51 protein-coding genes (1 of these 51 running past the window's edge) are annotated in these 57,671 nt (G+C 59.9%); 24 read left to right on the plus strand and 27 right to left on the minus strand.

The window, feature by feature from the left end; all coding sequences use genetic code 11:
- Positions 1-656: TPM domain-containing protein (locus F8N62_RS22920; RefSeq protein WP_224791404.1), on the minus strand; the 656-nt coding region annotated here is incomplete at its 3' end.
- Positions 657-799: 143 nt separating this feature from the next.
- Positions 800-1,408, minus strand: coding sequence for a LemA family protein (locus F8N62_RS22925; protein ID WP_150712817.1), 609 nt, complete (start codon positions 1,406-1,408; stop codon positions 800-802).
- A gap of 238 nt (positions 1,409-1,646) precedes the next feature.
- Between F8N62_RS22925 and bglX the strand changes: the two genes are divergently transcribed.
- Entirely contained in the window at positions 1,647-3,938 is a 2,292-nt protein-coding gene (gene bglX, locus F8N62_RS22930) for a beta-glucosidase BglX (protein ID WP_150712818.1), read from the plus strand.
- A gap of 98 nt (positions 3,939-4,036) precedes the next feature.
- Here bglX and F8N62_RS22935 read toward each other — a convergent pair whose 3' ends face one another.
- The 5 genes from F8N62_RS22935 to F8N62_RS22955 form a co-directional block, all read right to left on the minus strand.
- Positions 4,037-5,194 carry a phospholipase D-like domain-containing protein gene (locus tag F8N62_RS22935; RefSeq protein WP_150712819.1) on the minus strand — a complete coding sequence of 386 codons (1,158 nt, stop codon included), beginning with the start codon at positions 5,192-5,194 and terminating at the stop codon, positions 4,037-4,039.
- 1 nt (position 5,195) lies between these two features.
- The gene (locus F8N62_RS22940) at positions 5,196-5,786 is read right to left on the minus strand and encodes a YceI family protein (RefSeq protein ID WP_150712820.1); all 591 of its coding nucleotides are present in this window, start codon (positions 5,784-5,786) and stop codon (positions 5,196-5,198) included.
- A 206-nt stretch (positions 5,787-5,992) separates the two neighbouring features.
- Positions 5,993-6,307 (minus strand): amidase, encoded by a 315-nt coding sequence (locus tag F8N62_RS22945; protein WP_150712821.1) that lies wholly within the window; start codon positions 6,305-6,307, stop codon positions 5,993-5,995.
- On the minus strand, positions 6,304-7,395 hold the full coding sequence (locus F8N62_RS22950; protein ID WP_150712822.1) for a serine hydrolase domain-containing protein: 1,092 nt from the start codon (positions 7,393-7,395) through the stop codon (positions 6,304-6,306). Before F8N62_RS22950 ends, F8N62_RS22945 begins: the two co-directional genes overlap by 4 nt.
- A gap of 164 nt (positions 7,396-7,559) precedes the next feature.
- Positions 7,560-8,438, minus strand: coding sequence for an acyl-CoA dehydrogenase family protein (locus F8N62_RS22955; protein WP_150712823.1), 879 nt, complete (start codon positions 8,436-8,438; stop codon positions 7,560-7,562).
- A gap of 153 nt (positions 8,439-8,591) precedes the next feature.
- Here F8N62_RS22955 and olsB point away from each other — a divergent pair, with 153 nt between their 5' ends.
- Together olsB and F8N62_RS22965 are read left to right on the plus strand one after the other, a co-directional pair.
- Positions 8,592-9,347 (plus strand): L-ornithine N(alpha)-acyltransferase, encoded by a 756-nt coding sequence (gene olsB / locus F8N62_RS22960; RefSeq protein WP_084321729.1) that lies wholly within the window; start codon positions 8,592-8,594, stop codon positions 9,345-9,347.
- Positions 9,347-10,141, plus strand: a complete 795-nt coding sequence (locus tag F8N62_RS22965; protein WP_150712824.1) for a lysophospholipid acyltransferase family protein — start codon at positions 9,347-9,349, stop codon at positions 10,139-10,141. The genes olsB and F8N62_RS22965 overlap by 1 nt, the downstream gene beginning before the upstream one ends.
- Before the next feature lie 91 nt (positions 10,142-10,232).
- Here the strand turns inward: F8N62_RS22965 and F8N62_RS22970 are convergent, their stop codons facing one another.
- Positions 10,233-10,805, minus strand: a complete 573-nt coding sequence (locus F8N62_RS22970; RefSeq protein ID WP_150712825.1) for an ACP phosphodiesterase — start codon at positions 10,803-10,805, stop codon at positions 10,233-10,235.
- A gap of 156 nt (positions 10,806-10,961) precedes the next feature.
- On the opposite strand from F8N62_RS22970, the gene F8N62_RS22975 reads away from it, so the two are divergent.
- The 4 genes from F8N62_RS22975 to F8N62_RS22990 all read left to right on the plus strand — a co-directional run bounded on the left by F8N62_RS22975 (position 10,962) and on the right by F8N62_RS22990 (position 14,350).
- Positions 10,962-11,264 (plus strand): ArsR/SmtB family transcription factor, encoded by a 303-nt coding sequence (locus tag F8N62_RS22975; protein ID WP_150712826.1) that lies wholly within the window; start codon positions 10,962-10,964, stop codon positions 11,262-11,264.
- Between the two features lie 34 nt (positions 11,265-11,298).
- Positions 11,299-12,468, plus strand: coding sequence for an MFS transporter (locus F8N62_RS22980; RefSeq protein ID WP_150712827.1), 1,170 nt, complete (start codon positions 11,299-11,301; stop codon positions 12,466-12,468).
- A gap of 20 nt (positions 12,469-12,488) precedes the next feature.
- Positions 12,489-13,538 carry an alkene reductase gene (locus tag F8N62_RS22985; RefSeq protein ID WP_150712828.1) on the plus strand — a complete coding sequence of 350 codons (1,050 nt, stop codon included), beginning with the start codon at positions 12,489-12,491 and terminating at the stop codon, positions 13,536-13,538.
- A 173-nt stretch (positions 13,539-13,711) separates the two neighbouring features.
- A complete protein-coding gene (locus tag F8N62_RS22990) occupies positions 13,712-14,350 on the plus strand; it encodes a hypothetical protein (RefSeq protein WP_150712829.1) in 639 nt (212 codons plus the stop codon).
- A 358-nt stretch (positions 14,351-14,708) separates the two neighbouring features.
- Here the strand turns inward: F8N62_RS22990 and emhR are convergent, their stop codons facing one another.
- Entirely contained in the window at positions 14,709-15,341 is a 633-nt protein-coding gene (emhR, locus tag F8N62_RS22995; RefSeq protein WP_150712830.1) for an efflux system transcriptional repressor EmhR, read from the minus strand.
- Positions 15,342-15,608: 267 nt separating this feature from the next.
- On the opposite strand from emhR, the gene emhA reads away from it, so the two are divergent.
- The 4 genes from emhA (at position 15,609) to F8N62_RS23015 (ending at position 22,985) form a co-directional block, all read left to right on the plus strand.
- Positions 15,609-16,766: an efflux RND transporter periplasmic adaptor subunit EmhA gene (gene emhA / locus F8N62_RS23000; protein ID WP_150712831.1), complete on the plus strand. Its 1,158-nt coding sequence runs from the start codon at positions 15,609-15,611 to the stop codon at positions 16,764-16,766.
- A 3-nt stretch (positions 16,767-16,769) separates the two neighbouring features.
- Positions 16,770-19,919: an efflux RND transporter permease subunit EmhB gene (gene emhB, locus F8N62_RS23005; protein WP_150712832.1), complete on the plus strand. Its 3,150-nt coding sequence runs from the start codon at positions 16,770-16,772 to the stop codon at positions 19,917-19,919.
- Positions 19,916-21,376 (plus strand): efflux RND transporter outer membrane subunit EmhC, encoded by a 1,461-nt coding sequence (emhC, locus tag F8N62_RS23010; RefSeq protein WP_150712833.1) that lies wholly within the window; start codon positions 19,916-19,918, stop codon positions 21,374-21,376. Before emhB ends, emhC begins: the two co-directional genes overlap by 4 nt.
- A gap of 355 nt (positions 21,377-21,731) precedes the next feature.
- The gene (locus tag F8N62_RS23015; RefSeq protein ID WP_150712834.1) at positions 21,732-22,985 is read left to right on the plus strand and encodes an OprD family porin; all 1,254 of its coding nucleotides are present in this window, start codon (positions 21,732-21,734) and stop codon (positions 22,983-22,985) included.
- 200 nt (positions 22,986-23,185) lie between these two features.
- On the opposite strand, the gene pcaC is transcribed toward F8N62_RS23015, so the two are convergent.
- The 11 genes from pcaC to pcaR form a co-directional block, all read right to left on the minus strand.
- Positions 23,186-23,578, minus strand: a complete 393-nt coding sequence (pcaC, locus tag F8N62_RS23025; RefSeq protein ID WP_010462533.1) for a 4-carboxymuconolactone decarboxylase — start codon at positions 23,576-23,578, stop codon at positions 23,186-23,188.
- Positions 23,579-23,589: 11 nt separating this feature from the next.
- Positions 23,590-24,396 (minus strand): 3-oxoadipate enol-lactonase, encoded by an 807-nt coding sequence (gene pcaD / locus F8N62_RS23030; protein WP_150712835.1) that lies wholly within the window; start codon positions 24,394-24,396, stop codon positions 23,590-23,592.
- A gap of 11 nt (positions 24,397-24,407) precedes the next feature.
- Entirely contained in the window at positions 24,408-25,772 is a 1,365-nt protein-coding gene (locus F8N62_RS23035; protein ID WP_150712836.1) for a 3-carboxy-cis,cis-muconate cycloisomerase, read from the minus strand.
- A gap of 45 nt (positions 25,773-25,817) precedes the next feature.
- Entirely contained in the window at positions 25,818-27,122 is a 1,305-nt protein-coding gene (locus F8N62_RS23040; RefSeq protein WP_150712837.1) for an MFS family transporter, read from the minus strand.
- A 167-nt stretch (positions 27,123-27,289) separates the two neighbouring features.
- Positions 27,290-27,856, minus strand: coding sequence for a protocatechuate 3,4-dioxygenase subunit alpha (gene pcaG, locus F8N62_RS23045; RefSeq protein ID WP_150712838.1), 567 nt, complete (start codon positions 27,854-27,856; stop codon positions 27,290-27,292).
- Position 27,857: 1 nt separating this feature from the next.
- On the minus strand, positions 27,858-28,562 hold the full coding sequence (gene pcaH, locus F8N62_RS23050; RefSeq protein ID WP_150712839.1) for a protocatechuate 3,4-dioxygenase subunit beta: 705 nt from the start codon (positions 28,560-28,562) through the stop codon (positions 27,858-27,860).
- 35 nt (positions 28,563-28,597) lie between these two features.
- Positions 28,598-29,803: a 3-oxoadipyl-CoA thiolase gene (gene pcaF / locus F8N62_RS23055; RefSeq protein ID WP_191632426.1), complete on the minus strand. Its 1,206-nt coding sequence runs from the start codon at positions 29,801-29,803 to the stop codon at positions 28,598-28,600.
- Positions 29,800-30,579 carry a CoA-transferase subunit beta gene (locus tag F8N62_RS23060; RefSeq protein WP_150712841.1) on the minus strand — a complete coding sequence of 260 codons (780 nt, stop codon included), beginning with the start codon at positions 30,577-30,579 and terminating at the stop codon, positions 29,800-29,802. The genes pcaF and F8N62_RS23060 overlap by 4 nt, the downstream gene beginning before the upstream one ends.
- Positions 30,579-31,436 carry a CoA transferase subunit A gene (locus F8N62_RS23065; RefSeq protein ID WP_123507421.1) on the minus strand — a complete coding sequence of 286 codons (858 nt, stop codon included), beginning with the start codon at positions 31,434-31,436 and terminating at the stop codon, positions 30,579-30,581. The genes F8N62_RS23060 and F8N62_RS23065 overlap by 1 nt, the downstream gene beginning before the upstream one ends.
- Positions 31,437-31,703: 267 nt before the next feature.
- The gene (locus F8N62_RS23070; RefSeq protein ID WP_150712842.1) at positions 31,704-33,050 is read right to left on the minus strand and encodes an MFS transporter; all 1,347 of its coding nucleotides are present in this window, start codon (positions 33,048-33,050) and stop codon (positions 31,704-31,706) included.
- Between the two features lie 127 nt (positions 33,051-33,177).
- Positions 33,178-34,020, minus strand: a complete 843-nt coding sequence (pcaR, locus tag F8N62_RS23075; protein ID WP_150712843.1) for a pca regulon transcriptional regulator PcaR — start codon at positions 34,018-34,020, stop codon at positions 33,178-33,180.
- Positions 34,021-34,691: 671 nt separating this feature from the next.
- Between pcaR and F8N62_RS23080 the strand changes: the two genes are divergently transcribed.
- Complete coding sequence (locus F8N62_RS23080; protein ID WP_150712844.1) at positions 34,692-34,892, plus strand: hypothetical protein; 201 nt, start codon at positions 34,692-34,694, stop codon at positions 34,890-34,892.
- Between the two features lie 377 nt (positions 34,893-35,269).
- Complete coding sequence (locus F8N62_RS23085) at positions 35,270-36,745, plus strand: inorganic phosphate transporter (protein WP_150712845.1); 1,476 nt, start codon at positions 35,270-35,272, stop codon at positions 36,743-36,745.
- A 270-nt stretch (positions 36,746-37,015) separates the two neighbouring features.
- Here F8N62_RS23085 and ccoM read toward each other — a convergent pair whose 3' ends face one another.
- The 3 genes from ccoM to F8N62_RS23100 all read right to left on the minus strand — a co-directional run bounded on the left by ccoM (position 37,016) and on the right by F8N62_RS23100 (position 37,845).
- Complete coding sequence (gene ccoM / locus F8N62_RS32185; RefSeq protein ID WP_318181638.1) at positions 37,016-37,126, minus strand: cytochrome c oxidase subunit CcoM; 111 nt, start codon at positions 37,124-37,126, stop codon at positions 37,016-37,018.
- A gap of 143 nt (positions 37,127-37,269) precedes the next feature.
- Positions 37,270-37,467 carry a hypothetical protein gene (locus F8N62_RS23095; protein ID WP_150712846.1) on the minus strand — a complete coding sequence of 66 codons (198 nt, stop codon included), beginning with the start codon at positions 37,465-37,467 and terminating at the stop codon, positions 37,270-37,272.
- 36 nt (positions 37,468-37,503) lie between these two features.
- Positions 37,504-37,845: an aspartate-semialdehyde dehydrogenase gene (locus F8N62_RS23100; protein WP_150712847.1), complete on the minus strand. Its 342-nt coding sequence runs from the start codon at positions 37,843-37,845 to the stop codon at positions 37,504-37,506.
- A 255-nt stretch (positions 37,846-38,100) separates the two neighbouring features.
- On the opposite strand from F8N62_RS23100, the gene rapA reads away from it, so the two are divergent.
- The gene (gene rapA, locus F8N62_RS23105; RefSeq protein WP_150712848.1) at positions 38,101-40,947 is read left to right on the plus strand and encodes an RNA polymerase-associated protein RapA; all 2,847 of its coding nucleotides are present in this window, start codon (positions 38,101-38,103) and stop codon (positions 40,945-40,947) included.
- 184 nt (positions 40,948-41,131) lie between these two features.
- Here the strand turns inward: rapA and F8N62_RS23110 are convergent, their stop codons facing one another.
- Positions 41,132-42,481: a spinster family MFS transporter gene (locus F8N62_RS23110; protein WP_150712849.1), complete on the minus strand. Its 1,350-nt coding sequence runs from the start codon at positions 42,479-42,481 to the stop codon at positions 41,132-41,134.
- 290 nt (positions 42,482-42,771) lie between these two features.
- On the opposite strand from F8N62_RS23110, the gene F8N62_RS23115 reads away from it, so the two are divergent.
- The gene (locus tag F8N62_RS23115) at positions 42,772-45,051 is read left to right on the plus strand and encodes a putative bifunctional diguanylate cyclase/phosphodiesterase (protein ID WP_150712850.1); all 2,280 of its coding nucleotides are present in this window, start codon (positions 42,772-42,774) and stop codon (positions 45,049-45,051) included.
- On the opposite strand, the gene F8N62_RS23120 is transcribed toward F8N62_RS23115, so the two are convergent.
- Positions 44,942-45,838, minus strand: a complete 897-nt coding sequence (locus F8N62_RS23120; RefSeq protein WP_150712851.1) for an NAD(P)-dependent oxidoreductase — start codon at positions 45,836-45,838, stop codon at positions 44,942-44,944. The genes F8N62_RS23115 and F8N62_RS23120 overlap by 110 nt on opposite strands.
- 196 nt (positions 45,839-46,034) lie before the next feature.
- Between F8N62_RS23120 and F8N62_RS23125 the strand changes: the two genes are divergently transcribed.
- Positions 46,035-48,230, plus strand: coding sequence for a hypothetical protein (locus F8N62_RS23125; protein ID WP_150712852.1), 2,196 nt, complete (start codon positions 46,035-46,037; stop codon positions 48,228-48,230).
- A gap of 276 nt (positions 48,231-48,506) precedes the next feature.
- Here the strand turns inward: F8N62_RS23125 and F8N62_RS23130 are convergent, their stop codons facing one another.
- The gene (locus F8N62_RS23130) at positions 48,507-48,812 is read right to left on the minus strand and encodes a DUF2288 domain-containing protein (protein WP_150712853.1); all 306 of its coding nucleotides are present in this window, start codon (positions 48,810-48,812) and stop codon (positions 48,507-48,509) included.
- Positions 48,813-49,151: 339 nt separating this feature from the next.
- Between F8N62_RS23130 and F8N62_RS23135 the strand changes: the two genes are divergently transcribed.
- The 5 genes from F8N62_RS23135 to F8N62_RS23155 all read left to right on the plus strand — a co-directional run bounded on the left by F8N62_RS23135 (position 49,152) and on the right by F8N62_RS23155 (position 54,155).
- Complete coding sequence (locus F8N62_RS23135; protein WP_150712854.1) at positions 49,152-50,279, plus strand: branched-chain amino acid ABC transporter substrate-binding protein; 1,128 nt, start codon at positions 49,152-49,154, stop codon at positions 50,277-50,279.
- A 233-nt stretch (positions 50,280-50,512) separates the two neighbouring features.
- Positions 50,513-51,436 (plus strand): high-affinity branched-chain amino acid ABC transporter permease LivH, encoded by a 924-nt coding sequence (gene livH, locus F8N62_RS23140; RefSeq protein ID WP_150712855.1) that lies wholly within the window; start codon positions 50,513-50,515, stop codon positions 51,434-51,436.
- Positions 51,433-52,689, plus strand: a complete 1,257-nt coding sequence (locus F8N62_RS23145) for a high-affinity branched-chain amino acid ABC transporter permease LivM (RefSeq protein WP_150712856.1) — start codon at positions 51,433-51,435, stop codon at positions 52,687-52,689. The genes livH and F8N62_RS23145 overlap by 4 nt, the downstream gene beginning before the upstream one ends.
- A complete protein-coding gene (gene livG / locus F8N62_RS23150) occupies positions 52,686-53,453 on the plus strand; it encodes a high-affinity branched-chain amino acid ABC transporter ATP-binding protein LivG (protein ID WP_150712857.1) in 768 nt (255 codons plus the stop codon). The genes F8N62_RS23145 and livG overlap by 4 nt, the downstream gene beginning before the upstream one ends.
- Positions 53,454-54,155, plus strand: coding sequence for an ABC transporter ATP-binding protein (locus F8N62_RS23155; protein ID WP_150712858.1), 702 nt, complete (start codon positions 53,454-53,456; stop codon positions 54,153-54,155).
- A gap of 194 nt (positions 54,156-54,349) precedes the next feature.
- On the opposite strand, the gene F8N62_RS23160 is transcribed toward F8N62_RS23155, so the two are convergent.
- Entirely contained in the window at positions 54,350-55,258 is a 909-nt protein-coding gene (locus tag F8N62_RS23160) for a LysR family transcriptional regulator (RefSeq protein WP_150712859.1), read from the minus strand.
- A 105-nt stretch (positions 55,259-55,363) separates the two neighbouring features.
- On the opposite strand from F8N62_RS23160, the gene F8N62_RS23165 reads away from it, so the two are divergent.
- The 3 genes from F8N62_RS23165 to F8N62_RS23175 form a co-directional block, all read left to right on the plus strand.
- Entirely contained in the window at positions 55,364-55,963 is a 600-nt protein-coding gene (locus F8N62_RS23165) for a short chain dehydrogenase (protein WP_150712860.1), read from the plus strand.
- Positions 55,964-56,141: 178 nt separating this feature from the next.
- The gene (locus tag F8N62_RS23170) at positions 56,142-56,795 is read left to right on the plus strand and encodes a COG3650 family protein (RefSeq protein WP_150712861.1); all 654 of its coding nucleotides are present in this window, start codon (positions 56,142-56,144) and stop codon (positions 56,793-56,795) included.
- A 94-nt stretch (positions 56,796-56,889) separates the two neighbouring features.
- On the plus strand, positions 56,890-57,671 hold the 5' end (the start) of the coding sequence (locus tag F8N62_RS23175) for an NAD(P)/FAD-dependent oxidoreductase (RefSeq protein ID WP_150712862.1). It continues 832 nt past the right edge of the window; the window shows 782 of its 1,614 coding nt (coding positions 1-782); the start codon lies at positions 56,890-56,892; its stop codon lies beyond the right edge, outside the window.

Here is a 57,671-nt window from a genome sequence, read left to right on the forward strand (position 1 = left end):
CCACTGGAACCGCCCGAGCCCCCTCGGCCCGCTGGCAGAATCCCGAACATCTGCAAGACGAAGATCGTCAGGATGAACAGCAACACCAGGAACACAAACACCCCGGGATGTTGCGAAACGAAGTCGCTCTCCTGGTTGCCACCGGAGTCGTAAATCGTCGACGGCTCATCCAGCGGATTGCCGCCCAACACCACCAGCATGGCCGCGACCCCGTCGCTGATGCCCTTGCTGAAGTTACCGGTCTTGAACGCCGGGGTGATCACCTGATTGATGATCAGCGAACTCTGCGCGTCGGTCAGGCGATCTTCCAGGCCATAACCCACTTCGATACGCAATTTGCGCTCGTCTCGCGCCACGATCAGCAACGCTCCGTTGTTCTTGTCCTTCTGCCCGATGCCCCATTGGCGCCCGAGCTGGTAACCGAAATCGGCGATGTCGGTGCCCTGCAAATCCGCCAGTGTCACCACCACCAACTGCTCGCCGGTGGCTTTTTCATGGGCGTCGAGCTGTTGCGTCAGTTGCTCGCGCACGGACGGCTCGATCATTTGGGCGTTGTCGACCACCCGCCCGGTCAGTGGAGGAAACTTCAGCTCGGCCTGGGCCGTGAGGGTAAACACCCAGAACGCCAGCACCAGGCCCATTTTCAACACGCGCATTGGCAACCCCATCCCTGCACCCGCATCAACACGTTGGCCTCTGTAGGAGCTGCCGCAGGCTGCGATCTTTTGATCTTGTTCTCCTGGACCGGCAAAAATACAAGATCAAAAGATCGCAGCCTTCGGCAGCTCCTACGGGGTGATCAGAACTTCACTTCAGGCGTTTTTTCGGCGCCGGGGCTGGTGGCCTCGAAGGTTTCACGCATCGGCAGGTCGCTGTACATCACGGTGTGCCACAGGCGACCGGGAAAGGTGCGGATTTCGGTGTTGTATTTCTGCACCGCCAGAATGAAATCACGACGCGCGACGGCGATGCGATTCTCGGTGCCTTCCAGTTGCGATTGCAGCGCGAGGAAGTTCTGGTTGGCCTTGAGGTCCGGATAGCGCTCGGACACCACCATCAAACGGCTAAGGGCACCGGTCAACTGATCCTGCGCCTGCTGGAACTGTTTGAGTTTCTCGGGGTTGTCGAGGGTGCTGGCGTCCACCTGAATCGACGTCGCCTTGGCCCGGGCTTCGATCACCGCCGTCAGGGTGGCTTCTTCGTGTTTCGCGTAGCCCTTGACCGTTTCCACCAGGTTGGGAATCAGGTCGGCGCGGCGCTGGTACTGGTTCTGCACCTGGCCCCAGGCGGCCTTGGCCTGTTCGTCGAGGGTCGGGATGGTGTTGATGCCGCAGCCGGCCAGCAGTGTGGTGAACAACATCAGGGCGGCGATTTGCAGGCTCGACCGAGTGTGGTGTCTTACATTCATCAGGTTGACGCTCCCTTGTACATTCCGTTGAAAAGCAACCAGCGACCTTCTGAGCAAACTCTTGGGGCATAATCTGCCGCCGCCACTGGATTGCATCGAGCCAATGGGCTAAAAGATGCCCCAGCGCCAAAACACTGCGCAAGTGTGCATGCATTTACTTGAACAACAATAGTCGCTCCCTAAATTTTGGCTGACCGGCGTGTATTCACTGCCGTTTAGGCTTTAGAGAAAACCATTCATGAAGAAGCTGTGTTTGCTGGGCCTGTTCGTCAGCCTGGCCAGTCATAACGTATTGGCCGCCACGACCCCCGCACCTCTGGAGAACAAGGACGCTTTCGTCAGCAACCTGATGAAGCAGATGACCCTCGATGAAAAAATCGGCCAGTTGCGCCTGATCAGCATCGGCCCGGAAATGCCTCGAGAGATGATTCGCAAGGAAATCGCTGCGGGCAACATCGGTGGCACGTTCAACTCGATCACTCGCCCGGAAAACCGTCCGATGCAGGACGCGGCGATGCGCAGCCGTTTGAAGATCCCGATGTTCTTCGCCTACGACGTGATCCACGGCCATCGCACGATTTTCCCGATTCCGCTGGCCCTGGCCTCGAGCTGGGACATGGACGCCATTGGCCTGTCCGGGCGCATTGCCGCCAAGGAAGCCGCCTCGGACGGCGTCGACCTGACCTTCGCGCCGATGGTCGACATTTCCCGCGACCCACGCTGGGGCCGCACCTCCGAAGGTTTTGGCGAGGACACCTATCTGGTGTCGCGCATTGCCGGGGTAATGGTCAAGGCGTTCCAGGGCACTGGCGCTAACGCCGCCGACAGCATCATGGCCAGCGTCAAGCACTTTGCCTTGTACGGCGCGGTCGAGGGCGGTCGCGACTACAACGTCGTCGACATGAGCCCGGTCAAGATGTACCAGGATTACCTGCCGCCGTACCGCGCTGCGATTGACGCCGGTGCAGGCAGCGTCATGGTTGCGCTGAACTCGATCAACGGCGTGCCAGCCACCGCCAATACCTGGCTGATGAACGACCTGCTGCGCAAGGACTGGGGCTTCAAAGGCCTGGCCGTCAGCGACCATGGGGCGATCTTCGAACTGATCAAGCACGGCGTTGCCACGGACGGGCGCGAAGCCGCGAAGCTGGCGATCAAGGCCGGCATTCACATGAGCATGAATGACACGCTGTACGGCAAGGAACTGCCGGGGCTGCTGAAAGCCGGCGAGATCCAGCAGAGCGACATCGACAACGCCGTGCGTGCGGTGCTTGACGCCAAGTACGACATGGGCCTGTTCAAAGACCCGTACCTGCGCATCGGCAAGGCTGAAGATGATCCGGCCGACACCAACGCCGACAGCCGCCTGCACCGCGCCGAGGCTCGTGACGTTGCGCGCCGCAGCCTGGTGTTGCTGAAGAATCAGGGCGAAACCCTGCCGCTGAAGAAAACCGCGAAGATCATGCTGGTCGGCCCGCTGGCCAAGGCACCGATCGACATGATGGGCAGCTGGGCTGCCAACGGTCGCCCTGCGCAATCGGTCACACTGTTCGATGGCATGACCGCTGCACTGGGCACGCAATCGACGCTGATCTACGCCCGTGGTGCCAACATCACCAGTGACAAGAAAGCCGTCGATTACCTGAACTTCCTCAACTTCGATGCACCGGAAGTGGTGGACGATCCGCGTTCGGCGCAGGTAATGATCGACGAAGCCGTGAAAGCCGCCAAGGACGCCGATGTGGTCGTCGCCGCAGTGGGCGAGTCCCGTGGCATGTCCCACGAATCGTCGAGCCGCACCGACCTGAACATCCCGCCCAACCAGCGCGATCTGATCAAGGCGCTGAAAGCCACCGGCAAACCGCTGGTGCTGGTGTTGATGAACGGCCGCCCGCTGTCGATTCTCGAAGAGAAGGAACAGGCCGACGCGATTCTCGAAACCTGGTTCAGCGGCACCGAAGGCGGCAACGCCATCGCCGACGTGCTGTTCGGCGACTACAACCCGTCGGGCAAACTGCCGATCACCATCCCGCGCTCGGTGGGTCAGATTCCGACCTATTACAACCACTTGAGCATTGGCCGGCCGTTCACGCCGGGCAAACCGGGCAACTACACCTCGCAGTATTTCGATGACACCACCGGGCCGCTGTTCCCGTTCGGGTTCGGCCTGAGCTACACCGATTTCAGCCTGAGCGACATGGCGTTGTCCTCGACCACGCTGAACAAGACCGGCAAGCTCGACGCCAGCGTCATGCTGAAAAACACCGGCAAGCGTGACGGTGAAACCGTGGTGCAGCTGTACATCCAGGACGTGACCGGCTCGATGATCCGCCCCGTCAAGGAACTGAAGAACTTCCAGAAAATCATGCTCAAGGCCGGCGAACAGAAAGTCGTGCACTTCACCATCACCGAGGATGACCTGAAGTTCTTCAATGCCCAATTGAAGTACGCGGCGGAGCCGGGCAAGTTCAACGTGCAGATCGGCCTGGACTCAGAGGACGTGACGCAGCAGAGTTTTGAATTGCTGTAGCCCTTAAAAGCGAAAGATCGCAGCCTTCGGCAGCTCCTACAGGGGTAATGACTACCTCCTGTAGGAGCTGCCGCAGGCTGCGATCTTTTGATCTTGCTCTATCCCCGTCGATCCAGCAGATTCACCACCAACCGATCCACCCACCCCCAAATCCTCTGCTTCACCCGCCGCCACAATGGCCGGCGTTGCCAGGCCTCGAGGCTGACTTCCTGGCTCTGGGCAAAGTCCCGCTCGAAACTCGCCACCACATCCCGCGTCAGCTCAGGGTCCAGTGCTTCGAGGTTGGCTTCCAGGTTGAACCGCAAGTTCCAGTGATCGAAGTTGCACGAACCGATGCTCACCCAGTCATCGACCAAGACCATTTTCAGGTGCAGGAAACACGGCTGGTATTCAAAGATCTGCACCCCGGCCTTGAGCAGGCGCGGGTAGTAACGGTGCCCGGCGTAACGCACCGACGGGTGATCAGTGCGCGGCCCGGTCAGCAACAGCCGCACATCGACGCCGCGACCCGCCGCCCGCCGCAGTGAACGGCGGACTTTCCAGGTCGGCAGGAAATACGGTGTCGCCAGCCAGATCCGCTGGCGCCCGCTGTTCAGCGCGCGAACCAGTGATTGCAGAATATCCCGGTGCTGGCGGGCATCGGCATAGGCCACCCGGCCCATGCCCTCCCCCGTGGCCGGTACGCGTGGCAGTCGCGGCAAGCCGAAGTGCGAGGCGGGTTTCCATGCGCGCCGATGGCGGTTGGCGATCCATTGGCGGTCGAACAGCAACTGCCAGTCGATGACCAGCGGGCCGGTGATCTCGACCATCACTTCGTGCCACTCGCTGGTGTCTTCGTTCGGCATCCAGAATTCATCGGTGACCCCGGTGCCGCCCACCACGGCCAGGCTTTGATCGACCAATAAGAGCTTGCGGTGATCGCGATAGAAATTGCCGACCCAGCGCCGCCAGCTCAGGCGATTGTAGAAACGCAACTCCACACCGGCCGCCATCAACCGCTGACGCAACGTCTGGGTGAACGCGAGGCTGCCGTAATCATCGAACAGGCAGCGCACTCGCACACCTCGCTCGGCCGCCTGAATCAGCGCCTGAACCATGGCGTCGGCGCACGCCCCCGCCTCCACCAGATACAGTTCCAGTTCGACCTGTTCTTCGGCGCGGGCAATCGCCACCAGCATTCGTGGAAAGAATTGCGGGCCGTCAATCAGCAGCTTGAAGCTGTTGCCTTCGCGCCAGGGGAAGATCGAGCCGGCCATGTCAGCGCGCCGTGAAAATCAGCACCGCACCCACCGGCACCGACAGGCTGATCGCCGACAAACCGGCGACCTTGCGCAGACTGTCCAGGCCCGGCGCCAGATCGAAATCGGCCGCGTTGATCACCAACGGCTCAAGGGTCACCACTTGAAAACGCCGGTCATCGAGCCGGGTCGCCAGCAGCTCGGCGTTGTAGTCATGGGTTTTGCCGTGGAGGCTGACGGTCACCGGCAAACGCAATTCAAGTTGCGCACCGGGCGCGAGGTCGTTGATGGGGCGCAGATCGATTTGCGCCGTGATCAGGGCTTCGGGGAAGGTCTGGATCTCGAACAATTCTTTGCGCATGCGTTCGTCACGCAACGGGATGCCGCTGTTCACCGATTCCAGTTCGACTTCCACTTCGGCCAGGCCCTTGGGGCTGACTTTGCCGTGCAACACCAGAAAGCGCTGCACTTCGGCAATATTGGCGTTTTTGGTGCTGACGAACGACAACCGCGAGGACTCGCCGTCGAGGTACCAGTTGGCCTGGGCCGACAGCGAGGCGCCGGCCATCAGCACGACAGCGAGGGTTTTGGAGAGGGACCGCGTGAACATAGAGACTCGTGGGGCAGATAAACCTGAGCGAACCTTAACTGTCCGTGGGCGCATTGCAAACCTTGCAGATCAAAAGATCGCAGCCTGCGGCAGCTCCTACAGGATCGGGGTACAACCATGATTGCCGCGATGGGGCAGGATCGGGGTACCCAAATTGCCGCGATGGACACGCAATACCTGTAGGAGCTGCCGCAGGCTGCGATCTTTCAATGCATCAACCGGCACCCCTGCCGTTCGCCGACCCACGCGGCGCTGTTGCGGCGGCCCATGCCGCTGACGGTGATGCTTTTACTATTGGTGTCTTCGGTGAAGCTGCTGGTCGGCAACCACTGCTTTACGTAGCGGTGGCAATACTCGGCAGGATTGTTCATCACGTACCGGCAAGAACAATATTCCTTGGCGGTGTAGGCGCTGATGATGTCGGGAAAGGCCCATAGCGCAGCGCGTTCATTCCAGATCCAGCCGAGCAAGGCGATCAGCACAATCACCCCCAGCGTGGTGAACGGTCGACGGCGGTTCATGGCTGCACCGCCCCGGCGACTGCCTTGCGCGCGAGTCTGAGCAATTCGTTGTGCCGATAGCTGCCGTCACGATCGTCGCCGTAGCGCACGATCACCAGTTTTTCGCTGGGGATCACGTACATCGCCTGGCCCCAATGGCCGAGCGCGGCGAAGGTGTCTGCGGGGGCATCGGGCCAGGGTCGGGCGGCGCCATCCGCATCGCGATTGAGCCACCAATGACCGCCCGGCACCGCCTCGTCCTGATGGGCCAGATAGTGCGCGAACGGTTCACGGTTGAAGGCGACCCAGTCCCGGGGCAGCAATTGTCGGTCGCCCCAACGTCCGTCGCGAGCCATCAGCAGGCCGATGCGCGCCAGGTCCCTCGCCGTGAGATAGGCGTAAGACGAGGCGACAAAAGTGCCAGTGGCGTCGGTTTCCCACACGGCATGGCGAATCCCCAGCGGTTCGAACAGCGCAGTCCATGGATAGTCTGCATAACGCCCCGGGCCAACGATATTTTTCAGCGCCGCGGACAGCAGATTGCTGTCGCCACTGGAGTAGCGAAAGGACTCGCCGGGTTTGGCGTACTCATCGTGATCAGCGGTGAACGCCGCCATGTCGTGATGACCGCGGGTGTAAAGCATCGCCACCACCGAGGACTTCAGCGGCGCGTATTCGTAGTCTTCCTGCCAGTCCAGGCCGGAGGCCCAGTGCAGCAAATCGGCCAGGGTCATTGCCGGGTGTTTGTTCAGCGGCGGATAGTACTTCAGCGCCGGGTCCTGAAGGTTGAACAGGCCTTCGCCGTAGGCCACACCGAGTACTGCGGCCATCAGGCTTTTGCTGATCGACCAGGTCAGGTGTGGCGTGTCGCCCGTGGTCGGGCCGGCGTAGCGTTCATAGATCAACTGGCCGTCGCGGATGATCACCAAGGCGTCGGTGCGCAGGCCTTTGCGGGTGGCTTCGTCGCGGGGCGGGAAGGCGTAGCTTTCCAGGGCTTGAAGCGCCGGGCCACTGATTTTCGGGCCTGTTGACCATTGCTCGGCGGGCCAGTTTTCGGCGTGAGCCGTGAGACTAAGCAGCATGAATATCAGTGACAAGCCTTTGAACATGGCGACGGCTCGAAGAAATCAACCTGCTGAGCCTAGCCCAATAAAATGACACTCTCTCGGTTTCCGTAGGAGCTGCCGAAGGCTGCGATCCTTTGATCTTTGTCGGCCTCTCTTGTGGCACAAATCAAAAGATCGCAGCCTTCGGCAGCTCCTACAGTAGTTCGTCAATATATTGCCAGTGCCTTGGCAAGGCGCTTGCCCCTGGCTCCCGCTGCCAAATCCATCACCGCCTGATCGCGCTGCCACATCGCCGCCCACGCCGGCGGGCCATCCGCCAGTGCCTGATTCACCTCAACCTTCAACCCGTCAAACTGTGCAAACAACCCGCCCAGCAATACATGCCCGGCCGGAGTGTTCGGCGCTTGCCGACTGACTTCCGCGCACCCGGCCAATAGCGCCAGCAGACGCAGCTGCAAGGTTTGCGGCCAGTCGCTGTCCTGACCGATGCCGTACAACCACGCCGTCATCGCGCTCAATACGTAAATGTCTTCAAGCGTGCGGAACGGTTTGACGTACGCCTCCCAACCGTCCCCCGCCAACAACTCGCACAAGGCATTGTCGAGGAACAGCCGGCCATGACTGATGTCCGGCATCAGCGGGATCGCCGGCAGTTTTTCCAGGCGCACGCCCGGCTCGCCGGGATACACCACCGCCAGGCTCAGGCGCGGACTTTCACCGGCTGCTTCGCTGCGGGCGGCGATCAGCAGCCAGTCGGCGGCGTCGCCTGCAGTGACGAAATCCTTGCGCCCGCTCAGGCGCAGGTCGGTCAGGCGCGTTTGCATGTCCGCCACCCGCAGGCTGCGCTGTTCGGTGGCACACAACGCGCCGAGGCTCGGCGGCGCGCTCGGCCAGAGCATGCGCAATGCGGCCTGATAGCCCACCAGAAACGCCAGCCCCGGCGTCGCCATCAAGCGCCCGCCCGACACCGCCAGCTCGAACGGCGTGACCGTGCCCAACTGCTGCAACAACGTGGCGAAACCTTCCGCCAGGTCTGGATTGACGGGCAAGCGATCACGGCGTTGCAACAGGGTTTGCCAGGGCATTAGAGGCTCCTCGTGGGCTGTCATATAAGCATCACCAAAGCTTCATGGCGATGACACCGGGGCTACATAGCCTGACTTTGCACAACACGGCTGCATAAAGAAAGTCGATCGGCTCTAACCCAAGACGGGTGCCAGCCCGCACGGAGATTCGCAATGACTCAGATCGCCCGCATCAGCGACACCGGCAATGAACGCCGCCTGCAAGCCGAACGCCTGGTGGGCGCCGAGGCTTTGCAGGAAGCCCAGGCCTTGCGCTTCAACGTGTTCAGCGGCGAATTCAACGCCAAACTGAAAGGCGCCGAGCTGGGTCTGGACATGGATGACTACGATGTCCATTGCGCCCACATCGGCGTGCGCGATTTGAACACCGGCCGTCTGGTCGCGACCACCCGTTTGCTCGATCACACCGCTGCCAGCAGCCTGGGCAGGTTTTACAGCGAAGAAGAATTCAGCCTGCACGGCCTGGTCCACTTGAAGGGCCCGATCCTCGAAATCGGCCGCACTTGCGTCGACCCGGCCTACCGCAACGGCGGCACCATCGCCGTGCTTTGGGGCGAACTCGCCGAAGTGCTGAACCAGGGCGGCTATAGTTATTTGATGGGGTGCGCGAGCATCCCGATGCAGGACGGCGGCATTCAGGCCCACGCGATCATGCAGCGTCTGCGTGAACGTTACCTGTGCACCGAACACCTGCGCGCCGAGCCGAAAAAACCGCTGCCGGTGCTGGACATTCCGTCCAACGTCATCGCCGAAATGCCGCCGCTGCTCAAGGCCTACATGCGCCTCGGTGCGAAGATCTGCGGCGAGCCGTGCTGGGACGAAGATTTCCAGGTGGCCGACGTGTTCATCCTGCTCAAGCGCGACGAACTCTGCCCGCGTTATGCCAAACACTTCAAGGCGGCTGTGTGATGAGCCGCCTGCGGGTGTACGCGCGGATTGCGCGAGTGTTGGTGGTGGTTACGCTGGGCTTGAGCATGGCCAGTGTCTTCGGCGTGTTTGAACGCATGGGCATCGCCCATTCGATGGTCCGCCGCCAGCGCTGGTCGCGTTTTTTCATGGCGCGGCTGGCGAATGCCCTACCCTTTCGCGTGACAGTGCATGGTGAACTGCCGAAAGAGCCGATGCTGTGGGTCAGCAATCACGTGTCGTGGACTGACATTCCGCTGCTGGGGATGCTCACGCCGATGTCGTTCCTGTCCAAGGCCGAAGTGCGCACCTGGCCGGTGGCGGGCTGGTTGGCGGCCAAGGCAGGCAGCCTGTTTATCCGCCGGGGTTCGGGCGACAGCCAGTTGATCCGCAAACAGATGACCCGTCATTTGCAGCACGCGCATCCGCTGCTGATGTTCCCGGAAGGCACCACCACCGATGGCCGTTCATTGCGTACGTTCCACGGGCGTTTGCTGTCAGCGGCGATTGATTCCGAAGTGAAGCTGCAACCGGTGGCGATTCGTTACGTGCGCGAGGGCGGACCGGATTCGCTGGCGCCGTTTGTGGGCGACGATGATTTGCTCTCGCATTTGATGCGCTTGTTCGCCAACGACCGGGGCGATGTCGAGGTGCATTTGCTCAAGCCGATTGCGTGTGAAGGCCGCGAACGTGCAGCGCTGGCGTTTGAAGCGCAGCAGGCGGTGCAGAAGGTGTTGTTTGGCGAAGTGGCGAAACCGGTAGAACCACGGCGTTCCGGCGAACTCATCGCAGCCTGAAAGCAAAAGATCGCAGCCTTCGGCAGCTCCTACATTTGGAACGTCGTACACCCTGTAGGAGCTGCCGAAGGCTGCGATCTTTTGATCCTGGCTAAACCGGTCTCAGTGCAAAATCCTGCAACTGCGGGTAGAACAACCGGAAGTCATCACTCAACGGCTCATACAACACCCGCAACTCCTGCATCGCCGCCGCCAGTTCCTCAGGCTTGGTCAACCTTCTCGAAATCCCCCGCAGCACCTGCTCCAGCACCTCGAACTCCCGGTACGAACCCAACCAGTCGTTGGCCATCATGTGCGGTGCGATTCTCGCCAGACGCTCGGGCAGCTGCGGCTCATTGGACAGCACCCGGTACACGCCCGACGTGAACTGTTGCAGTGGCAGATCCGCATACAGTGCCCAGTCCCGCGCCAGGCAGTGGTCAAAAAACACGTCGAGGACGATACCGGCATAGCGTCGGCGGGTCAGGGAAAACCGCGACAACGCCACGTCCACCAACGGATGACGGTCGGTGAATACGTCAATGCGACGATGCAGCTGGATGCCGGCCTCGATCTCCGGGTCGAACTGCCCTTGCAGCCGCCCCTTGACGAAATCGCCATACAGACTGCCGAGCAATTGACCGGGACGCTGGCCACCGAGGTGAAGATGTGCGAGATAGTTCATGCCGCGCAGCTTAGCACTGCCGCATTCATATCGTTATAACCCGATATACCGATTTACGCAGTTATCAGATCGAAATCATATTGGTATATCGCGAAACAACGATTTAAAGTTCGCCTCATCGCGATATAGCGTTTTACTCATCACGAGCCCCAAGCCATGAACCTCGACCTCGACGAAATAATAAAAGCCCTGGCGCACCCGGTACGGCGAGACATCCTGCACTGGCTCAAAGACCCGACCGTCGAATTTCCCGACCAGTCCCACAGCAACGAGCACGGCGTTTGCGCCGGGCAGATCGATCAACGTTGCGGTCTGTCGCAGTCCACGGTGTCCGCCCACCTGGCGACCCTGCAGCGCGCCGGCCTGATCAGCAGCCGCAAAGTCGGCCAATGGCACTTTTTCAAACGCAACGAGGAAACCATCCAGGAATTCCTCCGCACCTTCAGTAAAGAGCTCTGACCCTTAACGTCAGTCAGCCAACAAGGAATCAACAATGCCCCTCTCGCTTCTCATTCTGGCCTTGAGCGCCTTCGCCATCGGCACCACCGAGTTCGTCATCATGGGCCTGCTGCCCGATGTGGCGGCTGATCTCGGTGTGTCGATCCCCGGCGCCGGCTGGTTGGTGACCGGTTACGCCCTCGGCGTGGCCATCGGTGCGCCGTTCATGGCGCTGGCCACCGCCAGGCTTCCGCGCAAGGCTGCACTGGTCGCGTTGATGGGCATTTTCATCATCGGCAATCTGCTGTGTGCAATGGCCACCGACTATAACGTGTTGATGTTTGCCCGCGTGGTCACGGCCCTTTGTCACGGTGCCTTCTTCGGTATCGGTTCGGTGGTGGCGGCAGGCCTGGTACCGGCCAACAAACGCGCTTCGGCCGTGGCCCTGATGTTTACCGGCCTGACATTGGCCAACGTACTCGGCGTGCCGCTGGGCACTGCGCTCGGTCAGCAATACGGCTGGCGCTCAACATTCTGGGCGGTGACTGTGATCGGTGTGATCGCCCTGATCGGTCTGATCCGCTTCCTGCCGGCCAAGCGCGATGAAGAAAAACTCGACATGCGCGCCGAGCTGCGTGCCCTCAAAGGCGCCGGTATCTGGCTGTCGTTAAGCATGACCGCGTTGTTCGCCGCTTCGGTATTCACCCTGTTTACCTACGTCGCGCCGCTGTTGGGCGAAGTCACTGGTGTGTCGCCACGCGGCGTGACCTGGACCCTGATGCTCATCGGCCTGGGCCTGACTGTCGGCAACATCATCGGCGGCAAGCTGGCCGACAAAGGCCTGGCGGCGACCCTGATCGGCGTGTTCATCAGCATGGCAGTGGTCTCCACCGTGCTGACCTGGACCAGCGTCGCGCTGATCCCGACTGAAATCACCCTGTTCCTCTGGGCCACCGCGTGCTTCGCCGCCGTGCCGGCCCTGCAAGTCAACGTCGTGACCTACGGCCAGGCCGCGCCAAACCTGGTGTCGACCCTGAACATCGGCGCTTTCAACGTCGGCAATGCCCTCGGTGCCTGGGTCGGTGGCAGCGTCATCGCCCACGGTTTCGGCCTGACCCGCGTGCCCCTCGCGGCCGCCGCCCTGGCGGTGCTCGCCCTGGTGGTGACCCTGATTACTTTCCGTCAGCGCGGCAATTCCGAGCTGGCCCCCGCTACTTCCAACTAATCGCAAAAGTGAGCTATTAAATGACGACTATTTTCGATCCGATCAAACTGGGTGACATCGAGCTGGCCAACCGTATCATCATGGCCCCGCTGACCCGCTGCCGCGCCGACGAAGGCCGTGTGCCAAACGCGCTGATGGCTGAATACTACGTACAACGCGCCTCGGCCGGCCTGATCCTCAGCGAAGCCACTTCGGTCACGCCAATGGGCGTCGGCTACCCGGACACCCCAGGCATCTGGTCCAACGACCAGGTACGTGGTTGGGCCAATGTGACCAAAGCAATCCACGGTGCGGGCGGCAAGATTTTCCTGCAGCTGTGGCACGTCGGCCGGGTGTCCCACGAGTCGTACCTGAACGGCGAAGCACCGGTCGCACCGAGCGCCATCCAGCCAAAAGGTCACGTCAGCCTGGTTCGCCCACTTGCCGACTACCCGACTCCGCGCGCACTGGAAACCGCTGAAATCGCCGACATCGTCGACGCCTACCGCACCGGTGCCGAAAATGCCAAGGCCGCCGGTTTTGACGGCGTGGAAATCCACGGCGCCAACGGTTACCTGCTCGACCAGTTCCTGCAAAGCAGCACCAACCAGCGCACCGACCACTACGGCGGCTCCCTGGAAAACCGTGCACGCCTGTTGCTGGAAGTGACTGACGCGGCGATCGAAGTCTGGGGCGCCGGCCGTGTGGGTGTGCACCTGGCACCGCGCGCCGACTCCCATGACATGGGCGACGACAACCTGGCAGAGACCTTCACCTACGTCGCTCGCGAACTGGGCAAGCGTGGCATCGCGTTCATTTGCTCGCGCGAGAAAGAAGGCGCCGACAGCCTCGGCCCACAAATCAAGGAAGCCTTCGGCGGCCCGTACATCGTCAACGAACGCTTCACCAAAGACAGCGCCAATGCCTGGCTGGCGTCCGGTAAAGCCGATGCCGTCGCCTTCGGCGTGCCATTCATTGCCAACCCGGACCTGCCGGCACGTTTGAAGACTGATGCGCCGTTGAACGAGGCGCGCCCGGAATTGTTTTATGCCAAGGGGCCGGTGGGTTATATCGACTATCCGGTGATGTAATTTTTAGTTAGTTAGTTCAAACAAAAAGCCCCGACTCGAAAGAGCCGGGGCTTTTTCAATTCCCCCGTAGATTAATGAGACATAATCCATTACATACCCCACAAGCAAACTAATGGGAGCACTGTTACCCTCATCAACACTTACACCGCAGCCCTTCAACAAGAGATACAATCATGGATGAAATTGAACAGTTTTTGTCAGACTATGCATACGAACTCAGATATCACAATATCGAGCAAGCAAGAGACGATTTAACCCGCCTGAGCAAGGAGAAATTTGACGAAATGAAAGTGCGATTCGCACATCAAAAAAAATTCAACACAAACTACAACAACTCCCGTCCTGTGCAAGCGAAAGAATGGAATAGCATTAATAAAACAAAATCGGAAACCGCTGTTCTCATCTACATATACAACCTGACTCTAGAGACATTTTCGCTCACCCACTCCAGCTGGGACACCCATGATGTTCAGGTGAAGGATCTTGATATTGAGCCGGGCGGTTGCATTCCGTTTATACTGCGGGGTGAGTTACTGAAACGCACCAGCAGCGGGTCGAGCGCATTTCGAAGTTCTAAAATAAAACATGAATTCACTTACCGGAGCGGCGATTCTGCTTTTCGCTTCTCAACACTATCACAACTATTCTCAAAGTATGAACCTTTTGCTTTTTCCAACACGATGAGACTTTCGCGCCAATACAGCACTCATTCGATCGGTCAGAGCGAACTATGGTGCGAAACCACATTAGACCAAAATCAGGCTGCCTCCCCTTACAGCTTCGCCCTTAGCATCATTATTAGAACTCCATAATAAAGACAAAATAATTTGTACCGGCAAACGTCTTTACCATAGCGTTTGCCGGACGGTATTAAAATAATTCTCCCCGCCTTAACAAGCTCTGCACACCTTTTCCAACTCCCGATAGTCACCTGGTTAGAAACCCCATAAAAGCAGGACTGGTGCGTCAAACAGCCAGGTTACGCATACGAGATAGAGGTGGTGAGATGCCCCGGCCCACGGAATACAAAATCCCTACAAAATACGTAAGTCGCTACCTATCAACTCTCGCCGCAGACGTATATAAAAGCACTCTCTCGCAGCAAGGCGGCCGAACGGAGTTTCATCCGTAGCGCTCATTGACACACGTTAATCCAGTACGCATTTTGTTTCAGTTGCGCAGGCTAGGGCTCAGGCGCAGCATGTCCAACCCTGTATCGGCACAACGTTCGGCTTCGGTGTGCAGATCAAAACTGTCGGGGGCCAATAACCACTGATAGAGGATGCCGTCGATATAGGCATGCAGGCTGATGGCAGCACGGACAGTGTCGAGATTTTCCGGCAACTGCCCCCGACCCACCGCATTACGCAAGGCCAGACCGATGCGCACATTGCAGTCCAGGCTGGCCTCCCGGCGTTGCTGGCGCAAATCGCACATTTCATCGGTGAATTCGCATTTATGAAACAGAATCTCGTTGAGGCGTCGGGTTTTCGGGTCCAGGGCAACTTGATGAAACAAATGCACCAGCAGCTTGCGCATGCAACCCAGAGGGTCAAGTTCATCTTCGCTTTCACTGGCCTGGGCCATTTCATCCAGCGGCTCATGCAAGGAATCAAGCATGGCCTGCACCAGATCCGCCTTATTACTGAAATGCCAGTAGATGGCCCCGCGCGTCACGCCGGCCAAGGTAGCGATGTCCGCCAGCGTCGTGCGCGCCACGCCCCTTTCGTAAAAGGCTTTTTCCGCCGCTTCCAGAATCTGGCTGCGGGTTTCCTGAGCTTCCTCTTTGGTACGACGGACCATGGCAGTACAACCTCAATCAGGGTGCTTCAGCGATGCCTGAACAGCCGCTGAATAAAAGTAGGGCGAGCGCTCTTGGGCGTCGTCCCCGGCTTACAATTCAAACCTTCGAAATGGTTTTTGTAACGGTGTGGGCACGCCGCCGGGGTATTTACAAACAACCATGAACGTAAGTATAGTCCTTAGCAAGCTACTTATCTACTCAGCGCACATTTTTTACCCTTACACATTTTCTAGTGCGCAATTTGCGCGCCTGACCCGAGGATTTTCATGCAATTCAAGCCAGCTGTAACCGCTCTGGTCACCGCCGTCGCCCTTGCATCGCTGCTCAGCGGATGTAAAAAAGAAGAGGCGCCACCCGCCGCTCCACCGCCTCAGGTCGGCGTCGTTACCCTGCAACCGCAAGCGTTTACGCTGACGTCCGAACTGCCGGGTCGCACCAGCGCCTTTCGCATCGCCGAAGTTCGTCCTCAGGTCAACGGCATCATTCTCAAGCGTCTGTTCAAGGAAGGCGCTGACGTCAAGGCCGGCCAACAGCTGTATCAGATTGATCCGGCGGTGTATGAAGCCACGCTGAAAAGCGCCGAAGCCAACTTGCAACAGACCAAATCGATCTCCGATCGCTACAAGCAATTGGTCAACGAACAAGCCGTCAGCCGTCAGGAATACGACACCGCCCTGGCCAACCGCCTGCAATCGGAAGCCACGCTGCAAACTGCACAGATCAACGTGCGCTACACCAAAGTCTACGCGCCAATTTCCGGGCGTATCGGCCGTTCCAACGTCACCGAAGGCGCACTGGTCACCAGCGGCCAGGCTGATGCAATGGCAGTGATTCAGCAACTCGACCCGATCTATGTCGACGTCACCCAGTCGTCCGTGGAGCTGCTAGAACTGCGCCGCGAACTGGAAAGCGGTCGCCTGCAAAAGGCTGGCGACAACTCGGCTGCGGTCAAGCTGACCCTCGAAGACGGCAGCCAGTACAAGCTCGACGGCAAGCTCGAGTTCTCCGAAGTCTCGGTTGACCAGACCACCGGTTCCGTGACTTTGCGTGCCGTGTTCCCGAACCCGCAACACACCCTGCTGCCAGGCATGTTCGTTCACGCCCAGCTTCAGGCCGGCGTCAACGCCGCCGCGATCCTCGCGCCGCAACAAGGCGTGACCCGCGACCTCAAAGGCACTCCGACCGCGCTGGTCGTCGGTGCGGACAACAAGGTCGAGCTGCGTCAGCTCAAGGCCAGCCGCACTGTCGGCAGCCAATGGCTGATCGAGGATGGCTTGAAAGCGGGTGATCGTCTGATTACCGAAGGGCTGCAATTCGTCAAACCTGGCATTGAAGTCAACGCCAGTGAAGCGACTAACGTTGGCGCAAAGAACCCGGTCCCCGCACAGGCAGCTGAAAAGGCTTCCAGCGGCAAAGGGGAGTAAACCATGTCGAAATTCTTTATCGACCGTCCGATCTTCGCCTGGGTAATTGCCCTGGTGATCATGCTGGTCGGGGCTCTATCGATCCTCAAACTGCCGATCAACCAATACCCGAGCATTGCGCCTCCGGCCATTGCGATCCAGGTAACCTACCCAGGCGCGTCCGCACAAACCGTGCAGGACACCGTGGTGCAAGTCATCGAGCAACAACTCAACGGTATCGACAACCTGCGTTATGTCTCCTCGGAAAGTAACTCCGACGGCAGCATGACCATCACCGCGACCTTCGAGCAGGGCACCAACTCCGACACCGCGCAGGTTCAGGTCCAGAACAAACTGAACCTGGCCACCCCGCTGCTGCCGCAAGAAGTGCAGCAACAGGGCATCCGCGTGACCAAGGCAGTGAAGAACTTCCTGCTGGTCATCGGCGTGGTCTCGCGTGACGGCAGCATGACCAAGGACGACTTGTCCAACTACATCGTGTCGAACATGCAGGACCCGATCTCGCGCACCGCCGGTGTCGGCGACTTCCAGGTCTTCGGTTCCCAGTACGCGATGCGCGTCTGGCTCGACCCGGCCAAGCTCAACAACTTCAGCCTGACGCCAGTCGACGTCAAGGCCGCCATCGCGGCGCAAAACATCCAGGTGTCCTCCGGGCAACTGGGCGGCCTGCCTGCCGCACCCGGCCAGCAGTTGAACGCCACCATCATCGGCAAGACCCGTTTGCAGACCGCCGAGCAGTTCAACAAGATCCTGCTGAAGGTCAACAAGGACGGTTCGCAAGTGCGCCTGTCCGATGTCGCCGATGTAGGTCTGGGCGGGGAAAACTACAGCATCAACGCTCAGTTCAACGGCGCACCGGCTTCCGGTCTGGCGGTGAAACTGGCCAACGGTGCCAACGCCCTCGACACCGCGAAAGCGCTGCGCAACACCATCAACACGCTCAAGCCGTTCTTCCCGCAAGGCATGGAAGTGGTCTTCCCGTACGACACCACCCCGGTGGTCACCGAGTCGATCAAGGGTGTGGTTGAAACCCTGGTCGAAGCGATCGTGCTGGTGTTTTTGGTGATGTTCCTGTTCCTGCAAAACTTCCGCGCCACGGTCATCACTACGATGACAGTGCCGGTGGTGTTGCTGGGTACTTTCGGGATCCTTGCGGCCTTCGGTTTCAGCATCAACACCCTGACCATGTTCGGCATGGTGCTGGCCATCGGATTGCTGGTGGACGACGCCATCGTCGTGGTGGAAAACGTCGAACGGGTGATGAGCGAGGAAGGCCTGTCGCCCAAGGAGGCCACCAAGAAATCCATGGGGCAGATCCAGGGCGCGCTGGTCGGTATTGCCCTGGTGCTGTCGGCGGTACTGTTGCCGATGGCGTTTTTCAGCGGTTCTACCGGGGTGATCTACAAGCAGTTCTCGATCACCATCGTCTCGGCCATGGCCCTGTCGGTACTGGTCGCGCTGATCTTTACCCCGGCGCTCTGCGCCACCATGCTCAAGCCGATTCCGAAAGGCGAGCACGGCACGCCGAAACGCGGTTTCTTTGGCTGGTTCAACCGCAGCTTCGACCGCGGCGTCAAAAGCTACGAGCGTGGCGTGGGCAACATGCTGACGCACAAGGCGCCGTACCTGCTGGCCTACGTGATCATTATCGTCGGCATGATCTGGCTGTTCACCCGCATTCCAACGGCGTTCCTGCCGGAAGAAGACCAGGGCGTCCTGTTTGCCCAGGTGCAAACCCCGGCCGGCTCCAGCGCCGAGCGCACGCAAGTGGTGATCGACGAGATGCGCGCCCACCTGCTGGACAAGGAATCGGCCGCCGTGGCCTCGGTCTTTACCGTCAACGGCTTCAACTTCGCCGGTCGCGGCCAAAGCTCGGGCCTGGCATTCATCATGCTCAAGCCGTGGGATCAGCGAGACGCGGAAAACAGCGTGTTCAAACTCGCCGCCCGAGCCCAGGAACATTTCTTCACCTTCCGCGATGCCATGGTGTTCGCCTTCGCGCCGCCAGCGGTACTGGAGCTGGGTAACGCCACCGGTTTCGACGTGTTCCTGCAGGACCGTGCCGGTATCGGCCACGAGAAGCTGATGGAGGCTCGCAACCAGTTCCTCGGCATGGCGGCGCAGAGCAAGGTGCTCTATCAGGTGCGCCCGAACGGCTTGAATGATGAACCGCAATATCAGCTGGAAATCGATGACGAGAAGGCCAGTGCGCTGGGCATTACGCTCACCGACATCAACAGCACCCTGTCGATTGCCTTGGGCAGTAGCTACGTCAACGACTTCATCGACCGTGGTCGTGTGAAGAAGGTTTACGTGCAAGGCCAACCCGGCGCGCGCATGAGTCCGGAAGACATCAAGAAATGGTATGTGCGCAACAGCGCCGGCACCATGGTCCCGTTCTCGGCCTTCGCCAAGGGCGAGTGGATTTACGGTGCGCCGAAGCTCTCGCGTTACAACGGCGTAGAAGCGATGGAAATCCTCGGTGCCCCGGCGCCGGGCTATTCCACCGGTGAAGCCATGGCCGAAGTCGAAGCCCTGGCGAAGAAACTGCCGGCGGGCGTCGGGATTTCCTGGACCGGTCTGTCGTACGAAGAACGTCTGTCCGGCTCGCAAGCGCCAGCGCTGTATGCGTTGTCGTTGCTGATGGTGTTCCTGTGCCTGGCGGCGCTGTACGAAAGCTGGTCGATCCCGATCGCGGTCATGCTGGTGGTGCCACTGGGGATCATCGGTGCGCTGTTGGCGACCAGTTTGCGCGGTCTGTCCAACGACGTTTACTTCCAGGTGGGCTTGTTGACGACCATCGGTCTGGCGGCGAAAAACGCCATTCTGATCGTCGAGTTCGCCAAGGAATTGCACGAGCAAGGTCGCAGTTTGCGCGACGCGGCGATTGAAGCCTGCCGCATGCGTTTGCGACCGATCATCATGACCTCGCTGGCTTTCGTGCTCGGTGTGGTACCACTGGCTATTTCCTCGGGCGCGGGTTCGGGTAGCCAACACGCAATCGGTACCGGCGTTATTGGCGGTATGATCACGGCCACTGTCCTGGCGATCTTCTGGGTCCCACTGTTCTTCGTCACCGTATCGTCCATCGGTCAGCGTAAAAAAACCGATCAGGATGACGCTATCGAACCTTCTAAAGAGGCTGGCCAATGAGCAAGTCGCTACTCTCCATCGCAGTCGCCGCCTTCGTGCTGAGCGGCTGCTCGCTGATACCTGATTATCAGCAACCGGCCGCCCCGGTGGCTGCCGAGTACCCGCAGGGCCCGGCGTATTCGCCGGCCCAGGCGCCGAACCAGGCTGCCGCTGAACAAGGCTGGAAGCAGTTTTTCCATGACCCGGCGCTGCAACAGCTGATTCAGGTCGCCCTGGAAAACAACCGTGACCTGCGTGTCGCGGCACTGAACATCGATGCGTTTGCCGCGCAGTACCGCATCCAGCGTGCCGATCTGTATCCGGCCGTGTCGGCCAATGGCACCGGCAGTCGCCAGCGGGTTCCGGCCCGGGCCTCGCAGACCGGTGAAGCGGGCATCACCAGTTCCTACTCCGCGACCGTCGGCATCAGCGCTTACGAACTTGACCTGTTCGGTCGGGTTCGCAGCCTGAGCGAAGAAGCGCTGCAGCAATACTTCGCCACCGAAGAAGGCCGGCGCAGCACGCAGATCAGCCTGGTGGCGAACGTCGCCAATGCCTACCTGACCTGGCAGGCTGACAAAGAGCTGCGCAAGCTGACCCAGGACACCCTCGGTGCGTTCGAGGAGAGCTACAAGCTCACCTCGCGCAGCAACGAAGTGGGCGTAGCCTCGGCACTTGACCTGGCGCAGTCGCGCACGTCGGTGGAAAACGCCCGCGCGCAACTGGCCCGCTACACGCGCCAGGTTGCCCAGGACGAAAACGGCCTGGTGCTGCTGCTCGGCACCGGCATCCCGGCCAATCTGCAAGAAGCCAAACCGCTGTCTGACGACCTGCTGAGCGACGTACCGCCTGGCTTGCCGTCGGACCTGCTGCAACGTCGTCCGGACATCCTTCAGGCCGAATACAACCTGAAAGCGGCCAACGCCAACATCGGCGCGGCGCGGGCGGCGTTCTTCCCGAGCATTAGCCTGACGGCCAACGCCGGCTCCTTGAGCCCGGACTTGTCCGGCCTGTTCAAGGGAGGTTCGGGCACCTGGTTGTTCCAGCCGCAGATCAACCTGCCGATCTTCAACGCCGGCAGCCTGCGCGCCAGCCTGGATTACTCGAAAATCCAGAAAGACATCGGCGTGGCGAACTACGAAAAGTCCATTCAAACAGCCTTCCAGGAAGTCGCCGACGGCCTGGCCGCCCGCCAGACCTACACCGAGCAGTTGCAGGCCCAGCGTGATTTCGTCACTGCCAACCAGGACTACTACCGTCTGGCCGAGCGTCGTTATCGCATCGGCGTCGACAGCAACCTGACCTTCCTCGACGCCCAGCGTCAGCTGTTCAGTGCCCAACAGGCGCTGATCACCGACCGCCTGGCGCAGTTGAACAGTGCCGTGAATCTGTACAAGGCACTGGGCGGTGGCTGGAATGAGCAGACGGCGAAAGTTGAACCGCTGAAAGAAGAAGCGCCGAAGATGAGGTTGTTCTGATAGCGCTGATGTAAATACGAAGCCCACCTTTTGGTGGGCTTTTTGTTGGCCAGGATCAAAAGATCGCAGCCTTCGGCAGCTCCTACGTGAAATCGCGTAGGAGCTGCCGAAGGCTGCGATCTTGTTTTTTTGCTGTTCGATAACCGCCCAAAACCCGCTTTCACCAATTGAACCATCTAGTTCATTCCCCGCACCATTCGCTCCACAAAACCAATAACAACAGGTTCGACACCATGCCCCGCCCTGCCCTGTCCGGCTGATCCCACCCGTTTCATTCGAATTCGATCTTTGTCTGCGACTTCCACCGTCGCGGCATCACCCCGCTTCATCCCCAAGAATCAGAGAGACCGAGCCCATGACGCCTTCCCCTTATTTCGTCCCCAGCCTGATCGCCATCGCCCTGACCGGTGCGTCCTTGCCCGCCACTGCCGAAGAGACGGGTTTCGTCGAAGGTGCCAAGGTCAACCTGAACCTGCGCAATTTCTACATCAACCGCAACTTCACCAACCCGACCAAAGCCCAGGGCAAGGCTGAAGAGTGGACGCAAAGCTTTATCCTCGATGCCAAGTCCGGTTTTACCCAGGGCACGGTCGGGTTCGGCATGGATGTACTGGGGTTATATTCGGTGAAACTCGATGGCGGCAAAGGCACCGGCGGCACACAGTTGCTACCACTGGATAGCGACGGGCGCCCGGCGGACCAATTCGGTCGCACCAACGTGGCGTTCAAGGCGAAGCTGTCGCAGACCGAAGTGAAGGTTGGCGAATGGATGCCAGTGCTGCCGATCCTGCGTTCCGACGACGGTCGATCCCTGCCGCAAACCTTCCGTGGCGGCCAGGTCACCTCGAAGGAAATCAACGGCCTGACGCTCTACGGCGGGCAGTTCCGCCAGAACAGCCCGCGTGACGATAGCAGCATGAGCGACATGTCCATGACCGGCAGAGCGACGATCACTTCAGACCGTTTCAACTTCCAGGGCGGCGAATACCTGTTCAACGAAAAACGCACGCAGATCGCGCTGTGGAACGCCGAACTCAAGGACATCTACAGCCAGCAATTCGTCAACCTGATCCACAGCCAGCCCCTCGGCGACTGGACCCTCGGCGCCAACCTCGGCTACTTCTATGGCAAGGAAGACGGCAGCGCCCGCGCCGGCGATCTGGACAACAAGACCTGGTCGGGGTTGTTCTCGGCAAAATACGGTGGCAACACCTTCTACGTCGGCCTGCAAAAGCTCACCGGCGACAGCGCCTGGATGCGGGTCAACGGCACCAGCGGCGGCACCCTGGCCAACGACAGCTACAACTCCAGCTACGACAATGCGCAGGAAAAATCCTGGCAGGTTCGTCACGACTACAACTTCGTCGCACTCGGCATACCCGGCCTGACTCTGATGAACCGCTACATCAGCGGCGACAACGTACACACCGGGACCATCACCGATGGCAAGGAATGGGGACGTGAAAGTGAACTGGGCTACACCGTGCAAAGTGGTGTGCTGAAAGACTTGAACCTCAAATGGCGCAATTCAACCATGCGCCGCGACTACAGCAACAACGAGTTCGACGAGAACCGGGTGATCGTCAGCTACCCGATCAGTTTGTTGTAAACACAATCAAATGTGGGAGCGAGCTTGCTCGCGAAAGCGGCGTACCAGTCAACGAAGCTCTTGAATGTACAGCCGCCATCGCGGGCAAGCCCGCTCCCACAGGGATCTGGAGTGAACATAAAATTTGTGTTCACCCCAACCCACTGTGGGAGCGGGCTTGCCCGCGATGGCGTCAGTTCTAACCATACAAACCCCGAAGATTACTCCCGGGATTCAACCCCCAACTCATCCCACACCGACTCAGCCAAATGAAACGTCGCATTCGCCGCCGGAATGCCGCAGTAGATCGCGCTCTGCATGATCACTTCCTTGATCTCGCCGCGCGTCACGCCGTTGTTGGCGGCGGCGCGCAGGTGCAGTTTGAGTTCTTCGTTGCGGTTCATGCCGATCAGCATGGCAATGGTGATCAGGCTGCGGGTATGGCGCGGCAGGCCCGGGCGCGTCCAGATGTCGCCCCAGGCATGACGCGTGATCATTTCCTGAAACTCCGAGTTGAACTCAGTCAGCGCGTTGAGGCTGCGATCGACGTGGGCGTCGCCGAGCACTGCGCGGCGAACCTCCAGGCCCTCGTCGTAACGTTGTTTCTCATCCACAGCAATTCCCCTCAATGGCCCAACAAGAATGCGACAACGCGATCACTGAACGCAGCCCCGGCCTGCACGTTGGACAGGTGCGCGGCGTAGAACTCGGCGTACTCCGCGCCCGGCACATGTTCCTGAATGAAGTGTCCACCAGACGGCGGCGTCACCGCATCTTCAGTGCCGGCGATCACCAGCAGCGGCACCTTGATCGAGGACAACTGCTCGCGGAAATCGGCATCGCGCACGGCGGCGCAGTTGGCTGCGTAACCTTCAGGAGAAGTGGCCGCGAGCATGTCGGTAATCCGCTTCGCCGCCGCCGGATTGGCTTCGGCAAAATCAGCGGTGAACCAGCGTGCAATCGAGGCATCACGCAGCGCGACCATGGCCGCCGACCCGTCACGCAGCACTGTTTCAATGCGTGGGTTCCAGATCGACGGATCGCCGATTTTCGCCGCGGTGTTGCACACCACCAGTTTGTTCAATCGCTCACCGGCGTTGATCCCCAGCCATTGGCCGATCAAGCCGCCCATCGACAAACCGCAGAAATGAGCTTTTTCGATGTGCAACGCATCGAGCAAGGCGAGCACGTCATGACCCAATTGCTCGATGCTGTAGGGCCCCGGCGTTACCAGCGACTGGCCGTGACCACGGGTGTCGAAACGCAGCACGCGAAAATGCTCGGTGAACGCGGCCATCTGCGCGTCCCACATGTGCAGGTCGGTGCCCAGCGAGTTGGACAGCACCAGCACCGGCGCATCGTCCGGCCCATCGAGTTGCGGCCCTTGAATCTGGTAGTGCAGTTCGCCCTCGGCGAGTTGTACGAAAGCCACAGCAATCTCCTTCAGGCAGTCAATGCAGAATGTTCAGCCACCGCTCGCTCGACCCAGGTATGGGCCTGACCGAGATAATGTGCCGGGTCCAGCAGACGATCGAGTTCAGCCGCCGAGAGTTCGGCGGTCACTTGCGGCTCATCGCCCAGCACCGCACGCAAATGCCGCTGCTCGGCGACAGCGCGTTTGCAGCACTGTTCCAGTAAATGATGCGCGGTGTCGCGACCGACCCGTTGCGCGAGGACGATGCTCACCGCTTCGGCCAGCACCAGGCCTTGGGTCAGGTCGAGGTTGCGGGTCATGCGCTCGGCGTCCACTTCCAGCCCGTCCGCCACCAGCAGCGCTTGTTTGAGGCTGCCGGACACCAGGCAGCAGATTTCCGGCAGCGTTTCCCACTCGGCATGCCACAGACCCAGACTGCGCTCGTGTTCTTGCGGCATCGCACTGAACAGGGTCGAGAGCAGTCCGGGTACCCGCGTGGCGGCACTGATCAACACCGCCGCGCCAACCGGGTTGCGTTTGTGCGGCATGGTCGACGAACCACCCTTGCCCGGCGCCGACGGTTCGAACACTTCGCCGGCTTCGGTCTGCATCAGCAAACTTATGTCGCGACCGAGTTTGCCGAGGCTGCCGGCGATCAATCCCAGCACCGAGCCGAACTCCACCAGGCGATCACGCTGGGTGTGCCAGGGCTGGTCCGGCAAGCTCAGGTGCAATTCAGCGGCCAGCGCTTCGGCAATCGGCATCGCCTGTTCGCCCAGGGCCGCGAGGGTTCCGGAGGCGCCGCCGAATTGCAGCACCAGCAGGCGCGGTTTCAGTTCTTGCAGTCGTTGGCGACTGCGGGTGACGGCGCCCAGCCATCCGGCGATCTTCATGCCCAGGGTCACCGGCGTGGCGTGTTGCAGCCAGGTGCGACCGGCCAGCGGTGTGGCGACATAACGTTCCGCCTGGGTTGCCAGGATTTGACCCAGTTGCGCCAGATCACCTTCTATCAACTCGAGCGCGCGACGCAGTTGCAGCACCAGACCGGTGTCCATCACGTCCTGACTGGTCGCGCCCAAATGCACATAGCGCTCGGCTTCGGCATCGGTGGTGGCGATCTGTTTGCCCAACGCTTTCACCAACGGAATCGCCGAATTGCCAGCCGTCGCGATCGCCTCGCCGAGTGCGCAAAAGTCATAGTGCTCTGAGCGGCAAGCCGCTTCGATGGCGGCCACAGCTGTCTGCGGAATCAACCCGACATACGCCTCGGCCCGGGCCAGCGCCGCTTCGACATCGAGCATGGCCTGAACCCGGCCCTGATCGCAGAACACCTCTCGCATATCTCGAGCGGTGAAATAGGCATCGAACAATTGATTGCCCGGTCGCTGGTTCATAAACAGTCCCTGAAGGCGCGGGCCAGCGCGGCCCACGCGGTTGGATCAAAGGTCGTGATGCAGGTATTTAGCCTGTTTCGGCAGGCGCAGGCTGAACAGGAACGCCACCGCCATCATCACCGTGACATACCAATAGAAGGAGTTTTCCATGCCCCCGGCTTTGAGGCTCAGCGCGACGTATTCCGCGGAACCGCCGAAGATCGCATTCGCCACCGCGTACGCCAGGCCAACGCCGAGGGCGCGCACTTCCGGCGGGAACATTTCGGCTTTCACCAGACCGCTGATCGAGGTGTAGAAACTGACGATCGCCAGCGCCACCGTGATCAGCACAAACGCCAGGAACGGGCTGCTGACGCTTTTCAGGCTCAACAGAATCGGAACGGTGAACAGCGTACCCAAAGCACCGAACCACAGCATCGAGCTACGTCGGCCGATCTTGTCCGCGAGCATGCCGAACAGCGGCTGCATGCACATGTAAAGAAAGAGCGCGCCGGTCATGATGTAGCTGGCGGTCTTGGCGTGCATGCCGGCGGTGTTCACCAGGTATTTCTGCATGTACGTGGTGAAGGTGTAGAAAATCAGCGAGCCACCGGCGGTGTAGCCCAACACGGTAATGAACGCGGCTTTATGGTCGCGGAACAAGGCGCGGATGCTGCCGGCGTCTTTGTTTTCGCGCATTTCCTTGCTGGTGGTTTCTTTCAACGAACGGCGCAGGAACAGCGAGATCAACGCGGCCACTGCACCGACCACAAACGGGATCCGCCAGCCGTAGGCACGCAGGTCATCTTCGGTGAGGAATTGTTGCAGGACCACCACCAGCGACACCGCCAGCAACTGCCCGCCAATCAGCGTTACGTACTGGAACGAGGCGAAGAAACCGCGCTGGCCCTTGAGCGCGACTTCGCTCATGTATGTCGCGGTGGTGCCGTACTCGCCGCCCACCGACAAACCCTGGAGCAAGCGTGCAAACAGCAGCATGATCGGTGCCCAGACGCCGATGTCCTTGTAGGTCGGCAGGCACGCGATGAGCAGCGAGCCGAAGCACATCATCAGAATCGAAATGAGCATCGAATTCTTGCGCCCGTGCTTGTCCGCGACCCGGCCGAAAATCCAGCCACCGATCGGTCGCATCAGGAACCCGGCGGCGAACACGCCAGCGGTGTTCACCAGTTGCACGGTGGGGTTATCAGACGGGAAAAACGCCGGGGCAAAATAGATCGCGCAAAAGGCGTAGACGTAGAAGTCGAACCATTCGACGAGGTTGCCCGACGAGGCGCCGACAATTGCGAAGATGCGCTTGCTGCGCTCTTCTCCGGTGTAATGCGCTGTAGTCGCGGTGGGGGTGGCCATTGTTTTTCACTCTTTGGGGACTGTGACATTCTAGACACACTTTGCAACAGTCCCGTTCCACAGTAGTACCTGAACATCAAAAGATCGCAGCCTTCGGCAGCTCCTACAGTCGCATGGCATCTTCACCGGTAGGAGCTGCCGAAGGCTGCGATCTTTTGATCTTGACCTCAATAATCGAAGAACACCGTCTCGGCATCCGTGCCCTGCAGAATCACATTCCACTGATACACACCCGTCGCGTCCTGCTTCGCCAGCAAGGTTGCGCGACGCTCGGCCGGCACGCATTCCAGCAGCGGGTCGTCGACGTTGGCCGGTTCGCCATCGAAGTAAATCCGCGTCAGCAAGTGCTTCACCAACCCGCGCGCGAACACCAGTACCACCAAATGCGGCGCCTGGGTCGTGCCTTTCAGGCCTTCGACGGTGCCCGGCTTGATCGTGGTGAACCGGAAGCGCCCTTCGGCGTCCACCGGCACCCGGCCGAACCCTTCGAAGTTCGGGTCCAGGGGTTTGTCCTGATCGTCTTCCGGGTGGTCGTACTTGCCGGCCGCGTTGGCCTGCCAGACTTCCAGCATCGCGTCGTTGACGACGTCGCCGTTGCCATCCACCACTTGCCCGGTGATCGCCACGCGCTCGCCCAGGGTTTGCTCGACGGTGAGGTTTTCGCGGTTCAGCCAGGTCAGGCCAATGTGGTAATACGGCCCGACGGTGTGGGACGTGGTCGCAGTCAGCGTCATCTTATTTCTCCATCGGCGTGGCATCACGGCCGCGCAAGACGATGTCCCAGCGATAACCGAGGGCGTAGGAAGGAATGGTTTTTTCCAGGTCGAAACTGGCGATCAGGCGCTCTTTGGCGCGGGTGTCGGGTACGCAGTTGTAGATCGGGTCGTACGCCAGCAGCGGGTCGCCCGGAAAATACATTTGCGTTACCAGCCGCGTCAGGATGCTCGGCCCGAACAACGAGAAATGGATGTGCGCCGGGCGCCAGGCGTTGTGGTGGTTGCCCCACGGGTAGGCGCCGGGCTTGATGGTCTGGAATTGATACCCGCCATCGGCATCGGTCACGGTACGCCCGGTGCCGGTGAAGTTCGGGTCCAGCGGCGCGTCGTGCAGGTCGCGGGCGTGGTTGTAACGACCGGCGGCGTTGGCCTGCCAGATCTCCACCAGAATCCCCGGCACCGGCAAACCGTTTTCATCGAGCACACGGCCGTGAATGATGATGCGTTCGCCCTGCGGCTCGCCCGCGTGTTGAGCGGTCAGGTCGTTGTCCTTCTCGTTGATGCGCTCGGCGCCGATGGTCGGGCCGGTAATTTCCGACAGCGAATGGGGCAGAAACACCAACGGCTTGGACGGCGAGCGCAGGTTGGTGGATTGATAAGTCGGGTGCAGGTAGTCCGGCTGGGTGCCCTCCTGCGGGCGACGGTAACCAGGCTTGTCAGTCATTTCGCTTTCCTCTGTTCTTATGTCACGGCTGAGGGTCAGACGCGTTCGATCGCCAGGGCCAGGCCCTGACCGACACCGACGCACATGGTCGCCAGACCTTTCTTGCCACCGGTTTTTTCCAGCTGATGCAACGCGGTCAGCACCAGACGCGCACCGCTCATGCCCAACGGATGGCCCAGGGCAATCGCCCCGCCGTTCGGGTTGACCTGTGCGGCGTCGTCCGCCAGCCCCAATTCACGCAACACTGCCAGGCCCTGGCTGGCGAAGGCTTCGTTGAGCTCGATCACGTCGAAGTCGCTGACGGCTACGCCCAGGCGTTCAGTCAGTTTACGCACCGCCGGTACCGGGCCGATGCCCATCACGCGGGGAGCGACGCCGGCGCTGGCCATGCCCAGGACTTTGGCGCGAGCGGTCAAGCCGTGCTTTTTCACCGCTTCGGCGGATGCGAGGATCAGTGCGGCGGCACCGTCGTTCACACCCGACGCATTGCCGGCAGTGACGGTTTTATCGGGACCGTTGACCGGTTTCAGTTTGGCCAGGGTTTCCAGCGTGGTGTCAGCCCGGGGATGTTCGTCCTGGCTGACGACTGTCTCACCCTTCTTGTGGACAACACGCACTTCCACGATTTCTTCCGCGAAAAATCCTGCAGCCTGCGCGGCGGCGGTGCGCTGTTGGCTGCGCAGGGCGAACGCGTCCTGATCCTCGCGGGACACTTCAAAGTCATCCGCCACGTTGTCGGCGGTTTGCGGCATCGCATCGACACCGTACTGCGCTTTCATCAACGGGTTGATAAAACGCCAGCCGATGGTGGTGTCTTCCAGCTTCATGTTGCGCGAGAACGCGGCATCGGCCTTGCCCATCACGAACGGCGCGCGGGACATCGACTCGACGCCGCCGGCAATCGCCAGCTCCATTTCGCCGCTGGCGATGGCGCGAAATGCAGTGCCAATGGCGTCCATGCCCGAAGCACACAGGCGATTGAGGGTCACGCCCGGAATGCTGTCCGGCAGGCCAGCCAGCAACAAGGCCATGCGCGCCACGTTGCGGTTGTCTTCGCCGGCCTGGTTAGCGCAGCCGAGGAACACCTCGTCCACCGCGCTCCAGTCTACCGACGGGTTGCGCTCCATCAGCGCCTTGATCGGTACAGCGGCGAGGTCGTCGGCGCGGACCGTCGACAGGCCACCGCCGAAACGGCCGATGGGGGTGCGAATCGCGTCACAGATGTAAACGTCGCGCATCATGCTTCTCCAGGTGCCTGGCCGTGGGCCGCCGCGGTGCGGGCTTCCAGATCCCTGAGCGCTTTGAGTTCAACCTCGGTCGGCTCGGCCGTGTGTTCAACGGTGTCGGCAAATCGAATGGCCCAACCGGTGGCCGCGATCACTTGCTCGCGGGTCACACCAGGGTGCAGCGCGGTGACCACGAATTCATGGGTATCGGCTTCCGGTTCCATGATGCACAGGTCGGTGATGATACCGACCGGGCCAGCGCCCGGCAGGCCGAGGCGTTTGCGCGAATCGCCGCCCTCGCCATGACCGACCGAGGTGATGAAGTCGAGTTTGTCGACGAAGGAACGCGCCGACTGTTTAAGGATGATCAACACGCTTTTGGCCGAACCGGCAATCTCCGGCGCGCCACCGGCACCCGGCAGACGCACTTTCGGCGCGTGATAATCACCGACCACCGTGGTGTTGATGTTGCCGAAGCGGTCTACCTGCGCGGCGCCGAGAAAACCGACGTCGATACGCCCGCCCTGCAGCCAGTAGCGAAAAATCTCACCGGTCGGTACGACGGTGTCAGCGGTTTCCGCCAGCTCACCGTCGCCAATCGACAGCGGCAGCACGCTCGGCTTGGCACCGATCGGGCCCGATTCGTAGATCAGGACGACATCCGGCGAGGACGTCAGACGTGCGAGGTTGGCGGCTTTCGATGGCAGGCCGATGCCGACGAAGCACACCGAACCGTTTTTCAGGCGGCGAGCGGCGGCGACGGTCATCATTTCATTGGTGGTGTAAGTCATTACTTGGCCTCCGAAGCAGCGGCCAGCTTGGCCTGAAACTCGCTGAAGTCAGCGCAGCCATGGATGTATTCGTTGATCCACGCGGTGAAGGTTTCACGGTCGCGGGCAATCGGATCCCAGGCTTGATAGAAGCGGTTATCGCGCTCGTTGTAGCCATGAGCGTAAGACGGATGCGCGCCACCAGGCACGTGGCACACCGCGCTCAAGGCCCAGGTCGGCAAAACGCAGGAGTTCATCGGTGCATTCAGGTCGTCGACAATTTCTTCAACGGTGACAATGCAACGTTTGGCGGCCAGCGCGGCTTCTTTCTGCACGCCCAGAATGCCCCAGAGCAGCACGTTGCCCTTGCGGTCGGCTTTCTGCGCGTGAATCACGGTGATGTCGGGGCGTACCGAAGGCACGGCGGCCAGCACTTCGCCGGTGAACGGGCACGTCACTGTCTTGATCAGCGGGTTGACCTTCGGCAGGTCGGAGCCGGCGTAGGCCCGCAGTACCGCGAACGGTAGGCCGGAAGCGCCAGCGACGTAGGCATTGGCCAGGTCGGCGTGGCTGTGTTCTTCGATTTCCAGCGGATGCGGCCACTGCTTCTCGACCGCGTCACGCAGACGATGCAGAGAGCCGACGCCGGGGTTGCCGCCCCAGGAGAAAATCAGCTTGCGGGCACAACCGGCGCCGATCAACTGGTCGTAGATCAGGTCAGGCGTCATCCGCACCAGCGTCAGGTCTTTCTTGCCCTGGCGAATGATTTCGTGACCCGCCGCCGTAGGGATCAGGTGAGTAAAGCCTTCGAGCGCGACGGTATCGCCGTCGTTAACGAACTGCTTCACCGCGTCGTGCAGCGAAAGGATTTCAGCCATGGGGCAGGCTCCCGTTTTGTTATGAACCGACAGTGGATGAAAAAGGCGCGATGCGCGCGCCGCAATGACTGAAGAGTAAGCCCCTGAAAAAAGCCAAACAATCCGATAATCGACTAAGTGTTCGTTTATCGAACATATTGTTGTCTTCCTACCTATCCCCAAAAGCTTCGCGAGCAGGCTCGCTCCCACAGGAGAAGGCGATCAACTGTGGGAGCGAGCCTGCTCGCGAAGCGCCATCAAAACCACTGGAGATTCCGGATCAGCCGATCAGGTCGCATCCGCATGACTGACCATGCCCTTGATCACCACCGCCGTTGTCGCCAACGCGGCCGGAATGACCAGCGCCGTCAGCACTTGCTCGAAGTTCCAGCCCAGCCCCAGCAACGTCGCGCCCATCCATGCACCGAGAATCGCGCCGAACCGGCCTATCCCCAGCATCCACGACACACCGGTTGCCCGGCCTTGGGTCGGATAAAAACGCGCGGCCAAAGAAGGCATGGCCGATTGCGCGCCGTTGACACACATCCCGGCCACCAGCACCAGCGTGGCCAATAGCGTGATGTTGCCCAGGCTCTGCCCTACCGCGTAGGCAAACACCCCGGCCAGCAAGTAGAAAATGCCGATGACCTTGTGCGGATTGAACCGGTCCATCGCCCAGCCCACGCCAACGGCACTGAGCACTCCGCCGAACTGGAACAGCGCGCCGATAAATGCCGCCTGTTCCATGCTCGCACCACTGTCACGCATCAGCGTCGGCAGCCAGCTGGTCAGCAGGTAAACGATCACCAGGCCCATGAAGTAGGTCAGCCACAGCAGTAAAGTGCCGGTGCTGTAGGTGCCGGAGAAGATCACCGCAAACACGTTGCGCGCCTTGACGGTTTTCTGTTCCGGCACGCTGAAGCTGGCGGCCTGAGCGACAACGGTCGGATCGATCGGCGCCAGCGCCTTGCGCACTTTGTCCGTGCCGCGGTTGCGCACTACCAGGTAGCGCGCCGATTCCGGCAGCCAGAACAGCAGAACGACCGCCAGGATCAACGGCAGAATCCCGCCGATCAGCAACAGGCTGTGCCAGCCGAACGCCGGAATCAGCTTGGCCGAGATAAACCCGCCGGCGGCCATGCCGAGGTTGAAGCCGCAGAACATGCTGGTCACCAGCAGGGATTTTTTGCGTTCCGGCGTGTATTCCGACAGCAGCGTCGTGGCGTTCGGCATACCGGCACCCAGGCCCAGCCCGGTCAGGAAGCGCAGCACCAGCAATTGATCGACATTCGTGCTGTAAGCCGACGCCAGGCTGAAGGCGCCGAACAACAGCACCGCGCCCACCAGTACGACTTTTCGCCCGAAGCGGTCAGCCAAAGGGCCGGAACCCAGTGCGCCGAAGACCATGCCGATCAACGCCGCACTCATCACCGGGCCGAGGCTGGCCCGATCGATGCCCCAGTCTTGGGACAGGGCCGGCGCGATGAACCCCATGGCCGCGGTGTCGAGGCCGTCAAGAAAGACAATCAGGAAACACAGGATCACCACGCGCCACTGATAGCGCGAGATGGGTTGAGCATTGATGAAGGACTGCACGTCGAGGCAGTTGCCTACAGCAGACTGGGGCTGGTTCATTATTTTTATTCCACACAAGAACTCAGTCGGACAGAAACCAACCAAGGCTGGCACTGCCGCGACATTAGTGATCCCGGGGAAAGTGCGTCAATTCGATAAACGCGAGTCTGTGCGATTATCGAACAGCTTAGGCGAATAGCTGCGCGCTGAGGTTGCGGCTGGCGCCCAGCAGGCCGGGCAGGAACCGCTGCTCCAGTTCGCTGCGGCTGACCCGGCCAGCGTGCGTGCTGACATTAAGCGCCGCCACCACTTGCCCGGACGCGTCGTACACCGGAACCGCAATCGAGCGCAGGCCTTGTTCCAGCTCCTGATCGACGATGCACCAGCCTTGTTGCCGCACTTCCTGCAGGCATTCGAGCAGCGCCTCGGGGGTATGCAGGGTGCGACTGGTCTTGGCTTGCAGGTCGGCATGGTCGAGGTATTCACGCAGCGACGTGTCGTCGAGTGCCGCGAGCAGGATTCTGCCCATGGAGGTGCAATAGGCCGGCAGGCGTCCACCCACCGAAAGGTCTACCGAGATCAAACGCTGAGTCGTCGCCGAGCGCGCGATGTACAAAATGTCATCGCCTTCCAGCGTGGCCATGTTGCAGGCTTCATGAAGTTGCTCGCTCATGCGGTCGAGGTAAGGCTGGGCGGAGACTGCCAGCGGGGTCGAGGACAGATACGCATGGCCGAGGGTCAGCACTTTGGGCAGCAGCGAATAGGTGCGACCGTCAGTGGTGGCGTAGCCCAGTTTGATCAGGGTGTGCAGGCAACGGCGCACAGCAGCGCGGGGAATTTCCGTGCGGTGACTGATTTGCGCGATGGTCAAATGCCGTTTGCGCTCCTGGAAGGCTTGCACCACAGCCAGGCCACGGGCCAGCGAGGTCATGAAGTCCGGGTCACCCGTCAGGGCCTGGATCCGCTTGGCGGGCGACGCGACGATCGGCGGCGCCACCGAAGCGAAGGAATTGCGCATTTGCTCGTTCATATCAGGTCCTTTTCCACACGGATCAGCGATGGCTATTACAAGCGCCTAAAGGGCCGGCACACAAGCGGCTGACAGCCAGCATCGTGCGATTATCGAACCATCGACCGATAATCGCAACAAGTGCGACCCTTCGAGGGCTATCAATTGAGCCGGCAGGGTGATTTAAACACTGCCTGTTTGTGAGCAGGCTTGAACCCTGAGTCAAAGACCCCATGTAACGCCTTAACTTGTTCGACTTAATGACGTCAGAAAGACATCGCCGCCAAGTGATCGCAAAAACTCTAGAGTAATAAAACAATCACACATACAGATCCATTTTTAACTCTTTGCCGATAGTGTTATTCAAATCGACCGCTATAATGCAAATCAGTGGCGACCCGGTTGGTTCTATCGACCGGCGCCCCTGCCCGGTAGCCCGATGTCCCATCGCGGCTGCCCCCGGCAAGCGCCTGATGCGCATTTCATATGCGCGCGCAACGCGCTCGCTGAAACAGGAAACTGATGCTACGTCAGCTGTTTTGCTCTGGTGCCGTGGCCGCCTGCAACATGGAAGTATTGAACACCCTCTCCAGGATATTGCCTTCACGGGCACTGCCCTCTTGGTTACGTGTTCAATAGATTTGTTGCAGCGCGAATGACCAGAATTAATCTCAACCCATACAGGTAGCACTGTGACGAAAGACGAACTGCGCGCGGAACTTGAGCGCCAGGAACAACGTTACAAGGAAGTTTACGGCGGGGAAGTCACCACCTACGCCGCTCAGCCCGAACCGGAACGCAAACCCTGGCGTAAACGCGCCACCGTTCAGGACCAGGCTTTTACCCAGGAACTGCAGAAAATGGAAAAGGAACTCAAACCCGAGGAGCCGTGATCGCCTCGGCCAGACTCCTTTCATGGGCCTGCGTCTGCCCTCGTTAAAAGCGGGATGCATAGATGTTGCCATTCGCGCCCGCTACGAGCGGGCAGCGGTCCCCTCATTCATCTGATGAGGCGAATGGCTCATGTCTGACTGTCTTCTCAGATATTTCATACAAGTCGTCATGCCTTTCGAACATCCGAGAGAAACCCCCGTGACTGCGGGCTTCTCAAGGGAATTCAACGACTTGCAAAACCCGGCAAACACCCCGGGCCCGTGGTATCGCTGCCAATTAATTCGTTGAAGAATGTTACCGATGAGCAGCTAGTGCATTGATTAGCAGTCTTTTCTGGCATAATCGCGCCCCCTTATGACCGGGTCAGAAAACCTTCATGATCGATTTATTCAGCGGACTGGATGCTTGGGTGCTTGTGAGCCTCTTGCTCGCCCTCGCCTTTGTCCTCGCCTTCGAGTTCATCAACGGCTTTCATGACACCGCCAACGCGGTTGCCACGGTGATCTACACCAAAGCCATGCCACCGCATCTGGCCGTGTTCTTTTCCGGTGTGTTCAACTTTCTCGGCGTACTGCTGGGTGGTGTTGGCGTGGCGTATGCCATCGTCCACCTGCTGCCGGTGGAACTGCTGATCAATGTGAACACCGGTCACGGGTTGGCCATGGTGTTCTCGTTGCTCGCCGCCGCCATTACCTGGAACCTTGGGACCTGGTACTTCGGCATCCCGGCCTCCAGCTCCCATACGCTGATCGGATCGATCCTCGGGGTCGGCCTGGCCAACGCCTTGATCAACGACATTCCGTTGGCCGATGGCGTGAACTGGCAGAAGGCGATCGACATCGGTGCCTCGCTGGTGTTCTCGCCAATGGCCGGTTTCCTGGTCGCCGCGCTGATTCTGATCGGTCTTAAATGGTGGCGTCCGCTGTCGAAGATGCACAAGACACCGGAACAGCGCCGCAAGATCGACGACAAGAAGCATCCGCCGTTCTGGAATCGCCTGGTGCTGGTGATTTCGGCCATGGCGGTGAGCTTCGTGCACGGCTCCAATGATGGTCAGAAAGGTATCGGCCTGATCATGCTGGTGCTGATCGGTATCGTGCCGGCGCAGTTCGTACTCGACCTGGGCAGCACCACTTACCAGATCGAGCGCACTCGCGATGCGACCCTGCACTTGAGCCAGTTCTACAAGCGCAATGCCGATACGCTGGGTGAGTTCCTGGCCTTGGGCAAAAGCGTGGAAGGCGATCTGCCGGAGAAATTCCGTTGCAACCCGCAACAGACCGAGCCGACCATCTCTGCCCTGCTCGACACTCTTAAAGGTGTGGCCGATTACCACTCGCTGCCGGCGGAAAGCCGAATCGAAGTGCGTCGCTACCTGCTCTGCCTGGACGACACGGCAAAGAAAGTCAGCAAACTGCCAGGCCTCGCGGCCCGTGAAAAGGCTGACCTGGACAAGCTGCGCAAAGACCTGACCACCACTACCGAATACGCGCCGTTCTGGGTGATTCTGGCGGTCGCACTGGCCCTGGGCCTGGGCACCATGGTCGGCTGGAAACGCGTGGTCCTGACCATCGGCGAGAAGATCGGCAAGCAAGGCATGACCTACTCCCAGGGTATGTCGGCGCAGATCACCACCGCGAGCCTGATCGGCATGGCCAACATCTTCAGCCTGCCGGTGTCCACCACCCACGTCCTGTCCTCGGGCGTGGCCGGCACCATGGTCGCCAACAAAAGCGGCCTGCAGGGCGGCACCGTCAAAACCATCCTGCTGGCGTGGGTCCTGACCCTGCCAGCGACCGTGGCGTTGTCGGCCGGCCTGTTCTGGCTGGCGTCGAAGGCATTGGGTAGCTGATACATCGCTGCCACGAAAAAGGCGCGTTCCGTGAGGTTCGCGCCTTTTTCATGTCTACCATCTCCAAACACCAAAAAACCTGTGGGAGCGAGCTTGCTCGCGATGGCGGCCGGACAGTCAACGTAGATGTTGAATGGTTTGGCCTCATCGCGAGCAAGCTCGCTCCCACACGATTTTTTGGTACCTCAGGCTTTTTTTTAGCCAAAAAAAAGGGCAACCGAAGTTGCCCAAAATGCCTTGCGTGCTCATTGCATCGAGAAAGACCTGCGGTTATTTCCGCTTGTGCGAGTCCTTCCAGATAAAAAATCCAAACCCTACAAAAAACAGAACCATGAGGCCGACTGTCAGCACTCCGGCGATCACCACGTTGTCGAAAAACATGACTGGCCTCCTGCACTTGCCCTGTTGCGATAGGGCTAAGTTAACCAATCTGGCAGGCAGGAAAATTGACCGGGATCAATACCGCCCGAGACTGGGCGCAAAGGAGGGGAAAAACTGATCTGCATCAATAAATGCGAGGGGGTTTAGCGTTTTTTTGGTTTGTTCTTTGGCTTTTTCTTGGCTTTGCCCAACGGCATGGCCTGCTCGAAGGCCTGGCGCACTTCGTTCAGACGTTTGTCATTGAGGTCATGAACGCGCTTGGCACGTTCGGAATTGAGGTCGATCAGTTTGTCGTCTTGGCTCATGGCGTTCAGTGCATCGCTTGGCAGGTTTGTCATCATAATGCGGTTTGCCTGCATTCCTGAACAGCCGTCACCTCAAATCTGGATATCAACCCACAATCCCTGACGCGGCTCGTCTTCGATCAGCGCCACCACTGGCACGGTGTTGTCGGCATTGAGCTCGTCACCGGGAATCGCAAGGTGTGCGTCCGGGTCTTCATCGGCTTCACGGCGACGCCTGTCCTGCTCCTGCTTGCGGCGCTGTTCCTCGCGCAACTGGATCGCTGCCTCTTCGGGATCACGCTGCTGCAGGTCAATGGTGCTTTCGGTGGAGCTTTCCTGCACCGGCACAACAGGCGGAATGTCGGGGCGCTGGCGGATCGGATCCTGCTGTGAGGTGATCGGCACGGCACTCAAGGGGAGCATCGGTGGCAGCATAATTATCAGTCTCCTGTCAGCAGGCTGTCGGCTGCGGGGATGGCGACTTGAGCCATCGGTCGCAAACTGTGATCGAGTGCACACTGTAGGAGCGAGCTTGCTCGCGAAGAAAGTCTGGGCGCCGCGTACACCCAGACAGCCCTCGTCATCGTTAACGTACATCGCGAGCAAGCTCGCTCCTACACGAGTTTCTTTTGGTCTGGAGGCCCGATTCCGTTAAGATAGCCCGCTTTTTCAAGGTGGGAGTCAGGCAGCATGGCGCAGCAGTATCAACCGGGGCAACGCTGGATCAGTGACAGCGAAGCCGAGCTGGGTTTAGGCACCGTTCTGGCACAGGACGGCCGCTTGTTGACCGTGCTCTATCCGGCCACTGGCGACACTCGCCAGTACGCGCTACGGAATGCGCCCCTGACCCGCGTGCGGTTCTCGCCGGGTGATTCCATCACCCACTTCGAAGGCTGGAAACTGACCGTACAGGAAGTCGACGACGTTGACGGCCTGCTGGTCTACCACGGCCTCAACGCGCAGAACGAAGTGGTCACCCTGCCGGAAACCCAGCTGTCCAACTTCATTCAGTTCCGTCTGGCCAGCGACCGTCTGTTCGCCGGCCAGATCGACCCGCTGGCCTGGTTCTCGCTGCGTTATCACACGCTGGAACACACCAGCCGCCAATTGCAGTCGGCGCTATGGGGCTTGGGCGGCGTACGTGCGCAGCCGATCGCGCACCAGTTGCACATCGCCCGTGAAGTCGCCGACCGCATTGCGCCGCGGGTTCTGCTGGCGGACGAAGTGGGTCTGGGCAAGACCATCGAAGCGGGTCTGATTATCCATCGCCAACTGCTCTCGGGCCGTGCCAACCGTGTGCTGATTCTGGTTCCAGAGAACCTGCAGCATCAGTGGCTGGTGGAGATGCGCCGCCGTTTCAACCTGCAAGTCGCGCTGTTCGACGAAGAGCGCTTCATCGAAAGCGATGCCGCCAACCCGTTTGAAGACACACAGCTCGCGCTGGTGGCACTGGAATGGCTGGTGGAAGACGAAAAGGCCCAGGACGCGTTGTTCGCCGCCGGCTGGGACATGATGGTTGTCGACGAAGCCCACCACTTGGTGTGGCACGAAGACAAGGCCAGTCCGGAATACTCGCTGGTTGAACAGTTGGCCGAAGTCATTCCCGGCGTGCTGCTGCTGACCGCGACCCCGGAACAACTGGGCCAGGACAGCCACTTCGCCCGTCTGCGCCTGCTCGACCCGAACCGTTTTCATGACCTGCACGCCTTCCGCGCCGAGAGCGAAAACTATCGCCCGGTCGCCGAAGCCGTCCAGGAACTGCTGGACAAAGGGCGCCTGTCGCCCGAAGCGCACAAGACCATTCACGGCTTCCTCGGCAACGAAGGCGAGGCCCTGCTGACGGAGGTCAATGATGGCGACACTGAAGCCAGCGCTCGCCTGGTGCGCGAATTGCTCGACCGCCACGGCACCGGCCGCGTGCTGTTCCGCAACACCCGCGCCGCCGTGCAAGGTTTCCCCGAGCGCAAACTGCATCCGTACCCGCTGCCGTGCCCGGACGAATACCTCGAGCTGCCGCTGGGCGATCACGCCGAACTGTATCCGGAAGTCAGCTTCCAGGCGCAGCCGGACGCCAACGAAGACGAGCGCTGGTGGAAGTTCGATCCGCGCGTCGAGTGGCTGATCGATCAACTGAAAATGCTCAAGCGCACCAAAGTGCTGGTGATCTGCGCCCACGCCGAAACCGCGATGGACCTGGAAGACGCCTTGCGCGTGCGTTCCGGCATCCCGGCGACGGTGTTCCACGAGGGCATGAACATCCTCGAACGTGACCGCGCCGCCGCTTACTTCGCCGATGAAGAGTTCGGTGCGCAAGTGCTGATCTGCTCGGAAATCGGCAGTGAAGGTCGCAACTTCCAGTTCTCGCACCACCTGGTGCTGTTCGATCTGCCCGCGCACCCGGACCTGCTGGAGCAGCGTATCGGGCGTCTGGACCGGATCGGCCAGAAGCACATCATCGAACTGCACGTGCCGTACCTGGAAACCAGCCCGCAAGAGCGCCTGTTCCAGTGGTATCACGAAGCACTGAACGCGTTCCTCAACACTTGCCCGACCGGTAACGCCTTGCAGCATCAGTTCGGCCCGCGCCTGCTGCCACTGCTGGAAAACGCCGACGATGGCGAGTGGCAAGCACTGATTGACGAAGCCCGTAACGAGCGCGAACGCCTCGAAGCCGAGCTGCACACCGGCCGTGACCGCTTGCTGGAGCTCAATTCCGGCGGCGCCGGCGAAGGTGACGCGCTGGTCGAGGACATTCTCGAACAAGACGATCAGTTCGCCCTGCCGATCTACATGGAAACCCTGTTCGACGCCTTTGGTATCGACAGCGAAGACCATTCGGAAAACGCGCTGATCCTTAAGCCAAGCGAAAAGATGCTCGACGCCAGTTTCCCGCTGGGCGACGACGAAGGTGTGACCATCACCTATGACCGCAACCAGGCGCTGTCTCGCGAAGACATGCAGTTCATCACCTGGGAGCACCCGATGGTGCAGGGCGGCATGGACCTGGTGCTGTCCGGTTCGATGGGTAATACCGCCGTGGCGCTGATCAAGAACAAGGCGCTGAAACCTGGCACCGTGTTGCTGGAACTGCTCTACGTCAGTGAAGTGGTGGCCCCGCGCTCGCTGCAATTGGGTCGTTACCTGCCGCCGGCCGCCCTGCGCTGCCTGCTCGATGCCAACGGCAATGACCTGTCGGCCCGGGTTGCGTTTGAAACCCTGAACGATCAACTGGAAAGCGTACCGCGCGCCAGCGCCAACAAGTTTATCCAGGCCCAGCGCGATCAGTTGACGCCACGGATCAACGCGGGCGAAGAGAAAATCTTCCCGCGTCATGCCGAGCGCGTTGCTGAAGCGCAGCGTCGTCTGGCGGCCGATACCGACGAAGAACTGGCGCGCCTGACCGCGTTGCAAGCGGTCAACCCGACGGTTCGTGACAGTGAACTGGTTGCCCTGCGCAAGCAGCGTGAGCAGGGTTTGGCGATGCTGGACAAGGCTGCGTTGCGACTGGAGGCGATTCGGGTGTTGGTGGCGGGTTAATCTGCCCTGCCCCACCCCGGCAAAAAAAGAAGGCCCGCAGTGATGCGGGCCTTTTTGCTTTCTGTTGATTTGCTGTGATCCCGTTGACGCCAGGATCGCAGCCTTCGGCAGCTCCTACGAGGGTGTACGCCATCCTGTGTAGGAGCTGCCGCAGGCTCGGGCCGCGTTCGGACGATCTTTTGCTTTAAGCGGTGGCTGCAGTCACCCTTGGCTCAACGACCGCCACCAACCCATCCTTCATCCGCTGCGCATCCCGCACAAAACACCGCGACGCCATGAACAAAAACACCATGGTGAAGAACAGTGCCACCGGGATCAGGTACATCGCGTCATGCAGGCCGACTGCCTTGAACGCTTCGGTCATCTGCCCGGCGCCATCCGCCAGCATCGCCGTGTGCGCGAAGTGATCGGACAAACCGCCCACCACCACCGGCCCCAGTCCACCGCCGAGCAAATACAGACCGGCGAAGAACAGCGCCACGGCCGTCGCTCGCAGGCGCGGTTCGACCACGTCCTGAATCGCCGTATAAACGCAGGTATAGAAGTTGTAGGCAAACAACCAGCCGAGGCTGAACACGGCCACGAACAGCCCGATCTCAATGCGCCCGGCATGCAACGCCCAAGCGGTGCAGACCGTCGAGATAATCAGGCTGAACGCGGCAAACAGCAGCCGTCCGTTGGCCACTCGCTGATGAATCTTGTCGGCAACCCAGCCACCCAGGGTCAGACCGAACAGCCCGGTCACCCCGACGATGACCCCGGTCGCCACCGCCGCTTCCTGCAACGGCATCAGGAAATAACGCTGCAGCATCGGCACCAGAAACGAGTTGCAGGCGTACGTGGCGAAGTTGAAGCACAGCCCCGCCATCACCAGCCACAGGAAGGTCGGCACCGCCAGCACCCGGCGGATCGGCCGGTCCACGCGCTCTTGCGAGACCTGCACGCTTTCGGCGGCGCCACGCTGGGGTTCCTTGATGAAAAACATGAAGACCGCGAGGATCAGGCCCGGCACGGCGGCGATGAAGAACGGCGCGCGCCAGCTGTCGAACGCCTTGACCATCCAGCCGATGGTGAAGAACGCCAGCAGCAGCCCCAATGGCAGCCCCAACATGAAAATGCCCATCGCCCGCGCACGACGATGCGCCGGGAACAGGTCACCGATCAGCGAGTTGGCGGCCGGCGCGTAGCTGGCTTCACCAATGCCGATGCCCATGCGCACGATCAGGAAACTCCAGAAACTGCCGACCATCCCGTTGACCGCAGTCAGCCCGCTCCATGCTGCCAGGCCCCAGCCCATCAGCTTGCTGCGCGAGCCGGTGTCGGCCATCCGCCCCAGAGGCAGGCCGGCAATCGCGTAGACGATGGTGAATGCGGTCCCGATGATCCCCAGTTGAAAGTCACTGAGGTGCCATTCCATACGGATCGGCTCGATGATGATGGCCGGAATGGTGCGGTCGAAGAAGTTGAACAGGTTGGCCAGGAACAGCAGGAACAGAATGCGCCAGGCATTCGCCGCTTGGGTCGAGTTCTGCATGGGTCCGTCTCTTTTATTGTTATTGGGGCTTCACTGCCGACGCATCCGAGCCCGGAGCCTGCAATCTAGTCAGCCCTGACGGAGCTGTCTGTAATTATTCGTAAAGCTGATACCTACCCATGAAAGCCGGCGCTGTTCACGCAACAATTTATTTCCAATCGCTCTAAAACCTATTCCAAAAGGGTTCAAGTCAATGTGCCACTACGCCTTGCACGCTTTGTATGCCCTCTATACTCCAAAACATTCGCCAGTGCCCCTTGCGCTGGCCGGGATGACAAGCGGGGCATGTTATGGAGTGGCTTGGTTTGCGTTTCATTACCGAGCTGACGGCGAATGGGCAGGTCGTCCTCAACTGTACGCATGACCCTTTTCTGGTGGCACTGGCCTACCTGATTGCCTGCGTGGGCGGTTTCGCCACATTGGACATGGCCGAAAAAGTCAGTCATTCGCAGAATCCCGCCTCGCAGCGAATCTGGCGCTGGGTCGGTGCGGCGTGCCTGGCGGGCGGGATCTGGGCCATGCATTTCATCGGTATGCTGGCGTTCCAGGCGCCGGTGGAGATTCATTACGAGCTGCCCATTACCATTGCGTCCCTGTTGATCGCCCTGCTGGCTTCGTGGCTGGCAATGCACACCCTCAGTCACCCTCGCCTGAGTATCTGGCAATACGTCAAAGCTTCGGTTTGTATCGGGCTGGGCATCGCTACCATGCATTACGTGGGCATGGCGGCGATGCGTTCGAACGCGATGACCTATTACCAGCCGGTGCTGTTCGGCCTGTCCATCCTCATCGCCATTGGCGCCAGCTTCGCGGCGCTGCTGCTGTCGAGTCGCCTGCGCGATGGCTCCGGTCTGCTCCATCAATTGATCAAATTCAGCGCCAGCCTGGTGCTCGGGGCGGGCATTATCAGCATGCACTTCACCGGCATGGCCGCCTTCAATCTGGTACTGCCCACCGGCAGCCTGCCGACATTGCCCGACGACAACAATCACCTGCAATTGGGGATGACCGTGGCGGTGATGACGCTGTTGATCATCGGCAGCAGCATCAGCGCGGCACTGGCGGACAAGAAACTGCAACACAAGGAACGCGACCTGCAACGGGTCAACACCCTGCTCAGTCAACTGGATCAGGCGCGCGCGTCGCTGCAGTACGCGGCGAACTACGACGCCCTGACCAACCTGGCCAATCGCCGGGGTTTCAACCAGATCTTCGCCGAAAAGCTCCTGCATAAAACCACGGAAGGCGGGATGCTGGCAGTGATGTTTCTGGACATCGACCATTTCAAGCGGATCAACGACAGTCTCGGCCATGACGCCGGTGACGAATTGCTCAAAATTCTGGCCCGGCACATCAAGGGCTCGGTGCGCAGTGAAGACGTGGTGGCGCGCTTCGGTGGCGACGAGTTCTGCATCCTTGTCAGCCTGCAGCATCGCGAAGAAGCACGGCTCATGGCCCAGCGCATCATGTTGCATGTGAAGGAGCCCATCGAGCTCTGCGGACGGCGCATGGTCATGACCACCAGCATCGGCATCAGCGTGTTTCCGGACGATGGCACCACCTGTGAAGAACTGCTGAAGCACGCCGACCTGGCGCTGTATCAATCCAAGGGGAGTGGTCGCAACGGTCTGAATTTTTTCAGTCCGAACCTGAAAACCCGCGCCACGCTGGAACTGCAATTCGAAGAAGAGCTGCGCCACGCCCTGCGCGAAAACACCGGGTTGGTGCTCCATTACCAACCGATCTACGACCTGAACACCGGCCAGGTCAGCAAGCTTGAAGCGCTGGTCCGCTGGCAACATCCCGAGCACGGTCTGCTGATGCCCGATCGCTTCATTGCCATCGCCGAGGCCAACGGCCTGATCGCCGAGCTGGACAACTGGGTCCTGCGTAAAGCCTGTGAAGACCTGGCCGAGTTGTCGCGCCAGGGTTGCGAAGCACTGCACATCGCCGTGAACTGCTCGCCCCTGAACCTCGCGCGCGAAGAGCTGGCCGATGAAATCGAACAGGCGTTGCGGGTAGCCGCAGTGGCGCCGCACCGGCTGGAACTGGAAGTAACCGAGAATGCCCTGATGAACAACATCGCCGATACGCTGGTGTTGCTGCGGCAAATTCGCGCCCTCGGCGTTTCGCTGTCAATCGACGACTTCGGCACCGGTTATTCATCCCTGGCTTACCTCAAGCGCTTACCCCTCAACACGCTGAAGATTGACCGCTCGTTCATTCAGGACATTCCCCACGCCACCCAGGACATGGAAATCGTCCAGGCAATCATCGTCATGGCCCATACCCTGCATTTGCAGGTGGTCACTGAAGGTGTCGAAACCCCTGAGCAATACGAATTCCTCGAACGCAACGGTTGTGATTTCGTGCAGGGCTACCTGTTCAGTCGGCCAGTGCCGCTGGCCGAATTGCTTCCGGTGCTCAACAACATCAATCAACGCAAACACACGCGCGCGCTCAGGCCTCTGAGTCTGGCTCGCGGTACAGCTGCACTAACGTTGAAGGGTCCTTGTGCAAAAAGCCCTGGCTCCCATGCAAACGCATCAGTTGTGCAGCCAATCCGCTGATGGGCGTGGCCGAGCCCTGTTCCCGGGAGAATTTCACAGCCGTGTCGAGGTCCTTGAGCAGCGTGCGCACGTGCCATTTCACCGGTTCAAAGCGGCTGTCGGCCATTTGCGGAGCGAGAATCTGCAAAGGTTTCGAATCGGCAAAACCGCCGGCCAGCGCTTCGGCGATCAGGCTCGCCTGCACACCGGAGCGTTCGGCCAGCGCCACCACTTCTGCGATGACCAAGGCATTGCACGCCACAATCATCTGATTACAGGCCTTGGTCACCTGCCCCGCCCCGACCGCGCCCATATGGGTCACGCGTTGGCCGAGGCTGAGCAGTACGGGCCGGACGCGTTCAAGGTCCGACGCTGCGCCGCCTACCATGATCGCCAGGCTGCCGGTCTCTGCGCCGACCACACCGCCGGACACCGGAGCGTCCATCCAGCGCATGCCTGTTTGACTGGCCAACTGCGCGGACATTTCCCGCGTCGCGGTGGGTTCCAGGCTGGAAAAGTCCACCAGCAACTGGCCGTTTTTTCCACCTTCGGCAATCCCGCCCGGACCAAACACCACCTCGCGCACCGCCGCCGTGTCCGCCAGGCACAGCATCACCACGTTCGCGTGCTGGCTCAATTCGGCAGGCGTGACCACTTGTCGCGCCCCCGCCTCGACCAGCGGCCCGCACTTGGCCGGGTTGCGGTTCCAGACGGTCAACGGATAGCCCGCAGCCAGCAAACGCTGGCACATGGGCAAGCCCATCAGACCAATGCCGGCGAACCCCAACGAAGGTAGCGTTGACATCATTTAGCCTCCTTTTGATTAAAGATCGCTGAATATTGGCCGATCCATCATGACTTAGGAAAGGATTCCCCCGAGTGATGATCAGGCCAATGCCCTGACGCTTGGGCCAAATACGCGCTGAATAAAGACGCGAGATCCCATCCGTGACGGTTCGACGACACCTGTTGCCCAACCAACCAGCCCAGGTACATGGCGCACAATGACTTCCAAAAACAATCCGGCCACTGCGATATCCGATCTGACGTTGAGCCCCGCGGCGAACAGCCCCGCACCGTCGAAGCCATTGACGCCGTCGCGCCCGCTGGCGACTCAGCAATACCTGTATTTCACCGAAACCAATACCGACCGCATCCTCGATAATCTCGACGGCCTGCGCGACATGGTATTCCCGCGCCCGGCGCACCTGGAAGGCGACAACGAGCAGTACAACGCTCAGGAATTCCCGTCGGTGTGCCTGATCGGCCTCGGTCGATGCGGCTCGAACATCGCGCTGGACGTCGCGGAGCTGGTGTACAACGCCCGCAAGTTCTACCTCAACGAATTCAACAACGAAGATCGCCTGTCACCGGACAAGCGTTACGCGGAAAAAGGCTACAGCCCGGCTCAATGGATTCGCAATAACCTGCGCCTGGGCACGAACAAGGGCACCAAACCGGTGTTCCTGGTTGAACCGCTGGTGATGCTCGGCGACCTCGACAAAGACATTGCCGGGCGCATCCGTTTCTCGCGCAAGGGCGAAAAAAGCGGCTTCCTGCGCGATTACAGCAAAATGAAAATCATGGACTTGTCCGAAGTCCACGCCGGTGGCGCCGGTAACGCGCCAATCCTCGGCCAGTACCTGGCGAAGATCATCCTCAACAAGGATACCCAGCGCTTCTCCAGCCCCGACTGGAAAATGATTCACTCGTACCTGATCGACAGCTGCGGCATCAAGGCCAACCAGTCGCGCCTGTATTTCTCGATCTTCAGTGCCGGCGGCGGTACGGGTTCGGGGATGGCCTCGGAATTCGGCCTGGCCCAGCAGCACTCGTACATGAACAAGACGTTCGACACCAAGCCGATGGATGAGCACGACGGCAAAAGCGGTCATTCCTTCGTCTTCGAACCGATCTTCACCAGCGGCATCTGCGTGCTGCCGAACATTTCCGATCACCGCAGCGAAATGTCCGAGGCACTGCACATCAACGCCGGTCGCCTGTTGTGCAAATACCTGTCGGAAGAGTGGGACTTCTCCTACAACTTCGCCAACGAAGACAGCAGCGAAGCCAGCGTCATGGGCCGCATCCGCCCATGGAACGCGATGATGCTGATCTCCAACGACATCATGCGGTACGCCGAAGAGAGCGATGACGGCAACATCCAGAACATCGACGTCAACGCGATGGAAAAGCACGCCAACCAATACATCTCGCAGCAGATTTTCAACATTCTGACGGCGCAGGCGGTGACGACTGACTACGACCAGAACTATTTCCGTCGTGCCGGCATCGACATCGGCGAAACCATTCGCCTCGACGCCAACGACCTGTTCATGAGTCTGGCCGGCCCGGTGGCGATTGCCTACGCCGAGTCCGTAGTACCGGAAACGCAGCCGCCGAGCAGCGACAAGTTCAAGGTGTTCGAGAAAGAGCCGCAGCGCCTGAACATTGATGACCTGTTTTTCCGCTCCATTGACCTGCCGCACTTCAACAAAGTGACCCAGGCGATCGAAGGCATCAGTCTGTTGCCGATCGAATCCAAGCGTTATCGCGCGTCTCTGGAGCAATACAAGAATTCCGGTTACGACGCCGCCGCGTTGCACGACCTGCACTTCTTCAAGAACTGCTCGTCGGTGGTGTCGATCGTGTCGTTGCCCAAGGACTACAAGCTGTCCTACATGGACCTGAACCGGTTGAAGACTCACCTCAACAGCCTGTTCCCGAACACCACGCTCAAGCGTTACGCGTTGGTGATCGGTGCTTCGGCCAACTTGTCGCTGACCACGCTCATCGCGAAGAGCCCGTGCCTGTCGGACGATTTCCTGACGCTGATCGTCGCCTTCATCAAGCGCTGCTTCGCGAAAAACCCGTACCGCTTCGACGACACGCTGGATAACTCGATCCTCGACTTCATCATCAATGAAGAATTCGACGAAGACCTGATCGACGACTTGCTGAATGAATTCGAGAACCCGGCGAAGATCCTCGATACCAACTGGTATGCGATCAAACCGATGTACGAGAAGAAGTACCGCGAGCTGATCAACGACAAAGACAAATTTGTCTCGATCAATGACATTCGCCTGTCGCGTGATTGCGTGAAAAAGGCGATCAAGTACTTGCGTGAGATCTACCGTCACCGGATTGGCAAGACCAAGGTTATTTCGTTGAATAACCATACGGGCAAGACGGCCTGACGAGGCGCGCTGTAAAAGATCGCAGCCTTCGGAAGCTCCTACGAGGGAGCGCGCCCTCCTGTGTAGGAGCTGCCGAAGGCAGCGATCTTTTGACCTTTCTCCCAACATCCAGAAACAATTAAGCAGCCTTTCGGCTGCTCAATAAACTGTTCCCGTTACGTTTACGTCACCCTCGCCAAGACCCTTCTGTGGCCTTTCTCTACGGCAACATGCCATCACGCTACTCGCCTACACACTTTCGCCCGAGCCCGTCGCGCACCAAAACGGAGCGGCATGTCACTTCGTCGCCCTCTCCTGGATCAAAATCCACGGTGTAACCACCACCGCCCACAACTGCGGATCGCGCTCGAAAAGATCCAGCGCCCGCGTTTCAGACAGCTTGCTCACTTGGTCGGCAGCCAGCCAGGCAGCGACTTTCTCGCCTTCGTCCGTCGCCACGGCCTCGGCGGCCGCGATCAAATCCAGACCCGGGTCGACCCACAATAGGGCACCCTTGGCAAAGAACGGTTCCAGCTCCTTCCAGGTAATAGATGCGGTTTCACCAAGCAGCTTGGCATAGAGGGTGCTAGGTTCTTGAGTCATGGGTCCTGTCCGGAAAAGAAATCGACGTGGATGATAACGTTGGTGGTCTGGCAGAAAAACCCGGATGCAATTGAGTCACCGAATGAAAACTGCAGGAAAGCCAAGGAATGCTGGTATTTCAGCTGAAACCCCCGCCGCAATTCTGTCTTTTTCTTTCAAATAAGCGACACCCCCTGAATTTGCCCCCCGGCGCCAGCTTCCCAGGCTGACAATCGGCGCTCTACACTGTACCGGTACAGTTGCCGGGGGCATTTTCCGGAGGATATCGAAGATATCTGACCCGGTTCTGCTGCCACGGCGCCAGGACTATAAAAACTACAACAGTAAGAGTGGAGCACTATGACTAAGGCTACTAAGCAGATTTCCAAACTGTTTGCCGCTATGGTTCTGGCCGGGGTTGCCAGCCATTCGTTCGCAGCTGACACCATCAAGATCGGCATCGCCGGCCCTAAAACCGGTCCTGTAGCCCAATACGGCGACATGCAGTTCAGTGGCGCCAAAATGGCCATCGAACAAATCAACGCCAAGGGCGGCGTAGACGGCAAGAAACTCGAAGCCGTTGAGTACGATGACGCCTGCGATCCAAAACAAGCGGTAGCGGTCGCGAACAAAGTCGTCAACGACGGCGTCAAGTTCGTGGTCGGCCACCTGTGCTCCAGCTCCACTCAACCGGCTTCGGACATCTACGAAGACGAAGGCGTGATCATGATCACCCCGGCTGCCACCAGCCCGGACATCACTTCCCGTGGTTACAAAATGGTGTTCCGCACCATCGGTCTGGACAGCGCCCAGGGCCCTGCCGCCGGTAACTACATTGCCGATCACGTCAAACCGAAAATCGTTGCTGTCCTGCATGACAAACAGCAATACGGTGAAGGCATCGCCACCGCCGTTAAACAAACCCTCGAGAAGAAAGGCACCAAGGTTGCCGTGTTCGAAGGCATCAATGCCGGCGACAAGGACTTCTCGTCGATCATCCAGAAACTCAAGCAAGCCAACGTCGACTTCGTCTACTACGGCGGCTACCACCCTGAGCTGGGTCTGATCCTGCGTCAGGCGGATGAAAAAGGCTTGAAAGCCAAGTTCATGGGTCCGGAAGGCGTGGGTAATGACTCCATTTCGCAGATCGCTCAGAAGGCCTCCGAAGGTCTGCTGGTGACCCTGCCGAAATCCTTCGACCAGGACCCGGCCAACATTGCCCTGGCTGACGCTTTCAAAGCCAAGAAAGAAGACCCGAGCGGTCCGTTCGTGTTCCCGGCCTATTCGGCGGTAACCGTGATTGCTGACGGTATCAAGGCTGCCAAGAGCGAAGACGCTGCCAAAGTGGCTGAAGCCATCCACGCCGGCACGTTCAAAACGCCTACAGGCGACCTGAGCTTTGACGCCAAGGGCGATCTGAAAGACTTCAAATTTGTGGTTTACGAGTGGCACTTCGGCAAACCAAAAACTGAAGCTTCGCCTCAGTAAGGCCTTGCCTGACTGACTGCCAATAAAGCCCACGGCGTGCCGTGGGCTTTGTTTTACGAACGTACCTGGGCCGCGCTGGCGTGATCCGCCAGTCTCCCCACCTGAAAATCTCAAAACCGTCATCAGCGGTTCGCTGGCAAACCTCGCGTTCGAAGTGGATGCAGATCCACGGGGCTCGAGCGGGAAAATGACTCCACCAGTGAAATGCGTATCAGGTTTTTAGGAGCGCTGTAATGCCTGACATCTATCACTTCCTCCAACAGCTGGTTAATGGCCTGACCATTGGCAGCACGTATGCTCTGATCGCCATCGGCTATACGATGGTTTACGGCATCATTGGAATGATCAACTTCGCCCACGGCGAGGTGTACATGATCGGCTCCTACGTGGCATTCATCGCCATCGCCGGGCTGGCCATGCTGGGGCTCGACAGCGTTCCGCTGTTGATCACCGCCGCTTTTATCGCAACCATCGTCGTCACCAGTGCCTACGGTTACAGCATCGAACGGATCGCCTACCGCCCCTTGCGCGGCAGCAACCGTCTGATCCCGCTGATTTCCGCTATCGGCATGTCGATCTTCCTGCAGAACACGGTTCTGCTGGCGCAAGACTCCAAGGACAAATCCATCGCCAACCTGATCCCCGGCAACTTTACCTTCGGGCCAGGTGGTGCACATGAAGTGCTGATTTCCTACATGCAAATCGTGGTATTCGTGGTGACCCTGGTCGCCATGCTCGGCCTGACACTGTTCATCTCCCGCTCTCGCCTGGGTCGTGCCTGCCGCGCCTGTGCCGAAGACATCAAGATGGCCAACCTTCTGGGCATCAATACCAACAACATCATCGCCCTGACCTTCGTCATCGGTGCCGCACTGGCAGCCATCGCGGCCGTCCTGTTGAGCATGCAATACGGTGTGATCAACCCGAACGCCGGGTTCCTCGTCGGGCTCAAGGCGTTCACCGCAGCGGTACTGGGCGGAATCGGCAGCATCCCCGGGGCCATGCTCGGCGGGCTGGTATTAGGGGTGGCGGAAGCCTTTGGCGCCGATATCTTCGGCGACCAGTACAAGGACGTCGTGGCTTTCGGCTTGTTGGTTCTGGTTCTGTTGTTCCGGCCGACTGGCATCCTGGGCCGTCCGGAGGTTGAGAAAGTATGACTAGGAATCTTAAACAGGCGTTGTTCAGCGCCTTGCTGGTGTGGGCCGTCGCCTACCCGGTACTCGGTCTGAAACTGACCATCGTCGGCATCCACCTCGAAGTGCACGGCACCAGCAACGCCACACTGATCACCATCGCGGTGTGCTCGGTGCTGATGTTCCTGCGCGTGCTGTTCGACCAGCAGATCGGTTCGGCCTGGCGTTCCTCGCCCAACATGCCGTTGATCCCGGCCAAGGCCAGCAACTTCCTGACCCTGCCGACCACCCAGCGCTGGATCATCATTGCGTTGATCGTCGGCGCTCTGGTCTGGCCGTTCTTCGGTTCTCGCGGTGCGGTGGATATCGCCACCCTGGTGCTGATCTACGTGATGCTCGGTCTAGGCCTGAACATCGTAGTCGGCCTGGCCGGCCTGCTCGACCTTGGTTATGTCGGTTTTTATGCCGTCGGCGCCTACAGCTACGCAATGCTGTCGCACTACTTTGGCTTGAGCTTCTGGATCTGCTTGCCCATCGCCGGCCTGATGGCGGCCACTTTTGGCTTCCTGCTCGGCTTCCCGGTACTGCGTTTGCGCGGTGACTACCTGGCGATCGTGACCCTGGGCTTCGGTGAAATCATCCGTCTGTTCCTGCGAAACCTGACCGACCTCACGGGCGGTCCGAACGGCATCAGCAATATTGAAAAGCCAACCTTCTTCGGCCTGACGTTCGAGCGTAAGGCTGCCGAAGGCATGCAGACGTTCCACGAATACTTTGGTCTGGCCTACAACTCCATCAACAAGGTGATTTTCCTGTACCTGGTTGCACTGTTGCTGGCCCTGGCTGCGCTGTTCGTGATCAACCGTTTGCTGCGCATGCCGATTGGCCGTGCCTGGGAAGCGCTGCGTGAAGACGAAATCGCCTGCCGTGCGCTGGGTCTCAATCCTACGGTGATCAAGCTTTCGGCCTTCACCCTGGGCGCCGCCTTCGCAGGTTTCGCCGGCAGCTTCTTCGCCGCCCGTCAGGGTCTGGTGACGCCGGAGTCCTTCACCTTCATCGAGTCGGCAATCATCCTCGCCATCGTTGTATTGGGTGGCATGGGCTCGCAACTGGGGGTGATCCTGGCCGCCGTGGTGATGATCCTGCTGCCGGAAATGATGCGTGAGTTCAGCGAATACCGCATGTTGATGTTCGGCGCCTTGATGGTGCTGATGATGATCTGGCGACCTCAAGGCCTGCTGCCCATGCAACGTCCTCACATGGAGCTGCGCAAATGAGCCGCGAGATCCTCAAGGTAGAAAATCTGAGCATGCGCTTCGGTGGCTTGCTCGCGGTCAACGGCGTGGCCCTGACCGTGAAAGAAAAACAGGTGGTTGCGCTGATCGGCCCTAACGGCGCTGGCAAGACCACCGTGTTCAACTGCCTCACCGGTTTTTACAAACCGAGCGGCGGCAGCATCTTGCTGGATGGCGAGGCCATTCAGGGCCTGCCGGGCCACAAGATCGCCCTCAAAGGCGTGGTGCGGACTTTCCAGAACGTACGGCTGTTCAAGGACATGACCGCGGTCGAGAACCTGTTGATCGCCCAGCACCGTCACCTGAACACCAACTTTCTGGCGGGCCTGTTCAAGACGCCGGGGTTTCGCAAGAGTGAGCGCGAGGCGATGGAGTTCGCCGAGTACTGGCTGGACAAAGTTAACCTGACACAGTTCGCCAACCGCCCGGCCGGCACCCTCGCCTACGGTCAGCAGCGTCGTCTGGAAATCGCTCGCTGCATGATGACCCGTCCGCGGATCCTCATGCTCGACGAACCGGCCGCCGGCCTGAATCCGAAGGAAACCGAGGACCTCAAGGCGCTGATCAGCATGCTGCGTGAAGAGCACAACGTCACCGTGCTGCTGATCGAACACGACATGAAACTGGTCATGAGCATTTCCGACCACATCGTCGTGATCAACCAGGGCACCCCCCTGGCCAACGGCACGCCGGAACAGATCCGCGACAATCCTGAAGTGATCAAAGCCTACCTGGGGGAAGCGTAAATGCTGCAATTCGAAAACGTTTCCACCTTCTATGGCAAGATCCAGGCCCTGCACAGCGTCAACGTCGAAGTCCATCAGGGCGAAATCGTCACGCTGATCGGCGCCAACGGTGCCGGCAAGTCGACCCTGCTGATGACCCTGTGCGGTTCACCGCAAGCCCACAGCGGCAGCATCCGCTACATGGGTGAAGAGCTCGTCGGCCAGGACTCGTCGCAGATCATGCGTAAAAGCATTGCGGTAGTGCCGGAAGGTCGTCGGGTGTTTGCCCGCCTGACCGTGGAAGAGAACCTCGCCATGGGCGGATTCTTCACCGACAAGGGCGACTATCAGGAACAGATGGACAAGGTTCTCGGACTTTTCCCACGCCTGAAAGAACGCTTCGCCCAACGCGGCGGCACCATGTCCGGCGGCGAACAGCAAATGCTCGCTATCGGCCGTGCGCTGATGAGCAAACCCAAGCTGCTGCTGCTCGACGAGCCATCGTTGGGCCTGGCACCGATCATCATCCAGCAGATTTTCGACATCATCGAACAGCTGCGCAAGGATGGCGTGACGGTGTTCCTGGTCGAGCAGAACGCCAACCAGGCGCTGAAAATTGCTGACCGCGCGTACGTTCTCGAGAACGGCCGGGTGGTGATGCAAGGCACGGGTGAAGCGCTGCTGACCGACCCGAAAGTGCGCGAAGCGTACCTCGGGGGCTGAGCCTTCGCGATCAACAAAAACGGCCTTCGGGCCGTTTTTTTGTGCCTACCACAACCTAAACAAACATGAAGATCACTGTGGGAGCGAGCTTGCTCGCGATGACGGCGGGTCAGTAGAAATCAATGTTGACTGTCACACCGCTATCGCGAGCAAGCTCGCTCCCACAGGGTGTGGTGTTGTGTCGGACATTGTCGTTAAAGCCTGTCCAGCGCCTCGCCGCTGCGTTTGAACCAGCCAATCAAATAATCCGCGAGCACCTGCGTGCGCTTGGGCAAACCACCCTGATACGGATGCACCAGGTACATCGGCATACGACGTGTCTGATAATCACGCAGGAGCCAACGCAATCGCCCGTCGGCCAATTCCGCCTGCAACAGGTAGGACGGCAGACGCGCAATGCCGGCGCCGGCCAATGCGGCTTTTTTCAGCAGGCTGTAGTGGTTGCTGGCGAACGGTCCCGACACGCGAACACGCAACAACTCGTGTTGCTGGTGATACAGCCATTCTTCGCGGCCGCTGTAGTGGCTGTTGAGTAAACAGTGATGCTCCGCGAGGTCCTGCGGGGTCAGCGGTTCGCCGTGCTGCTCAAGGTACGCCGGGCTGGCGCACGTCAGCTCGTGCCAGGCCAGCAGTGGCCGCGCGACCAGCCGCTCGTCATTACCGACGTCGGAGCGAACCGCCAGATCAAAACCGTCGCGGGACAAATCACGGTAGCTGTTGCTGAGGTCGAGTTCGATCTGCACCTGCGGGTACTGGTGAGAAAACTCCAGCAACAGACCGTCGAAGAAGGTTTCTCCCAGCGACACCGGAACCGTCATACGCACCGGGCCGGCCATATCGTCTTTCAACCGCGCCAATGCCTGACGCGCCCTTTCCACTTGCACCACCAGCGCCTGGGCCTGGGGCAACAGCGCCGCCCCCGCCGCTGTCAGGCTCAACCGACGGGTGGTGCGTTGCAGCAAGACCACGGAAAAACGCGTTTCCAGCAGGCTGATGCGCTTGGACAACTGCCCTTTGCTGCAACCCAGTTGCTGCGCCGCCAGAGTAAAACTGCCCGCTTCGATCAGCACCGCAAACGCGGCCAGATCATCCATTTCGCTCATGGATTGTTTCCATTTGAAAACCAAAGGTTGCCTATTAGCGCGCTTATCCGCAGAAAAAACCACTCTAGACTGAGCCTTCTTTCCAACCACTCGGGGTTCATCAGCATGAAAATTCTTTTGATAGGCGCAGGCGGCACCATCGGCTCGGCGATCGACAAAGAACTGTCCGAACGTCACGAGATCATCCGCATGGGCCGCAACAGTGGCGATTTGCAGGTGGATATCAGCGACAGCGCCTCGATTCGCAAGCTGTTCGCACAGACCGGCAAGTTCGACGCGCTGGTCTGCGCTGCGGGCAACGTGACGTTCGCCCCACTCGACGATATGACCGAAGACAGTTTTGCCCTCGGCCTGAAAGACAAGCTGATGGGTCAGGTCAATCTGCTGCTGATCGGTCGCGAATTCGCCAACGATGGCGCATCGTTCACCTTCACCACCGGCGTACTCAGCCACGACCCGATTCGCAGCGGAGCATCTGCGGCACTGGTCAACGGCGCCCTCGACAGCTTCGTGCGAGCCGCTGCGATTGAACTGCCACGCGGGTTGCGGGTGAACTCGGTGAGCCCTAACGTCTTGCTCGAAGCCATGGGCAAATACGCGCCGTACTTCCGCGGCTACAAACCGGTTCCGGCAGTCGATGTGGCACTGGCCTACGCCAAAAGCGTCGAAGGCCTGCAAACCGGCCAGACCTTTCACGTCGGCTGAGAACACCAATGTGTTGGAGCTGCCGCAGGCTGCGATCTTTTGATCCTGGGCGTCGCCATATCGCTGAAGATCAAAAGATCGCAGCCTGCGGCAGCTCCTACATAAGGCATCCGCGATACGGGGTTGTGATGAACGGTCAGGCTGCGTAACGTGGCGGCACTTGTCTGGAGAGCCAAAGATGCGTGTTGCCCGTTCCTTAGTCCTTGTTGCCCTGCTTCCGCTGTTCGCCGCCTGCCAGTTGCTGGACGGCCCGCGAGAAAACGCATCCCACGTGGGCCAGACCCGAATGCAGGGCCAGTTGACCGCGGCCGACGGCAAGCTGTTGTTCCAGCCGTGCAACGAGCAGCGCAGTGTCGTGGTCAATGACACCGGCGGCACCAGCGTCCTGCAAGAAGCCGCGACCCTCGCCGATGCCCAGGGCAAGCTGTTCGCTGACGTGCGCGGGACGCTCGTCGAGAGCCGCCTCGATCTGCAACAGCTGTACCGCGTCGAGCGCTCGGGTACCGCGTGTGCCGACCCGAATTTCAAGTTGCTGATCCTGCGCGCCGCCGGTCATGGACCGGAGTGGAACGTCAAAGTCAGCGGCAAAGGCATGGTCATCGACCGTGCGGGGCAACCGCCGCTGGCCGTGCCCTATGTTGAGGAACAACTGGGCGATGGTCGTTTCAACCTCAGCACCGAAGCCAACAACCAGCACATCGAACTGTGGGTCGCCCCGCAACGTTGCGTCGACAGCAGCACCGGCAGTGTCCAGCACATGAGTGCCGAGCTGCGCATCGATGGCCAGGTTCAACGCGGCTGCGGGTATTTCGGCGGATCACGCGACGACTGATCGTTTAAGCCTCACGGGACCGGTCTGTTGCGGCTTATAATCGCCGCCTTCAACGCCTTGGCGCAGTTGTGCGCCCCGCGAACCGGATCCCGTCATGTTACGAATCACTGAACTCAAGCTGCCGATCGACCATCCCGAAGAAGACCTGCGCCCTGCCATCGTGCAGCGCCTGGGCATCGCCAGTGATGACCTGCTCGATTTCACCTTGTTCAAGCGCAGCTACGATGCGCGCAAAAAGTCCTCCGAACTGTGCTTCATCTACACCATCGACCTCACCGCGAAGGATGAGGCAGCGTTGCTGCTCAAGTTCGCCGATGACCGCAACGTCCACGTGGCGCCGGACGTCAGCTACAAAGTGGTCGGCCAGGCGCCGGCCGACCTGGAGCAACGACCCGTCGTTGTAGGCTTCGGACCCTGCGGGATTTTCGCCGGGCTGCTGCTCGCGCAAATGGGCTTCAAGCCGATCATCCTCGAACGCGGCACCGAAGTGCGCCAGCGCACCAAAGACACTTGGGGCCTGTGGCGCAAAAGCGTGCTCAACCCCGAGTCCAACGTGCAATTCGGTGAAGGCGGCGCCGGGACGTTCTCCGACGGCAAGCTCTACAGCCAGATCAAAGACCCGAAATTCATCGGCCGCAAAGTGCTGCACGAGTTCGTCAAAGCCGGCGCGCCGGAAGAAATCCTCTACGTCAGCAAACCGCACATCGGTACGTTCCGTCTGACCGGCGTGGTGGAAAACATGCGCGAGCAGATTCGCGCCATGGGCGGTGAAGTGCGCTTCCAGCAGCGTGTCACCGACGTGCTGATCGAGGACGGCCAACTGGTCGGCGTCGAGCTCAACGGCGGTGAGCGAATCCATTCGAAACACGTGATTCT

The organism is Pseudomonas fluorescens (assembly GCF_902497785.1).
Taxonomy (GTDB): domain Bacteria; phylum Pseudomonadota; class Gammaproteobacteria; order Pseudomonadales; family Pseudomonadaceae; genus Aquipseudomonas; species Aquipseudomonas fluorescens_BO.

Excerpts from the sequence above, each read along its gene's own strand:
- F8N62_RS22970 (WP_150712825.1), bottom strand. The coding sequence starts at position 10,805 with ATGAACTATCTCGCACATCTTCACCTCGGTGGCCAGCGTCCCGGTCAA.
- F8N62_RS23160 (WP_150712859.1), bottom strand. The coding sequence starts at position 55,258 with ATGAGCGAAATGGATGATCTGGCCGCGTTTGCGGTGCTGATCGAAGCG.
- F8N62_RS23125 (WP_150712852.1), top strand. The coding sequence starts at position 46,035 with ATGACTTCCAAAAACAATCCGGCCACTGCGATATCCGATCTGACGTTG.
- F8N62_RS22965 (WP_150712824.1), top strand. The coding sequence starts at position 9,347 with ATGAGCCGCCTGCGGGTGTACGCGCGGATTGCGCGAGTGTTGGTGGTG.
- F8N62_RS23070 (WP_150712842.1), bottom strand. The coding sequence starts at position 33,050 with ATGAACCAGCCCCAGTCTGCTGTAGGCAACTGCCTCGACGTGCAGTCC.
- livG (WP_150712857.1), top strand. The coding sequence starts at position 52,686 with ATGAGCCGCGAGATCCTCAAGGTAGAAAATCTGAGCATGCGCTTCGGT.
- F8N62_RS22940 (WP_150712820.1), bottom strand. The coding sequence starts at position 5,786 with ATGTTCACGCGGTCCCTCTCCAAAACCCTCGCTGTCGTGCTGATGGCC.
- F8N62_RS22925 (WP_150712817.1), bottom strand. The coding sequence starts at position 1,408 with ATGAATGTAAGACACCACACTCGGTCGAGCCTGCAAATCGCCGCCCTG.
- pcaH (WP_150712839.1), bottom strand. The coding sequence starts at position 28,562 with ATGACTGACAAGCCTGGTTACCGTCGCCCGCAGGAGGGCACCCAGCCG.
- F8N62_RS22945 (WP_150712821.1), bottom strand. The coding sequence starts at position 6,307 with ATGAACCGCCGTCGACCGTTCACCACGCTGGGGGTGATTGTGCTGATC.
- F8N62_RS23165 (WP_150712860.1), top strand. The coding sequence starts at position 55,364 with ATGAAAATTCTTTTGATAGGCGCAGGCGGCACCATCGGCTCGGCGATC.
- F8N62_RS22985 (WP_150712828.1), top strand. The coding sequence starts at position 12,489 with ATGACGACTATTTTCGATCCGATCAAACTGGGTGACATCGAGCTGGCC.
- pcaG (WP_150712838.1), bottom strand. The coding sequence starts at position 27,856 with ATGACGCTGACTGCGACCACGTCCCACACCGTCGGGCCGTATTACCAC.
- F8N62_RS23065 (WP_123507421.1), bottom strand. The coding sequence starts at position 31,436 with ATGGCTGAAATCCTTTCGCTGCACGACGCGGTGAAGCAGTTCGTTAAC.
- bglX (WP_150712818.1), top strand. The coding sequence starts at position 1,647 with ATGAAGAAGCTGTGTTTGCTGGGCCTGTTCGTCAGCCTGGCCAGTCAT.
- F8N62_RS23120 (WP_150712851.1), bottom strand. The coding sequence starts at position 45,838 with ATGATGTCAACGCTACCTTCGTTGGGGTTCGCCGGCATTGGTCTGATG.
- emhC (WP_150712833.1), top strand. The coding sequence starts at position 19,916 with ATGAGCAAGTCGCTACTCTCCATCGCAGTCGCCGCCTTCGTGCTGAGC.
- F8N62_RS23060 (WP_150712841.1), bottom strand. The coding sequence starts at position 30,579 with ATGACTTACACCACCAATGAAATGATGACCGTCGCCGCCGCTCGCCGC.
- F8N62_RS22975 (WP_150712826.1), top strand. The coding sequence starts at position 10,962 with ATGAACCTCGACCTCGACGAAATAATAAAAGCCCTGGCGCACCCGGTA.
- ccoM (WP_318181638.1), bottom strand. The coding sequence starts at position 37,126 with ATGTTTTTCGACAACGTGGTGATCGCCGGAGTGCTGACAGTCGGCCTC.
- F8N62_RS23135 (WP_150712854.1), top strand. The coding sequence starts at position 49,152 with ATGACTAAGGCTACTAAGCAGATTTCCAAACTGTTTGCCGCTATGGTT.
- F8N62_RS23100 (WP_150712847.1), bottom strand. The coding sequence starts at position 37,845 with ATGCTGCCACCGATGCTCCCCTTGAGTGCCGTGCCGATCACCTCACAG.
- F8N62_RS22950 (WP_150712822.1), bottom strand. The coding sequence starts at position 7,395 with ATGTTCAAAGGCTTGTCACTGATATTCATGCTGCTTAGTCTCACGGCT.
- F8N62_RS23155 (WP_150712858.1), top strand. The coding sequence starts at position 53,454 with ATGCTGCAATTCGAAAACGTTTCCACCTTCTATGGCAAGATCCAGGCC.
- pcaF (WP_191632426.1), bottom strand. The coding sequence starts at position 29,803 with ATGATGCGCGACGTTTACATCTGTGACGCGATTCGCACCCCCATCGGC.
- F8N62_RS23170 (WP_150712861.1), top strand. The coding sequence starts at position 56,142 with ATGCGTGTTGCCCGTTCCTTAGTCCTTGTTGCCCTGCTTCCGCTGTTC.
- F8N62_RS23035 (WP_150712836.1), bottom strand. The coding sequence starts at position 25,772 with ATGAACCAGCGACCGGGCAATCAATTGTTCGATGCCTATTTCACCGCT.
- emhA (WP_150712831.1), top strand. The coding sequence starts at position 15,609 with ATGCAATTCAAGCCAGCTGTAACCGCTCTGGTCACCGCCGTCGCCCTT.
- rapA (WP_150712848.1), top strand. The coding sequence starts at position 38,101 with ATGGCGCAGCAGTATCAACCGGGGCAACGCTGGATCAGTGACAGCGAA.
- emhR (WP_150712830.1), bottom strand. The coding sequence starts at position 15,341 with ATGGTCCGTCGTACCAAAGAGGAAGCTCAGGAAACCCGCAGCCAGATT.
- F8N62_RS22935 (WP_150712819.1), bottom strand. The coding sequence starts at position 5,194 with ATGGCCGGCTCGATCTTCCCCTGGCGCGAAGGCAACAGCTTCAAGCTG.
- olsB (WP_084321729.1), top strand. The coding sequence starts at position 8,592 with ATGACTCAGATCGCCCGCATCAGCGACACCGGCAATGAACGCCGCCTG.
- pcaR (WP_150712843.1), bottom strand. The coding sequence starts at position 34,020 with ATGAACGAGCAAATGCGCAATTCCTTCGCTTCGGTGGCGCCGCCGATC.
- F8N62_RS22990 (WP_150712829.1), top strand. The coding sequence starts at position 13,712 with ATGGATGAAATTGAACAGTTTTTGTCAGACTATGCATACGAACTCAGA.
- F8N62_RS23130 (WP_150712853.1), bottom strand. The coding sequence starts at position 48,812 with ATGACTCAAGAACCTAGCACCCTCTATGCCAAGCTGCTTGGTGAAACC.
- F8N62_RS23145 (WP_150712856.1), top strand. The coding sequence starts at position 51,433 with ATGACTAGGAATCTTAAACAGGCGTTGTTCAGCGCCTTGCTGGTGTGG.
- F8N62_RS23085 (WP_150712845.1), top strand. The coding sequence starts at position 35,270 with ATGATCGATTTATTCAGCGGACTGGATGCTTGGGTGCTTGTGAGCCTC.
- livH (WP_150712855.1), top strand. The coding sequence starts at position 50,513 with ATGCCTGACATCTATCACTTCCTCCAACAGCTGGTTAATGGCCTGACC.
- F8N62_RS23110 (WP_150712849.1), bottom strand. The coding sequence starts at position 42,481 with ATGCAGAACTCGACCCAAGCGGCGAATGCCTGGCGCATTCTGTTCCTG.
- F8N62_RS23095 (WP_150712846.1), bottom strand. The coding sequence starts at position 37,467 with ATGATGACAAACCTGCCAAGCGATGCACTGAACGCCATGAGCCAAGAC.
- F8N62_RS23115 (WP_150712850.1), top strand. The coding sequence starts at position 42,772 with ATGGAGTGGCTTGGTTTGCGTTTCATTACCGAGCTGACGGCGAATGGG.
- F8N62_RS23040 (WP_150712837.1), bottom strand. The coding sequence starts at position 27,122 with ATGGCCACCCCCACCGCGACTACAGCGCATTACACCGGAGAAGAGCGC.
- F8N62_RS22980 (WP_150712827.1), top strand. The coding sequence starts at position 11,299 with ATGCCCCTCTCGCTTCTCATTCTGGCCTTGAGCGCCTTCGCCATCGGC.
- emhB (WP_150712832.1), top strand. The coding sequence starts at position 16,770 with ATGTCGAAATTCTTTATCGACCGTCCGATCTTCGCCTGGGTAATTGCC.
- F8N62_RS23015 (WP_150712834.1), top strand. The coding sequence starts at position 21,732 with ATGACGCCTTCCCCTTATTTCGTCCCCAGCCTGATCGCCATCGCCCTG.
- F8N62_RS22955 (WP_150712823.1), bottom strand. The coding sequence starts at position 8,438 with ATGCCCTGGCAAACCCTGTTGCAACGCCGTGATCGCTTGCCCGTCAAT.